Origin of the sequence: Citrobacter sp. wls716, assembly GCF_005280975.1 — a bacterium.
Classification (GTDB): Bacteria; Pseudomonadota; Gammaproteobacteria; order Enterobacterales; family Enterobacteriaceae; genus Citrobacter; species Citrobacter youngae.
Window position 1 is genome coordinate 171,378 of the sequence record NZ_SZWX01000024.1, and the last position, 54,863, is coordinate 226,240.

Below are 54,863 nucleotides of genomic sequence, written 5' to 3' on the forward strand. Positions count from 1 at the left end.
ATCAATAGCCCATATCCCGGTAACGGATAACGATAACGAAACGCTGTATCACTATTTTCGTCAGTCCTGTCAGCATTGTGACGATGCCCCCTGCATTGAGGTGTGTCCGACCGGTGCTTCCTGGCGAGATGAAAACGGGATTGTGCGAGTCGATACCTCTCGTTGTATCGGCTGCAGTTACTGCATTGGCGCATGTCCGTATCAGGTACGCTATCTCAACCCACAAACCAAAGTGGCGGATAAATGCGACTTCTGCGCCGAATCACGTCTGGCGAAAGGTTTCCCGCCAATTTGCGTCAATTCTTGTCCAGAACACGCGTTGATTTTTGGCCGTGAGGACAGCCCGGAAATTCAGACCTGGTTGCGGGAAAACAAGTACTACGAATATCAACTTGCAGGCGCCGGGAAGCCCCATCTGTATCGTCGGTTCGGTCAACATTTGATTAAAAAGGATAATGTATGAACGCGTCGCAGAATGCCGAACAGTTTCACGCACAGCTTGCGCAGTACGTCCCAATGTTTTCGCCGGATTACTGGCCTGTCTGGTTGGTTTTCGCCGGGTTAATGCTGGTGGGGATGTGGCTGGTGCTGGCACTCCACGCAATGTTGCGCTTTCGTTCAGCGAATAAAGCGTCTGCAGGACACGGAGAGAAGGTCTATTTATACTCGAAAGCTGTCCGTTTGTGGCACTGGTCGAATGCGCTGTTATTTCTGTTGCTGCTGGCCAGCGGCCTGCTAAATCATTTCACTGCGGTCAGTGCCCCAGTGATGAAAAGCCTGCTGACTGTGCATGAGGTATGTGGCTTTTTGCTGCTTGCCTGCTGGATTGGTTTTGTCCTGATTAACCTGATTGGGGGGAACGGGCATCACTATATTATTCAGCGTCAGGGCTGGATCGGCCGGGCGCAGAGGCAGACGCGATTTTACCTGTTTGGCATTATGCAGGGCGAAGCGCATCCATTCCCGGCATCAACGCGTTCGAAATTCAATCCGTTACAGCAGGCGGCGTATGTCGGCGTGATGTACGGTTTGCTGCCGCTACTGCTGATCTCCGGGTTGCTATCCCTGTACCCACAGGCTGTGGGCGATCTGTTCCCTGGCGTACGTTACTGGTTGCTGCAGGCGCACTTTGCGCTGGCTGTCGTGAGCGTGTTTTTCATTTTTGGACATCTTTATCTCTGCACCACAGGACGCACACCGGGCGAAACCTTTAAGTGCATGGTGGATGGCTATCACCGGCATTAAGAGATGATGATTACGCGTGGTGACTTACGGGCCTGGCGCGTCGGGCCCGTGATGTATCGCTGGTTTCTGCGTGCGTTTCCTGAAGGAGGCAGCTATGCGGAGGTGCACCGTGCACTCCAGCAGGAAGGGTATAGTGACTGGGCAGATAGCCTCGTGGAATACGGCTGGTCAAGATGGCAGGATGAAGAGAATTTTGTCCAGCAGGATATCTGTGCGATGGGCCGTGTTGTCTGTCCGCAGACGGCAGACGACAACGGTAAACAATTGGCGAGCGCGGCTGATGGCGACAGTCTCGGTAGCGCGGGCGATAACATTAAAATCGTCAGCGCTGGGTACGCCGCGCAGATTGCCAGTGCAGGTTACAGCGCACGTATTGGCTGCGTGGGTTATAACGCTCATGTTGCCAGCTCCGGTGAGCGTGGCCGTATTGCCATCGCGGGAAACTCCACACGAGTCAGTAGTGTGGGAGGCGGTACACGAATGGCCAGCACGGGTATGCGGGTGCGCATCAGTTCGCTGGGTGACAGAAGTCGTATCGCCAGCAGCGGTGATTTAACCCAGATAGCCAGTTTTGGCGCAGAGTCTAAAATCGCCAACTGCGCGGACAACGTGCAGATCATGGCCAACGGAGAAAACACTGTTATTGCCAGTACTGGCGTGGTCGATTCAATAATTCTCGGCCCCGGGGGATGCGCGGCTCTTGCCTATCACGACGGTAAGAGAATGCGCTTTGCGGTGGCTATTGAGGGTGAAAATAACATTCGCGCAGGGGTGAAGTATCGGCTCAACGAAGACCATCAATTTGTGGCATGTTGAGCCGTGTTGCTATTTCAACGCGAACCGACGCTGAGTGATCTTCTCCAGGCTAAAGCACAGCAGGTAATAGACCAGTCCGGTAAAGACAAAAATGGCCGCCGGGTAAATTTGTACCCGGTTGTTAACCTGACCCGCAACCGTCGTGAGTTCAGGCACGTTGACGATAAATGCCAGCGATGTGTCCTTGAGTAGCCCGATAAAAATCCCCGTTAGCGAGGGCAGTACGTTGCGCAGAACCTGTGGCAACAGAATTAACCCGAGCGCCTGGAGCGGACGAAACCCCTGAACGATGGCCGCATCATACTGACCGCCTGGCAGCGCAGTGATACCCGCGTACACAGAATGCATCACCGAGGCGGCGGTAAACCAGGCCAATGCCAGCGTGACGGTTATGGCTCCCGGTAAATCACTGCCTGTGAGCATGGGCAATAGATACCACATCCAGAAAATCACGAAGATTAACGGAATACCACGAATAAACTCTGCCCAGATAAACAGCCCCTTACGTATCGCCCCAGGAAAACGCCAGGCACAGCAGGCGAGTGCGATCCCAGCGGGAAGCGCCAGTGCCGCTGCGCCAATCGCCATCAACAGCGTGAGCAGAACGCCCCCCGGTTGCCCCTCTGTGACCCGCCCCCACAGGAGGTAGTCCAGATTGTCGGTAATAACCGAAATATTAGCGATCATGCAGTAGGCTCCTGAAACGGAATATGCGTGTTTTACGCGCCAACGGTTTACCTGCTGCAGACACAGGACCAAGACGGGTTAACAACATCCCCAGTACAATGCCGGTCAGCAGGTAGAGTGCCGTGCCGACGGCAAAGGCTTCCAACGCATGGGCGTTATAGCTTTCAATTTGCCGTACCTGGTATGTCAGTTCTGCAAAGCCAATGCCGCTTGCCAATGAAGACAGCTTCATCAGATTAAGATATTGCCCCACGATCGGCTGCCAGGCATTTGCCAGCCCCTGAGGGAGCAGGATGTGACGAAACGTCGCCCATGACGAAAACCCCTGTGCTATGGCTGCCTCGCGCTGCCCGCCAGAAACAGCCTGTAAACCGGAGGCGACCTCTTCGACCAGAAAGGCCGAGGTAAAGACACCCAGTCCCCATGCGGAGCAGAGAAACTCCGGCGTTAACCACCAGACATCCCCCGGCAGAATGGACCAGGAGTGTTCCGCATTAATGAAGGTAATCACGTCGCGAGGAAGGAGATTCCATGCAGCGAAGTACCAGAACATCAGTTGGACGAGTAAAGGAGTATTGCGAAAAACAGAGACCCACACGCTGACCATGGTGGTCGCAAAGCGCTGTCCTGTCAGGCGCAGGCTGAGCAGAAAGATGGCAAACACCGTGGCGAGTACCACGCCGGCTAGCGTGACCCAAAGTGTGGTCAGAAAACCGGAGATTATCCATTGCAGAGGTTGCCCGCTCAGCACCCCCTGCCAGTCCATTGCATGCATTATAACGATGACTCCTGGTGTAACGGGTCGAGCACTTTTTTCAGAAAACGTTGGGTCCTGGGGTGCTGAGGGCGAGTGAAAAACGCCTCAGGAGGTGCGACTTCGAGAATATCGCCGCCATCAATAAACACCACACGATCGGCAATCTCCCTGGCGAAATGCATTTCATGGGTCACGACAATCATGGTAATACCGCTATGAGCCAGACGCTTCATGACCTGCAACACTTCGCCAATCATTTCTGGATCCAGCGCGGAGGTGGGTTCATCAAACAGGATGATTTGCGGCGAGGAGGCCAGCGCGCGGGCGATAGCAACACGTTGTTGCTGCCCGCCGGAAAGTTGGGCGGCATACGCATCGGCTTTCTCAGCTAATCCTACCTGTTCCAGCAGTTCAAGTGCCCGTTGCTCAGCATCCGTTTTTTTCCAACCGTGAACATATTCCAGCGCCAACGTGATGTTCTGCTGTGCCGTCAGGTGGGTGTAGAGATTGAATTGCTGGAACACGAAACCAATCCGGCTGCGAAGCTGACGCAATGTGGGGCCGCGCAGCTGACCGATTGGTTTGTCATCAATAAAGATATCGCCGCCGCTCAGTGACTCCAGTTGGTTTATCAGGCGAATAAGCGTCGACTTTCCTGAGCCAGAAGGCCCGAGAATGGTGACGACTTCGCCCGGTTCAACCGACAGGCTGACGCCGTTAAGCACGGTATGATTGTCATAGTGTTTTATGACATTACGCAGTTCAACACGCGCCTGGCGCAGATGCGTAAAATCCGCAGCCGAAGCTGCGGGACGATGAAAAAGGCCTGAGAGCATATTACTTCGCTTCTATTTTGAAGGCGCGGGGCTGTGGATTTTTGGTTTGCGGACCAAACCAGACATCATAAATTTTGGCTGCCTGCCCGGTTGACTCGAGCTTTAATAGCTCGTCGTTCACGGCCTTCAACAGCGCAGGTTCACCTTTTTTCACACCCACACCAATTTCTTCTTTGCTCAACAGGTCGGGCAAAATTTTGAAATCTGCTTTATCCGGCGCACCGCCTAACAACCCTGCCAGAATGGTGCTGTCCTGGGTGATCGCCTGGACATTACCATTACGCAGTGCGGTTAATGCCAGCGGAATATCGTCATAGGCCAGCACACGTGATTGTGGAAAACGCTGATGCAACGCCTGCTCACCTGTCGTCCCTTTCACCGCACCGATACGGGCCTTACTGTAGTCATCAAGCTTATCCGGCGATTTTGCCGGAACGAGGAATTGCTGTCCGGTAACGAAGTAAGGGGCGGAAAAATCGATAACCTGTGCACGCTCAGGTGTAATCGTGATATCCGCTACGATTAAATCGGCCTTACCGGACTGCAATAACGGTATACGGTTAGCCGGATTGGTGGCGATCAGTTCCAGTTTAACGCCAAGTGATTTAGCCAGCGCTTCAGCGAAATCAACGTCGTAGCCGACAATTTTATGTGTTTTTGCATCAATAGAGCCGAACGGTGGATTGGCGTCAAAGGTGGCGATTTTTACCACGCCTGCGGCTTTGATATCGGCCAGTTGATCGGCCTGAGCGTATGACGCGGCAATGCCTGACGCCAGCAGGACACTGAGTGCCAGCCATGTTTTTTTTGTGCTGTGAATCGTCGTTGCCATCATTTTCTTTGAATCCCTGTTGTTTTGGTTTGTGCTTTTTACGCTCCCATAACTTGCGGCGGTGACCAAATAAGAAAAAATTCTTATCTATATACAAAATGGTATTAGTGAAAAGGGTGTTAATTGCGGGTGAAAATAATGAAAAACTGAAATGCAAAATAGCGCACAACGTTGGCAAAAATTCGCATTTCATTTTTTACGCATTCTGCGCTGGAATAAGTTGAGCCCAACAGACAGCGGAGGCGGAGAAGATGAACGGGGTTAAATATCTTTGGTTGCGTATAAAGAATCGACATCCACAGACTCCACAACATAGTGCGGAACGAAATCTTCAGCGTGTTGTGGAGTCTGTTCTTCCTGCCGCCAGCCTGTATGGGGTGGATATCGCCAACATTGATCCGGAGTGGTTCCGTGATAAAACAACACGCTGAACTTCGCCTGACGCGCGAAATGTACTGGAATGAAGTGTGCAAAATGAGCAGAAATACTACTGAATCTCAATTCTGATCTGTAACATACGTCAAAACAGGTCTGGATTGGGAACAAGCATGCTGCGTGATAATTTTAACGATCTCTATTATCTCATTGTCGTTGCCCGTGAACGCAGTTTTACCCGCGCCGCAGCGAAGTTAGGGGTCTCGCAGTCAGCATTAAGCCATGCCATTCGCGGGCTTGAGGAGCGACTGGATGTCAGATTGCTGACCCGTACCACGCGAAGCGTCGCGCCAACCGAAGCCGGAGAACGGCTTATCAACAGTATCAGTCCGCGTTTCGATGACATTGAGTCGGAGCTACTGGCATTAACCGATATTCGCCAGCGCGTGGCGGGGAATATCCGTCTGACGCTCGGGGAACATGCGTTGCAATCGACCGTCTGGCCTGCACTACAGCCGTTTTTGCAGGCGTATCCTGATGTAAATGTGGAAATGACCATCGACAACAGCCTGACGGATATCGTGACGGGACGCTATGATGCCGGTATCAGGCTTGGCGAGCAGGTGGCCAAAGATATGGTTGCTGTCAGGATCGGTCCCGACTGGCGCATGGTTGTGGTGGGATCCCCCGCCTATTTTGCCCGCCATGGCAAACCGCAAACCCCGCATGATTTACAGAATCATAACTGTATCAATATGCGCATGCCGACCCTGGGCGGGCTGTATGCCTGGGAGTTTGCCGAAAATGGGCAGGATCTCCGCGTGCGGGTAGAAGGGCAGCTTATTTTTAACAATCTTCCACCGCGTATCAGTGCGGCGATTTCGGGCATGGGCCTGGCATTTGTACCGGAAGACACCGTCGAGCAGGCGGTAGCAGAGGGAGCGCTGGAAAAAGTGCTGGAAGACTGGTGTGAACCTTTTCCCGGTTATTACCTGTACTATCCCAGCCGTAGACAACATACCGCAGCCTTTGCACAGCTGATTGAGGCGTTGCGTTATACGGCGTGAAGCGCAGGCTGACTATAAAAAAACCGGCATTGAGCCGGTTCAGAAATTAGATTTTGCAGGCATCGCCGCAGTCGTTATCAGCAATCATTTCCTGCGCTTTTTTGTCCGCATCTTCCAGACGTTCAGCATTACGCTCTTGCGCTTCTTCCAGCCCATCAAAGACCAGATTATCGAGATCAATTTCCATCATTCACCTGCCAGGTTCAGCGTTTAACATCATTCCATTATATTGCAAAAATGTTGCTGAACAGCAGCGATTATTGCTACTAAGCACGTTCTTATACCAGGTCAGCGTATTTTTCCGGCAGCGTATCCCACAGATGGCGGTTCGCTTCCAGCAGCAGACGGTGCTGCTCAACGGCGTGCGCGTTTTCCCGTGCCCCGCGCGACATCAGCGTCCAGGCCTCCAACGCTGAAAACCTCTCGTCATTCACTCGTTATGTTAATTAAATGTTATTAAATCGAGTCGAACCCTTGTTTATTCAGGAACGTGATGTGCGATTTGTTTTAACAAATATGCGACAAAATCACTATACATATAACTTAATATCTTTTATACATTAATTGTTCAACCCTGCGACTATTCCACAAAAGAGAAAGCAATATGGAACAGACACCTGATAAGAAAAACGATAATTTTCAAAAAGATGGCAAAGAACAGTTCAACCGCTCGATCGGGCTTATTTCAAATTTTGCGTTGGGTTTTACCTACCTGTCACCGCTCACCGCTGTTTATTCGCTGTTCGCGTTGGCAGTGACGCTGGCGGGACCACCCGCGGTGTGGTGGATTTTAATCGTCGCGTGTGGGCAGTTGTTAGTCGCCCTGGTGTTTGGTGAGGTTGCGTCTCAATATCCGATCACCGGGGGGCTGTATCCCTGGGCGAGAAGGTTGTGGGGTAAGAAATATGCGTGGATCGCCGCCTGGATCTACCTGTGGGCGCTGGTGGTGACGATTACCTCGATCGCGGAATATACATCAACATTTGTTGAATCACTCTTTCATTATGGGCAGACACCCGCCACCATGCTGGTGACCTCCGTCTTGCTGCTGCTTTTGATGATGGCCGTCAATATGTCCGGGACCAGGAATCTGGCCAGGGTCGCCAAAATTGGTTTCTGGTGTGAAATCGTCAGCGTGATTGCGCTGGGTATTTATCTGCTGATTTTCCACCGTTCACAGCCTTTCTCCGTCATCTTTGATTCGATGGGGGTACTGGCGCATGACGGAAGTTATTCCACCGCCTTTATGTCTGCCGCGCTGATGGGCCTGTTTATGTTCTTTGGCTTCGAGGCGTGCGGTAACGTTGCAGAGGAAGTGCTAAATCCAAGCAAAAAAATTCCGGTAGCCATGATTTTAAGTATCGTGTTTGGCGCGATCTCCGCCATTATCTCCGTCATGGGCTATCTGCTGGCGTCACCGAACCTGGTGAGTATCGTGAATGGCAAAACCGCCGATCCGATCCCGGCAATCCTCAATGAAGCGCTGGGGGAAACCGGTGCGACGGTCTTTATCGTTGTCGCTATTATCGCGATGCTGTCGTGCATTCTGTCTCTGCAAGCGGCGTTAAGTCGTCTTATCTTTTCTTTCTCCCGCGACAGAATGCTGCCGGGCAGCGAGTGGATGGCCAAAATTTCCAAAAATGGTGTCCCGGATAATGCCATGGTCGTCAGCTGCGTGTTGCCGGTTATCATTTGTGTCTGGGTCTATTTCCAGCCAGATAACTTATCGCGTATCACCGCATTTGCTGTGATCGGTATTTATATTTCATTCCAGATGGTGGTACTGGCCGCGCTGCGTCAACGTCTGAAAGGCTGGAAACCCGCCGGAGAGTGGACGATTGGTGGTTGGGGCGTGATTGTAAACGTGCTGGCATTAGCTTACGGCCTGTGTGGGATCTGGTTACTGGCGCAGCCAGCTGACAGCAGTGATTTCATCGACCGTTGGACAGTACTGTTTGGTCTGGCGATTGTGGTAGGTTCAGGATTGATCTACATGTTCCTTACCCGACCTTTTGGCCGCTCGGCTGCACCGGAAAACGATGCTATTGCCTATGCCACGAAGCTCAATATAGGGCAGGATAACTAAAACTAAGGGCCTTCGGGCCCTTAATTTCGAACGCTTTGCGCGCCGGATACAACGCTGGCATCCTTATCCGGTAACGCTCAGCCTTGAATGGACTATTTCTGGTAGTGATAAAGGATAAAGTAGTCGCTTTGATACACCACCGTGCTGTGGGCTGGTGACAATAATTCACCGACGCGAAAGCGCGGCCAACTGGAAAAGATGATCCGGTTTTCCAGATTGGTCAGAATGACATAATCAGGGTGAGGGCAGGAGAGCAGTTCGGCTTCTATCTGACTGACCAGCAGATCGACGGCGGCGACGCCGAGGAACTGATCATGATAGTAAACCGGAACCGCTGAGGTTAGGGTATAGGAGATGTTACAGATATAGTCGACATACGGGCCATGGATGTACGCTTCACCTGCCGGAGGCGAATGCTTAAACCACTCAAAGGTTCTGAAATCCAGCCGCTGTTGCGTCGCCTGATCCAAATCCAGATGTGCCTGACTCAATCCATTATCTTTCTTATACCACCATTCCAGTAGCCAATATTCTTTGGTGGTTTCTGTACTCTCAATATGGCTGGCGAAACCTGCGCCCGAACAGTAGTGATTGTTGTTCAGTGTGCTCTTGATGTGTTGCTGAACCGTTGATCTGACAGCGGGGTCGAGGACAACTTCGGCGGAGCCTTTTTGCACACCGGCAATGGCCTCGTGAATGCTCCTCGCCAGCGCAACGGTAGACTCTACGGTAGAGACGGTAATATCATCAATTTTACGGATTAATGCGCTTAAGGATGTCGAAGAGCTCATGGTCTGTCCTGCCTTCACTGATTGTCAGTTCGAGTTATATTTCAGCTTTTTTTCAATAAGGTAATAGGTAAACGTATCGATGATCTGCGTGGCGTACTGGACTGACCCGGTCTCGTTATGGGCGGCTAGCGCGTCGGCCAGCGCCGAATAAAGCGCGATAATTTCCGCATGAATATTGTCGGCGCGATAGAGTATTGCCACCAGTGATGCCCACTCGGCCTGGACCTGAAGCTCCTGGTTGGCCAGCCGTGCTGAATGAGAGCTGGCCGCAATTGCCAGCAAACAACGCATATCGGCCTGAGTCATCAGTTCTGGTGAGTCGGCTTTCCTCAGCACGTCTACAAACTCGCGAAATTTGGCAATATCCGCCGCGGTCATGCGTCTGGAGGCTAACCTGGCGCTGTGGCTGATAATGGCGCAATGCATTTCGCCTAAATCCGAAAGGTAATCGGTACTGATCGATTTAAACGGATGCAGGGCGCTATTTTTGCCATCAATATTCTCGCAAACGAAGCTCCCGCCATTACGGCCACGAACCGTATGGATAAGATTATTAGCCCGAAGCGTGTTGAGCGCTTCTCTGATAGTAATATGTGAGACACCCATCATCTTTGCCAAATCGGTTTCATTGGGCAGCTGTTCTTTTGGCTCCAGTAACCCGGTAATAATGGCATTTGACAGGCGCTGCACTATCTGGTCTGAACGACTGACCTGCCCGATAGGCGCAAATATGACCGCATGAGTAATCATAATCTTTTCTGCACTCAATTCCCTGAAACAACGACCATTTTTAACACATGCCCGCGGGGCACGAAAGGTCAGAATGGCCGCGTTATTTTACATGCCCACGCGCAACATCGCTGCACAGGCGGATGTGTGTCCCGATAGCGTCAAAGCGCACTGCACGCTGACGATGAAAAACCTTACCCTGAAAATGTAAAATTTAAGTTAAAAGTGCGAGGTTTATCATAGTGTCAATGTTGCGCATTTGAAAAATTTTTACAATATATATATTACATAAGCTTCTTTATGTATTAATTGGCGGGAGACAGGCATGAGAACCCTGAAGCATTTTATAAATGGGCAATATGTAGCGGGTAACACAGAAGACACGTTTGAGCTGGTGAGTCCGGTTGACGGTGAAACGTACGCGTTATCGCCTAATGCCGGTGCGACTGAGGTGGATCTTGCCTACTCGGCGGCCGCGGCGGCATTTAACATGTGGAAAAAATCGACACCAGCCCAGCGGCAAAAAGCACTGCTGCAACTGGCGGATGAGATAGAAAAAAATGTTGAACGACTGGTCAACGCGCAAAGCCAGGAAACCGGTCAATTGCGTCATTTTATCGAAAAAGAAGAGATTGCAGCCTCGTGCGATGCGATCCGTTTTTTTGCCGGCGCAGCGCGTTGTCTGGAAGGGAAGGCCGCCGGAGAATATTCCGCCGGGTTCACCTCAACGATTCGTCGTGAGCCGTTGGGCATTGTGGGACAAGTCACACCGTGGAACTACCCGTTTATGATGGCGGTGTGGAAGATTGCACCGGCGCTGGCCGCAGGCAATACGGTAGTTTTAAAACCGAGCGATACCACCCCGGTAAGTACGCTGCTCCTGGCTGAACTGGCGGCACCCTTATTTCCGCGCGGGGCGTTTAACGTCGTGTTGGGCAAGGCCAGTACTGGCTCACTGGTGGTTTCTAACCCGACGGCTTCATTGGTGTCGATTACCGGTTCGGTACGCGCTGGTCTGCAGGTTGCGGCATCAGCAGCAGCTAACCTGACAAAGGCCCATCTTGAACTGGGTGGCAAAGCACCCGCCGTCGTGTTTGCTGATGCAGATATGGACAAGGCGATTACTGCCATCACTACCGCAGGATTTTTCAATGGCGGACAGGATTGTACTGCCGCCACGCGCATCCTGGTGGAAGATTCTGTCTATGCGACGTTCCTGGAAAAACTGATCCAAAAAACGAAAAGTATCAAGTTTGGTCCTCCGCAGGATCAGGAGGCGTTATATGGCGCGCTGAATAGCAAAAACCAGCTTGAGCAGGTGAAGGGGTTTATTGAGCGTTTACCTGCACATGCGAAAATTGAAACCGGTGGTCATGCGGGGCCTGGGCCGGGTTTCTACTTTGAGCCAACGATAATTTCCGGCCTGCATCAACATGATGAAGCCATCCAACACGAAGTGTTTGGCCCGGTAATGACCATTCAGTCGTTTTCTGGTGATGAAGACGCGTTGCGCAAGGCGAATGATGTGGAATATGGCCTGGCCGCGAGCGTCTGGACCTGCAATCACAGTCGCGCTCAGCGTTTCAGTATTGATCTCGATTTCGGCACAGTATGGATTAACAGTCATATTCCTCTGTGCGCCGAAATGCCGCACGGTGGATTCAAAAAATCCGGCTACGGAAAAGATCTCTCCTCTTATTCGCTCGATGAGTATACCCGGGTGAAACATATCATGTGTGATATTTCCGAATAACAGGTAATACGATGAAAACATTAAAAATAGCCGCACTTTCATTGGTGATGTTCTCAGGATTCAGTCTGGCAGAAAGCTCACCGCTGAACACGGTTAAAGCATATATGGCAGCATGGAATGCGCATAATGCGCCGCTGGCTGCCCAGTACCTGGCGGACGATGCCGTTTATTACGATGCCGCCGCAGGAGAGCCGGTAACCGGCCGGAAAAAAGCTGAAAAAGACGTGATTGGTGCATTTATTAAGGCGGTCCCGGATCTGACCTGGAAAATGGTCGGTAAACCTGTCGCGGATGAAGATACTGTGGCATTTCGTTGGGAATTCTCGGGTAAAAATAGCGGCGAATGGGCGGGAAGTCCGCCGACAAATAATCCGATCAAATTTGAAGGTGTCAGCTATATTCATGTTAAGGCAGGAAAAATCACCTGGCAGGGTGATTATTATGACGCTAAAAAACTGGATGAAGAGCTGAAGCCAGTGAAGTAGTCGGCGGTATCCTCCTTGTGTCTGCGAGGGGGAACCTCTCATTTGTAGTGTTTTTTAGGACAATGTGTCAGTGGCAAAAGGACAAAGTTAATGGCAATTACCCGACGTGATTTTCTCAACGGCGTGGCGGTGACTATCGCTGCGGGACTGACCCCTCTGGATCTGGTCAGAGCGGCAGGAAAGGGGCACGAATTTATTGATGGAAGTTATTATCCGCCTGCGTTAACGGGGCTACGCGGTAACCATCCGGGTTCGTTTGAAATGGCCCATGCGTTAGGCCGTGAACATAAGCACTTTGATTTAAGCGCTCTGCCCATCGAGGAAGAGTACGATCTGGTGATTGTGGGCGGCGGTATCAGCGGACTGGCCGCGGGTTGTTTCTGGCATGAACTGGTCGGGAAAAACAGCAAGGTGCTGATCCTCGATAACCATGATGATTTTGGTGGTCACGCCAAACGCAACGAATTCACCTCCGCAGGCAAAAAACTTATCGGATATGGCGGGAGTGAAGCCTTTCAGTCACCCGCGCATAATTTCAGCCCCGAAGTGAATAAGCTGATGGAAACCGTCGGCGTGAGCGTCACGCGGTTGAAAAAGAGTTTTGACGTTAATTTCTACCCCGACTGGCAGCTAAGTCGTGGCGTCTTCTTCGATAAAAAGAATTTTGGTGAGACGAAAATAGTCAGCGGCGATCCGGGGCGTGCGGTATCCGATGATATTCCGCCGGATCGGCTCAATGGCCGTAATATCGAAGACTTTATCAATGACTTCCCCTTGAGTGAGGAAGATCGTAAAGCCCTGATCGATTTGCATGTGCGTCCGGTTGATTATCTTCATGGGATGACGGTTGATGAGAAAACGGAATGGCTGGATACCCACAGCTATAGTGAGTTTCTTTCCACCAGGGTTGGTTTAAGCAAAATGGCGCTGCTCTATTTCCAGCAGCGTTCCAACGATTTCTTTGCCATCGGTATTGAAGGCATTTCCGGTAGTGATGCTCGTGCGTGCGCATTGCCGGGAATGGAAGCGTTAGGGCTGCCGCCGCTGGACGGTGAATCGCTTGCCGACCTCGAAGAGCCATATGTCTATCATTTCCCGGATGGCAATGCGGGTCTGGCACGGTTGCTGGTCAGACACATGCTGCCGGACGCGCTGCCTGGCAATACCATGGAAGATTCTGTCCTCGCCAGACTGGATTATGAAAAGCTCGACTTGCCGGAAAACACCACGCGTTTACGCCTGAACAGCACGGTGATTAATGCGGCGAACGTGGAGGGTGGCGTTGCCGTCACCTGGCTACGCGATGGCAAAATGCATCGCGTGCGCGGTAAGAATGCCATCATGGCGGGCTATAACATGATGATCCCATATCTGGTACCGGAAACACCAGAGCAGCAGCAGGCCGATCTCAAACTGAACGTGAAGGCGCCGCTGGTGTACACCAATGTGGTGGTCAAAAACTGGCAAGCGTTTAAGCAACTGGGGGTTCATGAGTTTTATTCACCGGCCGCGCCTTACAGCCGAATCAAGCTCGACTATCCGGTCAGTATCGGCGGATATCAACACCCGGCCTCGCCGGACGAGCCAATGGTGATTCATATGGTCTATGTGCCCACGTATCCTGGCAGTAATCTGTCCGCGAGGGAGCAGTTCCGTTTGGGGCGTGCTTATCTGCTGGGGACCACGTTTGCCGCACATGAAGAGATGATCCGTTCTCAGTTGCAGGAAATGTTTGGCTCAACCGGTTTTGACAACCAACGGGATATTGCGGCCATTACCGTTAACCGCTGGGCGCATGGTTATGCGTATTACGCTAATTCACTGTTCGATGATATGGAAAAAATGCCGGAGATTATTGAGCGGGCGCGTAAACCTATCGGACGTATTGCCATCGCTAACTCTGATGCTGACTGGAGCGCTTATGCTCATGCTGCGATCGATCAGGCATGGCGCGCGGTTAATGAACTCAAGGATATGGGGTGATTTATGCGTAATGTAACCGTTTTAATCGCCTGCCTGTTTACCGCTTCTGTCTCTGCCGCTGAATCTAACGGTGAGTACATCGCGAGGATCTCAGACTGCGTGGCATGCCATACCGCGGAAGGCGGCGCAGCGATGGCGGGAGGTAAGAGGTTCCCCACGCCGGTTGGTGATATCTATTCGACGAATATTACCCCGGATAAGACGCACGGTATCGGCAACTATTCTTACGACGATTTTGAGAAGGCCGTGCGCCAGGGGATTGCCAAAGACGGTCATCCGCTGTACCCGGCGATGCCTTATCCTTCTTACTCGAAACTGTCCGACGCAGATGTTCAGGCGCTGTATAGCTACTTCATGCATGATGTTAAGCCGTCAGCAGAACCCAATAAAGAGAATGCTATTCCCTGGCTGATTTCGGCCCGCTGGCCGCTGCATATCTGGAATTGGTTGTTTACCGATGCGCCGACTGCCGCTGTTGAAGGCAACAAAGCGGATGATACGGCAGCGCGGGTAAAACGGGGGGCTTATCTGGTTGAAGGTCCGGGTCACTGCGGGTCATGCCACACTCCGAGAGGGATGGCGATGAACGAAAAAGCCTATACCAATGCCGATGCTGAGTACCTGAGCGGGGCGATGATCGACGGCTGGTATGCGCCATCGCTGCGGGGAACCGGGATGTCTGAGCAGGCGTTAACGTCATTGCTGCTGACGGGGAAAAGCAAACATGCTGCAGTATCGGGATCGATGTCTGAAGTCGTCAGCCAGAGCACACAGTACCTGACGGACGAAGATGCCACGGCGATTGCGCAGTATCTGTTGAGCCTGAAAAGCACGAAGACGGAACCGACGCGTACGAAAGCCGCTACGGCCTCCTGGTCGAATTCCCCTGAAGCGGGTAAAGTGACCTACAACCGCTACTGCTCGACCTGTCATGGTCTGGAAGGGAAAGGGACCGATGATAATGCACCTTCGCTTATTCACAACCCGTTAGTGATGGTAGACGACCCAACGCCGTTGTTCAGGGTGATTGCCCACGGCGCAGAAACACCGACGACGCGGGGGAATGTCTCCTTTAAGATGCCAGCCTATGGCGGGTTGTTCAGCGACAGCGAAATGCGCGATGTGATCAATTACGTGCGTAAAAGCTGGGGTGAAGGTAATGGTGAGGTAAGCCAGGAAGATCTGTCCGGGATTAAAAAAGCCTCACATTAATCTGTGCAATGATGCCGGATGGCGCTGCGCTTCTCCGGCCTACAAAAAGCGTACTTCGTAGGCCGGATAAGGTGCTTACTCGGTGTTTATCCTGATAATATCCGCCAGTCGGGTAAACGCCGCAGCCATCTCATGTTCTTCAATACTGGCAAAGCCCAGCAGCAGACCGCTGCGTTTTTCTTCTTTCACGTAGTACCGCGAAAGTGGGCGAACCAGAAGACCTTGTGCGTTGGCCTGTTGGGCAATTGCGCTATCATCAGTACCCGCAGGTAGCTGTAAAATCAGATGTAGTCCGGCGTTGCTGCTGTAAGGTCCCAGATAATCCTCACCAAGCTGGCTGATGATGAGCTCTACCAACGTATGGCGTCGGCGGCTATATAACTGGCGCATTTTACGGATGTGCGCCGCATAGTAACCCTCACGAATAAACTCAGCCAGCGCCGCCTGAATCAGGAGATGCCCACCACGATAGAGATCGTTATGTACCTTCATCAGTGGGGCGGCAAGCGGTTTGGGTATCACAACGTACCCGAGCCGCAGTGCCGGATAGAGGGTCTTGCTGAAGGTGCCGATATAGATAACCGGAGCATCTTCTTCCAGTCCCTGCAATGACGGGATGGGTTGGCCGGAAAAACGAAACTCGCTGTCGTAGTCATCTTCCACAATCCAGCTGTGCGTTTCACGTGCCTGATAGAGTAGCTGCCGTCGTCGACCAAGGCTCATTACCGGGCCAAGCGGATATTGATGTGACGGTGTCACAAAAATAAGTTTCGGTGCCGGTTCGACGCAAGCAGGCGCAAGCATGCCTTGTTCATCAACCGGGATGGCCGAAAAGTTGACGGCATTGATGCGCAGAATGTTTTTTATTCCCCAGTAACCGGGTTCTTCAATCCACGTATTATCGCCAGGATTACACAACGAGCGGGTTACCAGATCCAACGCCTGGTGAATGCCCTCGGTAATCAATATTTGATCTGGCGTACAGCGCACGCCGCGTGCGGTGCGCAGATAGTCCGCCAGCGCTTCTTTCAGTTCAATCAAACCACCAGTGGCATCGTAGGTGAGAAACTCCGGGCGTAGCCGCCTTGCCAGCCGATCCTGAATCTTTTTCAGTGTGCGATGCGGGAAAGAATGCACGTCCGGTACACCAGGAATAAAAGCTCCCCACTGGCGAGGGCTGGCGCTGGCATGCCCAAGCAGTTCAAGGCTACGGACGGACAAACTGGTGTGGTCTTCACGTGTCGCAGGTGAAACCGGAGGTTTATTAGGGGCCAGACCGAGATTGTCCAGCACGCTGTCGGTCACAAATGTACCGCTGCTGGTGCGCGCGGAGATATAGCCTTCGGCCTGCAACTGCTCGTAAACCCGCAGGACAGTATTCCGTGATAACGCCAGCTCACTCGCCAGGTCGCGTGAAGGTGGCATGCGGGTAGCGGGTTTCAGGCTCCCCTCAAGGATGCAGCTACAGATGGCGGCATACAGGCGACGATGCAGCTTCTCGTCAGTCTGCTGGCTAAATGCATGCTTGATCACATCTCCGGCAAGTGAACGCATTTGGATCCTTAAAATAAAACGATTTGGCTCTCGATTAAAGTACCAGATGGCGTCTAAATTTAAAGGGTAATTCAACCAATTGTGTTTATGGACAAGGTGTAGAGAATGAACAATAAAAACCTGCAACAACGTCGTCTGGATGCCACCCCACGTGGCGTAGGTGTGATGTGTGATTTTTATGCCCAGTCGGCTGAAAACAGCACGATTACCGATATTGAAGGCAATCAGTATATTGATTTCGCCGCCGGGATTGCCGTGCTGAACACCGGGCACCGCCATCCGCGTCTGGTGCAGGCCGTTGAGGCGCAACTGCAAGCCTTTACCCATACGGCTTATCAGATTGTTCCCTACGAAAGTTATGTATCGCTGGCGGAGAAAATTAACGCGGTGGCGCCAATTGACGGTAAGCGTAAAACGACATTCTTTACCACCGGGGCTGAGGCCGTGGAAAATGCGGTTAAAATTGCCCGCGCTCACACCGGTCGCCCTGGCGTTATCGCCTTTGGCGGTGGTTTCCATGGGCGGACATACATGACGATGGCGTTAACCGGCAAAGTGGCGCCATACAAAAAAGGCTTCGGTCCGTTCCCGGGGTCCGTTTACCATGCGCCATATCCTTCTGCGCTGCAGGGGGTTTCAACTGCAGACTCGATTAAAGCGATAGAACGTTTGTTTAAAGCGGATATCGATCCGAGCCAGGTCGCTGCGATTATCTTCGAACCCGTCCAGGGGGAAGGCGGCTTTGTTGTCGCTCCGGCGGAGTTTGTCGCGGCAATTCGCCGTATCTGCGATGAGCATGGCATCGTGATGATTGCCGATGAGGTGCAAAGTGGTTTTGCCCGTACCGGGGAGCTGTTTGCGATGGATCACTATGCTGATAAAGCAGACCTGATGACCATGGCAAAAAGCCTTGCGGGTGGGATGCCGTTGTCGGGTGTCGTAGGCAAAGCCGATATTATGGATGCGCCCGCGCCGGGTGGACTGGGGGGGACTTACGCCGGGAACCCGCTATCGATTGCGGCAGCTCATGCGGTACTGGATATTATCCGTGATGAAAAGCTGTGCCAGCGTGCGGCAGCGCTTGGCGAGCAACTGCGTGCTGTGCTGACCGATACGCGTGCAGTATGCCCTGAACTTGCCGAAGTGCGGGGATTAGGCTCGATGATTGCCGCTGAATTCTGCGATGCGGCCACGGGTGAACCCAGCGCCACCGCCGCGCAGCGCGTGCAGAAAAAAGCGCTTGAGCAGGGGCTGCTGCTGTTAACCTGCGGCCAGTATGGCAACGTGATCCGCTTCCTTTACCCATTGACTATCCCGCAGGATCAGTTTGCAAAAGCGTTAGAGATAATCAAAACGTCGATGAAGTAATCTCGTTCAGTACAGATCGTGTGTAAAGCCGACAGTAGCCATTACCGTCGGCTTTTTTGTTGTAACCATTTCGCCAATCCTCTCTCGTTATATATTTACATATATATCGATTAAGCCTATTCTATTTATCATACAAATATAATAAACGTGCCCCGCAAGAGAAGGCGCTTGTGTTATCGACCGCCAGTCTTTCTATCTAACGAATTGAATCAACAAATGTTAAATTGCAAAATCACCCCAATTGCCTCCGGGTTGCTGACTTTTTCTTGTCTTGCCGCCTCCCTGTCGGCCCATGCTGATGACACCATTACCGTTACTGCTTCCGCGCCTGCTCAATCTTCGTTTCCCGAGCAGGAGCCCGCGGCCGCTGAAAAAAAGGCGACGATCGGTAGCCTGGGGCAGCGAGAGTTAATTGATGTTCCGTGGTCGGTACAAACACTGTCGAAAAAAGTGATTGATCAGCAACAAATCAAAGATGTTAAGGATGTTTATCGCTACATACCGTCCGTTCAGGGAGAGGGGGTTCGACCACAAACCCGTGGCATGCAAGGGAGCGTGGTGCAAAACCATATGATTGATGGGCTGAATGCCGTTTCCACCACCGAATATCCGACAGAGCAGTTCCAGAATATAGACGTGCTGAGTGGTATCGCGGGTTCACTGTACGGGCCAGCCAACCCGGCGGGGATGTTTAATCTGGTCTCGAAACGCCCTCTGGATACGCCACTGCATCGGGTTACCGTAGGGCAAGGTACAGGGTCAGGAACGCTGGCATCAATGGATTTCAGCGGGCCTGTCGACGCGGGAGACAGAGTGAAGTACCGCCTCAACCTGATGAATGATGAAGGGCACAGTTACACCACCGATAGTCATGTTCGTCGGCAGTACGCGGGATTGGGCCTGGATTTTCAGCTGACCGATAAAACCGTGCTGGAGAGTAATTTCAGCTATTACCATTATTATGAAAAAGGCATGCCAGGCAGCTTTGCGCTGGCAAAAGGCGTGCAGTTTCCTTCGGCATTCGATCCGACGAACAGTAAATATGGTCAGTCATATGCAGGTCATGATGATGAAACGACCACTGCGGACATGCACATCAAGCATGATTTTGACGGTAACTGGATGCTGGATCTGGGGGCCTTACACCAGGTTGCTGACCGTGAATCGACGGCAGTAACCAACACCCTGACGGATAATCGGGGTCACTACACCACCACGACCTCGAATTCAGCGGCCAGTCGCTTTACGATCAACAGCTATTTAGCGAACCTGACCGGCAGCATTGATTCCGGCTGGTTGACGCAGGATATCGCGACCGGAATGCGCGGATTTGTATGGAAAAACTATAACCCGAGAAATGGGGGAACCTTTACGCTGGGGCATTCTTCACTTGATCAACATCCCGACTATCCGCGCCCGCCTTATCCTGACTTTACTAATCGCTATCATTCGGCGACCACTACGCAGCATGCATTTCTGTTAAGCGATACGCTGCATTTCACTCCGCAATGGAGTTTGTTGCTGTCTGGCAGCGAAAACTTGTTTACCGTCAGCAACTATAACAAATCCGGTCATGAAACCAGTCGCCAAAAGGATAACGGCATGAGCGGCTCCGCCAGCCTGATGTATAAACCGGTTGAGAACGTCACGCTGTACACCACCTGGGCTGACAGTTTGCAGCAGGGCGATACCGCACCTGCCGGGGCCAGCAATGCAGGACATGTGCTGGATCCGTACCGCAGCCATCAGGTGGAGGTGGGGGCAAAATATGCGCCCGTCAAAGATCTGCTGCTCACCGCGGCGCTATTTGAAGCAAAACGTCCCTTTGCTTATACCAACGACAACGGCGAATTTGCTCAGGACGGTACGCAGAAAAACCGTGGGCTGGAACTGATGGCTGATGGGCATATCACGGAAAATTTACGGGTGTTAGGGGGAGCCGCCTGGTTGGACCCCATGCTGCACAACACTGCCGCCAGTAATGCAGATGGTAAGCAGGTTGTCGGCTTGCCACGCTTTACCTCGAATGTGCTGGCAGTCTATAGCATTGAACAGGTTCAGGGACTGGATGTGGATGCCAACGTGCATTACGTCGGACGTCGGGCTACCGATAACGCGAATGATACCTGGGTAGGCAGTTATACCACGGTGGATATTGGTAGCCGTTATGCCACCAGACTGTGGAACACGCCCACGACCTTCCGGTTTGATATCACTAACCTGACCGACCGCCGCTACTGGACCAACATTGTCCCCGGCGCGTTGACGGGTTATACGGGGGCCGGGGCGGCCAGTGCGCAACTTGGCGCCCCACGTCAGGCGCAGATTTCCGTTCAGGTTGATTTTTAAGGATTGCTGATGAAAACGTGCCACACATGGTTGCTCTGTGTGTGGCTGGCGTTTCCCGCCCTGGCCACGCGTCAGGTTGTGGATGATGCCGGTCACACTGTAACCGTCCCCACACAAGTTCAACGTATTGCGGATAGCTGGTTTGCCCATCACTCGGTGCTGATGACGCTGGGGGCGGGACGTCAGATTGTCGCCACCGTCAATCATCCACAGAGCCAGCCGTGGATGTTCAAAATAAACCCATCGCTGAATCAGGCCTTACAAATTCACGGGACGTCATTCAATAGCGAGGCCCTGCTGGCTCTGCATACCGATGTTCTGTTTGTCGCAAAGGGCAAGGGGGATGCGCAGAGTTACAACCAGGCGGGTATCCCGACGCTGGAAATGGCATTTACTGATTATCCTTCGATGGAAAAGTCAGTCACGACCACGGCGGACGTGTTAGGCACGGATCAGGCTCGCGCCAGGGCAGTGGCATATAATCAATTTTTAACCCGCACTATTGCGGATGTTCGCGCGAAAACGGCGACATTAGCGGAAAATCGGCGCCCGCGGGTTCTGCACATTCAGTCGCTGAACCCACTGAAAGTCGACGGTAGAAACACGTTGATTGATACCTGGATTGCGCTCTCTGGTGGGCGGAACGTCGCCGGGGAAGTGGACGGTAACATGAAAGAAGTCTCACCCGAGCGGGTGCTGTATTGGCAGCCGGAGGTGATTATTCTCGGGGCGGGATGTGGCGATATTGCCAGTTCACCTTATGCAGCGTTGTTCAAAGAGCTTAACGCGGTGAAACAGGGCAAAGTCTGGCGCAATCCGGCGGGCGTCTTCCCCTGGGATCGCTATGGAACCGAAAGCGCGTTGCAGTTGCAGTGGGCCGCGTCAAAGCTGCATCCAGCACTGTTTGGCGGCCTGGATATGGTTAACGTAACCCGCGATTTTTACCGCCAGTTTTTTGATTATTCGCTTAGCGAGGCGCAGGCGAAGCGGATTTTAGCCGGGCTACCCCCACAGGGGTAAAGCGGGAAGCGCTGACGGGCAAATGCAGGCCAGTTCAGGGTTACACACTGTATTTGCCGTGACGAACCGCGTGGCGGTATACCGTGTCTGGCGATAATGGGTTGCCAGCTATCACGTTATATAATTTAATGCATATCGAATTTTTCCCAGTCCAGATGGTATCTATGTTAACTCTTCGCTCTTTTGTGCTGGTTTGCGCCAGCATGTTTTTTGCCTTTTCCGCACAGGCGGATCGCACTATCACCGATCAGCTTGGGCGTCAGGTTACAATCCCTGACCATGTCGATAAGGTGGTTGTGCTGCAACACCAGACGCTGAATATTCTGGTGCAACTGGATGCTGCGCAGGATATCGTCGGCGTGATGTCGAGCTGGAAAAAACAGCTTGGGCCTGAGTTTGCCCGGTTTATGCCGACAATAACTACGCTGCCTACGCCTGGCGATCTCACCAGCGTGAATATCGAAAGTTTGCTGGCGATTCATCCGCAGGTAGTGTTTGTCGCCAACTATGCGCCCGCTGAGATGATCCAGCAGATTCAGAATGCCGGTATCCCGGTGGTGGCTATCTCGTTACGTCAGGATATTGCCGGGCAACAGAATAAAATGAACCCGACGATGGCTGATGAAGAGCAGGTCTACAACGAAGGCTTAAAGCAGGGGATCCGCCTGATTGCGGATGTGGTAGGGCGTAAAACGCAGGCGGAAACGCTGATCAATTACGTCTTTACGGCGCGAGCAAAATTCAATGCGCCAGTTGCGGCCATACCGGAAGCGCAAAAGGTTCGCATTTATATGGCTAACCCTGACCTTATGACCTACGGTTCCGGGAAATACACTGGCCTGATGATGCAACATGCGGGTGGGTTAAATGTGGCGGCGGCCAGCGTGAAAGGCGCGCGTCAGGTGGCGCTTGAGCAGGTGCTGGCGTGGAACCCGCAGGTGATTTTTGTTCAGGACCGATATCCGCAGGTGGTCAAAGAGATCCAAAACGATCCTAACTGGCAGGGAATTGACGCGGTGAAAAATCATCGTGTCTGGCTGATGCCTGAATATGCCAAAGCCTGGGGTTATCCGATGCCGGAAGCATTGGCAATAGGTGAGTTGTGGATGGCCAAAAAACTTTACCCGGATGCCTATAAAAATGTCGATGTGGATGCGCAGGCGCAGGATTACTATCAACGTTTTTATCGTGTGAACTGGCAGTCAGATGCTGCTAAGTAAACGGGATTTCCCCTTGCAATCATTACTGATAGCAGGGGTGTTGGTGCTGGGGGTCAGTTCGCTGTGTCTTGGACAATATCCGCTGTCACTTCGTGAAGTGTTTTATCAACTCACCCATTTTGGCGATGCGCAGGGTATTGCCAGTCAGGTGATATGGACAGTCAGACTACCGCGTATTCTGATGGCGTTGCTGGCGGGGGGCGCGCTGGGATTGTGCGGCGCTACCTTGCAAGGGGTGTTTCACAACCCATTGGTCGACCCGCACATCATAGGCGTAACCTCGGGGGCGGCCTTCGGCGGGACGCTGGCGATTCTGCTGGGTCTTGAGCCGTGGCTGATGATGGGGTCAACCTTCTTCTTCGGTCTGGCAGCGCTCATTCTGGTATATGCCATTGCGGCCTTACAAGGGCTGGAAAATACGCTGGTGCTGATCTTATCTGGCATTATTTTAAGTGGTTTTTTTGCCGCGCTGGTGAGCCTGATTCAATACCAGGCCGATACGGAAGAAACCTTGCCGAACATCGTATTCTGGCTGCTGGGCAGTTTTGCCACGGCTAACTGGCATAAAGTCCTGCTGCTGGCGATCCCGGTATCCATTGCGGCGACGATGTTGTACCAGTTGCGCTGGCGGATAAATCTGTTATCGCTCAATGATAAAGATGCTAAAGCGCTGGGCGTGGCGGTGGTTCCGCTGCGGCGTAGCGTGCTGGTGTGCTGCGCGTTTTTAGTTGCCGCTCAGGTGGCGGTCAGTGGCAGCATTGCCTGGGTTGGGCTGGTTATTCCCCATCTTGCGCGGTTGCTGGTGGGGGTTGATCATCGTCGCTTGCTCCCGTGTGCTTTTTGGATGGGAGGTGGTTTTATGATTGCGGTCGATGATATCGCCCGCACTCTGATGCATGCGGAAATACCGCTTGGGATCATCACCGCGTTGCTCGGCGCACCGCTGTTTGCCTTCTTGCTCATTCGTACCAGTCGTCGGGGGAAACAATGACATCTATTGCGCTCAGCGTGAATCAGCTTAGCTATGGCTATCGCTCTCCACTGTTTGACCCCCTCACTTTTCAGTGTCAGAAAGGCCAGATCTGGGCGGTGCTTGGGCGAAACGGTCTGGGTAAGAGCACGCTGCTGGATACGCTAACGGGCACGCGACCCGCGCTGGGCGGGAGTATTGACGTTCATGGGGGGATAGGCATTGTGGCCCAGCATTGCCATCTGCCGTTTCCCTATACGGTGAGCGACGTGGTGTTGATGGGGCGGGCGCAGCACGTAAAATTGTTTGCTCAGCCGAGCCGCCAGGATCAACAACGGGCGGAGCAGGCGCTGGAACAGCTAAACATTGCGCATCTCGCCGCCACATCGTTTAGCTCACTTTCTGGCGGTCAGCAGCAACTGGTGATGATTGCCCGTGCTCTGGTTACAGAATGCCAGACGCTGTTGCTTGATGAGCCATGTTCAGCGCTGGATCTTGCCAATCAGCAGGTCGTGCTGCAGCTCATCAGCGATTTGGCACACCGGCAGGGGTGTAGCGTGCTTTTCTCGACGCATGATCCGTTGCACGCCTTACAGATTGCAACTCATACGCTGCTGTTGCTTCCTGAGGGAAAATGGCTGGCAGGGCCGACGGACGGCGTGGTGACAGAAGATAATCTGTTCCAGGCCTATGGCTTGCCATTGCGAAAATTCAGTGTGGAAAACTATCAGACACCGTTTATTGCGCCGCTGTTTGCTATCCACCGCTAACAGGCAAGAAACCGGCGGCGGTCAGCAACGCCTGACCGTCGTGGGCAAGCATAAATTTAACCAGTCTCATCACCTCTTCAGAAGCATCGAGCACCGCCAGTTGGTATTCACACAAGATGTTCTGTTCCGCAGGAATAGCAACGTAGCGAACATCGGACGGTGAACCGAGTGCTTTTGCATAATGTGCGTAACCAATAAACAGATCGGCCAACCCCTGGCGAAGAAGCCAACTGCTTGCCAATTCTCCTGGCGGGATGCTGAGCGTATCGCGGCCACCAACCAGTGGCAGGGCGCGTGCACGAAGCTGTTGTCCAAGGCCCGGTTCCAGTGCATCCATGTTATCGAAAAATGTCCAGGTATAATCACCGGAAGGGTCGCAGCCCGGTGTGGATGTGCCAATACGCAGCGCCGGGTCGCGTAGTAAATCCAGCCATTCACCGCGCCGGTTGGTAACCAGGCCCAGTTGATTCCAGCACAGTGTATGTGTGGAAACGGCCCGGTGTGTGTCCAGTAGTCGTTGCGGATGTGCCCGATTTGCACTGGCGAACAGAGCACACGGTTCCCCGGCTTCAATACGCTCGCGCAGCAAACCTGCCGGGCCATAGCCAACGTTGACCTCAATGCCGCTAAGGCGGGTGAACTGATTGAGTAGTGGGGTAAATGCCAGTCGTAAACTTCCCGCAGCAAGGAGGGTGATTGAAGAGGGCATGATATCTGATCTCTGGGCTATGGCGGTTATGCGAAGAAGGTGAATGATACGCCCTGCACAAGGGACTTTGAAGGCATCTGATGATGCCATTTCGCTTACATCATTTGATGTTGTAGTCACTTTCAAAGGGTTATTTGATCCAGCGTGCGGTGGGATGCTGACGCTGTCTTTTTTTGTTCTATGCTTTGACCGTAATAAAAGATCCTGAACGGAAGAGAGCATACGTGCAGGGGGAAGACAAATGACAATCTTGTGTAAGACCTGCGGAACGTCCTATGACGATACGCATGGGGCTATAACGCATTGCAAAATCTGCGAAGATGAGCGCCAGTATGTTCCCGTTACCGGACAATCATGGATCGATCCAGCCGCGCTTCACGCGACGCATACGAATAAATGGCTGCAGCATGAGCGTTCGCTACTGAGTATTCAGACCGTGCCACGGTTTGCCATTAACCAACGGGCATTTTTGCTACGCACCCCGCAGGGGAATGTGCTCTGGGATTGTATTGCGAATCTGGACCCGGCCACGCAGACGCTCATCACCGCGCTGGGTGGGTTGAGTGCCATTGCCATTTCGCATCCTCACTACTACTCCACGATGCAGGATTGGGCGGCAGCATTCGATGCACCAATCTATCTGCATGCCGACGATCGCCAGTGGATTATGCGTGACAGCCCCTCTATTCGGCTATGGGAAGGCGATGTGCATAAATTACTCCCTACCGTGACGTTGTTACGCCTGGGCGGACATTTTGCGGGGGGGAGTATTATGCATATTGATGATGGGGAGGGGATAATCCTTGTGGGCGATATTTTGCAGGTCACTCCCGGTGCGGATGCTGTGTCGTTTATGTGGAGCTACCCCAATATGCTGCCATTGCCGGCAAGCGCGGTTATCCACATTATGCACGCGTTGCAGGATGTCAGATTCGACCGACTCTATGGCGCGTTTGAAGGTCAGGATATTAAATCCAACGCCAGACAGATTGTGGTGCGATCGGTGCAGAAGTATCTTGCTTGTCTGCGCAAAGAATAGAATGGGTTTCAGGAGAACGTTTGAGAATTTAGCACCAAATCAAAGGGATATGATTTGGTGCGTCCGAGTGGACTCGAACCACCGACCCCCACCATGTCAAGGTGGTGCTCTAACCAACTGAGCTACGGACGCAAATGGTGCGTTCAATTGGACTCGAACCAACGACCCCCACCATGTCAAGGTGGTGCTCTAACCAACTGAGCTATGAACGCAACGTTGTAGGTGACAACGGGGACGAATATTAGCGGCACAGACCGAATGAGGCAAGAGGGAATTAGCATTTTTCTGCATGTTTTCACGCGATTGCAGAGTAATTAAGCAAGTTGACTATATTTTGTTGATTTTGCAGCGTGTTTTTTATTCAGACAGCGAACTGGAGCATACCAGGGTCGGTTTGAATGACAGGGGCGCTCAGACTTTACGCGCTGTAAGGATAGTAGTTTCTATTTTCTCTGGGGTAGTGAAAGGGGTAAAACGCTTGAGCGGCTTGTTGTCACGCCTATCGGGAAGCCCACACTGTAGTTGATGTGACAGGCTTCGCTGCGTACGCGACAGTGGATTGGACAGAAAACTGATTCAAGAGGCGATGAACTTTTGCGAAGAACAGAAATTCTCTGCGGTTCAGTTATGGACATTCCATAATTTATATTAACCAACCTGACGAGTGTTCCATTCGTCACGCGTGATTTCCCAAAGTTCAGAATCCAGCAAACCGCTGACATACTCTTTCTTTTCCGTCTTGATAAGCCGCATGCCGCTACTGTCTGAAATACGTTTGGAACGGATATTGAGAGATGCTTTCGGCGCACGCAATACCGTCTTATTTAACGTATTAAACCAGTAATCCGTAGCGATATTACTGGCCTCACGCATAAAACCCTGACCCTGATATTCCGGATCTAACCAAAATCCACGGTTATTATCCTCAACGTCATAAAGGCAAATTAAACCTATGAGAGCGTCAGGGGCCTCACGGAGTCTGATAGTCCAGATCCACGCAATCCCTTTTTCCATATCAGGCAGGGCAACGTTATTGACGTAATTCTCCGCACCGTTATCAGGATAGGGCCAGGGTACTGAGGAAACCATATAGCGAACTATCTCCCAGCGTGGATAAAGCAACTGAATCTGCGAGGCATCTTCGGCTTCTAATGGTTTTAACAGCAAGCGTTCCGTATGGAGTTTTGGTATTTTCATATGCGCTTTTCCTACAAGAGTAAGATAAGAGAATCAATGTGGGGAGGATTTTGAAAAAATATTAATAACCAGAACCCCAGCACAAATAAGAAGCATGCCTGCGATCGCCGGAAAATCAAGTTTTTGCCCACTTACCAACCAGCTCAAAAGGCTGATTAATACGATTCCAGCACCTGACCAAATTGCGTACGCAATACCCGTTGGAATGGTCGACAGAGTCTGGGAGAGAAGATAAAAGGCTGTGCAGTAGCACACAATAGTTGCTACCGATGGCCATAGGCGTGTGAATCCGTCAGAGAACTTCATCAGGGTTGTACCTATGACTTCAGCTACAATAGCTCCTGCAAGGAAAATGTATGAATTCAAGATCTGATCCCATGTGACAATCTAAAGCAAATATCGTATCACAAAGGGTTGGGTGAGTTTGAACGCAGCCCAAACTACTTTTTCGTGTAGTGATTAATAATCACCACGATATTGATTATTTTACGGCGCTGACCGCATGAAGAATTACACTTGCCACGGCATCTGGCTGAGAAATATGTGGGGCATGACTGGTGTTCAGGGTAGTCACCGTCGCGTGGATTTTCTCCGCCATTACTTTCTGCAAGTTAATGTCGAGCATATGATCCTGTTCGCTGACAATATACCAGGAAGGTTTATTTTCCCATGCCGCGTCTTTCACTTTTTCGCCAAATACTGCGCCGTTAGTTGGGCCCTGAGTGGCGTAGATAAGTCTCGCTTGTTCCGCAGTAACATCCTGCGCCAGGTGCTGAGAAACGCCTTCAGAAGTGAGTTTCAGATAACCCGCATCATCAGCATCAATATGACTGAAACCTGAAGGTGTAGGATAATCTTTTGTTAAATCACCGACAGACTCTCCGGTCGATGGTGCAAAAGCGGCAACATAAACCAGTGCTTTGACGTTCTCATTTTTTGCACCGGCCTCTGTAATGACTGCACCACCATAGGAATGGCCGACCAGCACAACAGGACCTTTTACTCGTGCCAGTGCGCGACGTGTTGTGGCGGTATCTTCAGCAAAGGAGGTGAGTGGGTTTTGTACGGCAACGACATTAATCCCTTTAGCCTCAAGCAAAGGAATGACCTTATTCCAGGTTGAACCATCTGAAAATGCACCATGCACAAGCACAACCGTGGGTTTAGCCGCTTTACTGACGGGTAAGCAGTTACGCATGCTTGAGCAAAATCTTGGCATTCAACTGATCAACCGTACGACCCGGAGCCAGAGCCTGACGGACAGCGGCCGTCTCTTTTATGAAAGAGCGAAAAATATTCTGGCTGAAATGGAAGAAGCGGAAGCCGTGATTGCTGAAACCCGTGCGATCCCCCGTGGTAATCTCAGGATCAGCGCTCCCATTACCTTTGGCAGTCAGCTGCTAGCCTCAAAACTGCCGGAATATCTCAAACAAAATCCCGAAGTCTCGCTCGAACTCTGTTTGTCGAATCGCACTGTCGATCTGGTTGAAGAGCGCTTTGATGCCGTTTTTCGTACGGGAGAACTGGCGGACAGCCAGCTACTGGCAAGAGCGCTTGCTCCCTATCAGATGGTTATTTGTGCTGCACCAGCTTATCTTGAAGAGGCTGGAACGCCCTCTGTGCCGCAGGATTTGACGCGGCACCAGTGCCTGATCTTTACCCATACATCAATGCGGACGGAATGGAAATTTGAAGGCCCTGGCGGACAAGTCTCGGTACCTGTAACCGGCAGGTTTAAAACGGACAACAGCGAAGCCCTGCTTGCTGCCGCCCTCTCAGGGCTGGGAATCATTATGCAACCGCTTCCGCTGATGAGCGCGGACATCGCCGCCGGGCGGCTGGTGCGGGTTCTGCCCGATTATGAACTGCCCGGTCGGCCCGTCCATGTGCTTTATGCCCAGGACAGAAGAATGACTCCACGATTACGAAGTTTTATCGATTTCTGCATCACCCATTTTGGCACTTAGATACCCGTGAAGACGGCTTACTTCGGATCGCCGAGAACCTTTTTCAACTCCTCGATATCCTCTTCAACCGCTGTTTTAAGACCGCGGCGTTCCAGCCAGTTTCTGCCCCATATGCTTAGATCCAGAACCAGTTTGTTCAGCTCCCGTCCTTCGTCACTCAACGAGTATTCAACCTTTGGTGGAACAACGGGATAAACCTGGCGAATAATCAGGCCATCCTCTTCAAGTTCACGCAGTTGCTTCGTCAGTAAACGCTGATTGATGCTGGTTAAAAACCGCTGGAGTTCGCTAAACCGAAGCGTACCGTCCTTAAATAAATGATAGAGGATCACCCCTTTCCATTTCCCACCCATGATATGCAGTGCTGCTTCCATTGAACAACCTGGTGCCGAATCGTAGTTACGTAATTTCTTCATAAAAACATCATGGTTACCTTTTGGTAAGTATGTGCATTTTTTTAGCGTATAAACGAATTATCATCGTATGGTACTTTTAGCGGGCTAAATATCAATCACTTTCTGGAGTAGAAATGTCAGCTTTGCTTTTTGAACCCATCACAATCAACGGCGTTGAATTCCGCAACCGTATTGCCATGTCCCCGATGTGCATGCACTCGGCATCTGACGACGGCAAGATTAATGACTTTCATGTTATCCACTACGGCGCGCGTGCCCTGGGCGGAGCAGGTCTTATCATGCTGGAAACGGCCTCTGTATTACCGAATGGTCCAATCGGTCCTGGAGACATCGGTATCTGGGATGATAGCCATATTGAAGGTTTGTCCCGCGTGACAGATTCCATTCACCGTTTTGGCGCGAAAGCCGGCGCACAGATTGGACATGCTGGTCGCCAACTGGGAATTGACCTGCCCTCTATCGCGCCGTCAGCTATTCCGTTCACACCTGATTCCCGCGTACCACAGGCGATGAGTATTGAGCAAATTAACGAAGTCGTAGAGGCGTTCCGTCAAGGTGCTCGCCGTGCGCGTGAAGCCGGTTTTGACGTTATTGAAATCCACGGTGCCCACGGCTATCTGTTGAATCAGTTCCTGTCGCCGCTAGCGAACAAACGCACCGATGAATACGGCGGTAGCCACGAGAATCGTTACCGCATTGTGCGTGAAGTCATTGACGTCGTGCGCAGCGAGTGGAAAGGCCCATTGTTCCTGCGTATCTCTTCAACCGATTATGTTGAAGGCGGAAACCGTCCGGAAGACTTCTTGATCTACGGCAACTGGATGAAAGAACAAGGTATTGATCTGATTGACTGTTCAAGCGGCGGAATTGCGATGGTACAGGTAAACACTTACCCAAATTATCAGGTCCCTGCAGCCGAGCTACTACGAAGGGAGTTGGATATTAAAACCGGGGCTGTAGGTCTGATCGAAACAGGTCGTCAGGCAGAAGAAATTTTGCAGAATGGCCGAGCAGATATCATTCTTGTTGGCCGGGATATGCTGAAGGATCCGTTCTGGGCGCGTACTGCAGCAGACGATTTGAACGTTGTACTCCCCGTTCCTGCACAGTACACCCGCTATGGTTCTGGCTGGCAGCGTTCTCAGCCGCGACTGCCGGCAGCTGACCTGGCAAGCACTGTAGAGCAATAATAACAGCTACTTCATCGGCCCTGCACGGTTGTAATGCTGTATCTGTACCAATAGACCCTTTGTTGTAACCCTCATAGTTAAAAAAACGAAAGTGCTTTCCTATTGCCCCTGCATGCTGACGCAGGTTTTTTTTTATTGAGAACATCTGATTTTGTATTGCGGATGGTAAAAACCTTAAAAATCAAAGATAAAATTAATTTCATAAATATACTCATCAAATCATATCAACGTCCGCTCCTGGCTGTGAGTCAAAACACCGAAGCACAGTGCTGTGACTCCTCAACGTTACCCCTGTGCTGATTTCTTACTCTGTGTTCGATCGGATGAAATAACAATGGCTATGCCAGCCAGAACGATCAGTGTGCAAACCAGAATTCTCAAATCAGGCAATTCGCCAAGAAATAGCACTCCACCTACCGCAGCAATACAGGGCACACTCAACTGCAGCGTGCTGGCGGTTGCTGAAGACATAGTGGCAACAAGTTGGTACCAAAGTACGTAAGCCACACCAGAAGCCAGTCCGCCGGAGAGCAGGGCAAGGATGACGCCGTTGGCGTCAGTATGCACGGGCTCCTGTCGTACCAAACTCAGGATGAAAATAACCGGAAGGCTCAGAATGAAATTTCCTGCAGTCGTCCCGGCAGGAGAGAGGATATTTTTCCCACGCACAGAGTAAGCTCCCCATGCCATGCCTGAAACAACCATCGTCAGGGCGGGTATCAAAGGGGGAGCGGTTGCGCCGGGGAGCAGCAGCATAATGATCCCCCCGATGGCAATAACGATCCCGGTGGCTTTGTATCCGCTAAGTGTTTCACCTTTTATTAATCCCCAGCCAATCATGCAGATCTGCACTGCGCCAAACAGCAGTAATGCACCTGTTGCGGTATTGAGCTGCACATACGCGATTGAGAAAAATAATACATAGGCACACAGCAACAGGGCATCGATGATTTTCCAGCGTATTTCTTTCAGTTTACCCCGGGCTATATGCCAGAAAAACAGCATTACTGCACCACCGAGTAATCTCAGCACGCTGAACGTTTCAGGATCTGAATACTCATTCTTTAAGGCGATACGACAGAGGATAGAATTGGCTGCAAATGCAGTTAGCACCAGGAGAACCAGCAACAGCTTTTTCATATCCATCCTTAATGTTGACGATCTGTTGCAGAGTATAGAGTGCGTACATCAGGACAGACATGCTAACGATGCTTTTGTTTATAATCCAACACGATAACGTTGCACAGGGGCTGGCGCTATCCCTAAATGATGCTCAGGAAAGTGAGAATGGAAAGAACTGATACACGGCCACCATAGCGGAGGTACTTAATATCACACTGATGATGAAGTAAGTTTTGAAGGGCTGCTTTTGTGTTTTATGGTGAAAGAGTTGTTGGCCGACAATGGCTCCAGCCCATCCGCCCACAGCGCCAAATACCAGCAACGTGGATTCCGGCACTCTGCGCCAGGCCTTACGCGCTGCCATTTTGTCCACGCCGTAAATCGCCAGCGTCAATATGTTGGCGAGCAGGCCCCATATCAGCAACGGATGTGGGGCAAAAAGGCTACTGACCGCAGCGCAGACCAGTAGCAAATAACAATAGCGATTGAGATTCATCTCATTAACCACAGCCGGAACGGAGAGGCGATTATCTTAACCCAGAACCGACACCGATAAATGGATATGTAGATTCCTGGAAGCCAGGGTTATCCAGATTTTGATACAGAAAATGTCGGGGTCGCATGTCCAGTCTATAAAATAGAACATTATGAAAAGTAATGATATTGTTCTACCAGCCACGCTCATAACGAGGTTTTATGAAAATCAGAAGGTTCAAGAATGGAGATGAGATTTCGTTACTCAGCATTTTCTTATCTTCTGTACATACCCTCGCATCCCACTATTACACACATGAACAAATAGATGCCTGGGCCCCGTCAGATATCGACCCGGATAACTGGACTAATCGCATGAGGGCACTACGTCCCTTTGTTGTTGAAGTGGATGGTGAAATAGCTGGATATGCGGATGTTCAGCCAAATGGGTACATTGACCATTTCTATGTCTCGGGAGTCTACCCGAGACAGGGCGTAGGGACGCTACTGATGGACCGCATTCATGAAGAAGCCAGACAACGTGGAATGGGTGAACTTACTTCAAATGTCAGTAAGGCTGCGGAAGCGTTCTTTCTACGACACGGCTTTCATGTCGTGGAACGAGGTTTCCCTGTGTGTCGTGGCGTGACACTACAAAATGCACTGATGCGGAAATATTTGGCGAAACAGATGAAAAGAAAAAGAGTCGTGTCTGGATAGTTAAATCAGAGTGTCATCATCATTTCATGCCAGGCCATACCACCGTGGTCTGACTCTGACGGTTTCATATACTGGTAACCAAAATGAGCATACAGATCGACGTGGCGATCTTTACACAACAGGTGGATTGTTTTTTTGTTCATTGCTTTCATATGCGCCACGAATTCACGCATCAGCAACGACGAGTATCCTTTGCCCTGATAATCCGGGTGAACCACGACAGACATAATCACGGCATTAGGTGCATCCGGATCGTGTCCAACCAGTTCTTTAAATTCTTCATCAGACATCACGACTTCCCATGCGCAGCCTGCATTGATGAAACCAATAACGTCGCCGTTCAGCTCCATACACAGAAAACCTTCCGGATAGCGGTTAATACGGGTGGCTATTTTCTCGCGCGTTGCGGCTTCATCCCCTTCGTAGGATGTGATTTCAATATCATAGCAACGATCGACATCGGCGGCAGTGGCCTGACGGAATACAGGGGTAGACATAGTTTTGCCTCTTCAGAATCATTTTGATGGAAATATACTATCTTTTTTCAATCATGCTTTCGCTGCATTTTATGCAAAAATAAAATGTACAATATTCATTAATCACTATTTTCAAATTTCACCCGGAAAAAAGAACCATGGTGTCGACGTTGCGCAAGACCGATCTGAATTTATTGCTTATCTTCGATTCTCTTTATCGGCATGGGAGCGTAACGGAGGCCGCTAATGAAATGGCGCTAAGTCCGTCAGCGCTGAGTCATGCGCTCAATCGCTTACGTGCCTCACTGGATGATCCCTTATTTGTGCGCACTGGCGGACGCATGGTGCCAACGTCAAAAGCAGAGAGCATTGCCGCTAACGTTTCCGCCGCTCTGAACAGTCTCTCGACTTGCCTACATGAGCCTGAACACTTTGAGCCGGAAAAAAGCCGGGAGACGTTTACTTTTGCCGCCACGGACTACACGGCCGCTGTGATCCTGCCAGGCCTGATCGCGAGAGTTAACAGCCTCGCGCCGGGTATTACCATTAAGCTTATCTACTCACGCGATTTTAACGCCGATGAAGATCTGCTTTCGGGCAAAGTTGATTTTGCTCTTGGTTTTGAAGAAGAGCAGAAAAATCCCCGGCGCGGTATTGAGTCCATTACCTGCTTTACGGATGATTACGTGGTTGCGGTGCGACGTGGTCACCCTGAAATTTATGATTCCCTTACCCATGAGCGATATCTTAACGCCGGACACGTGGTGGTACGCCCATGGCTGGAATCCCGGGGTGCTATCGACCGCTATCTGGAAAGTCAGCAGGTACGCCGCCGAATTGTTGTTGAATTACCAAGTCTGATGATTGCCCCGCTCATTGTTTCAAATACTGATCTGGTCATCACGCTGCCCAAGCGGGGCATCTCATCTGTTTTTGATATGAAAAATCTTGTGGTGTTTACTCCTCCATTCCCAACCCCCCAGTATATTCTGAAGGCTTATTACAGCCCACAGCTCAGTAACTCCCCTGGACATTTATGGATGAAAGAGCAAATTTTACAGGTTTGCGAGCCGCAAAACCCGATTACGTCAATGAATGCAGCCGATCAAACCCCTGACCCAGATCGGTGATCAGGTCATCCGGATCTTCCAGGCCAATCTGGAGCCGAAGGGGTTCTCCCTTCTTGTGCCAGGTTGTCGCAGTTCGATATTCCCGGCAGCCGAAAGGAATAATCAGGCTTTCAAAACCGCCCCAGGAATACCCCATTCCGAACAGCTGCATGTCATTTAGCATGCGTGTACGGGATCAAGCACCACAGAGAACAGCCCTGACGATCCCGTAGGGTCTCGCTTCCATATTTCATGTCCCGGACAATCCGGCATTGCGGGGTGGAGTACAGTTTTGACTTCAGGTTGTTCTGCAAGCCAGTGAGCAATTGCCAGTGCTTCCGCTTCTTTCAGCGAATATGCAACGTTCTTAAACCATGTAAGGCAAAGAAACAGTCTTCTGCACCCGGTAACATGGCAAGTATGCCCAAAATCATGCCCGTTGATGTTGGGCTTTAGATACTTTTTACATCAACGTAACCCGCTTCCAGATAGCAGACAAAACAGGGTCAGAAAGTTAATTTATCCTGCTTTTTTGCCCGCAACTCGTTAACAATACCTACAAACGCAAGACCGACGGGAACAAGGGTCCCCCACAGGACGGAGTTCCAGCCGTAGAGGCTGAGTAGAGCACCTGAAGAAAATGACCCTACAATCATAACCCCAAATACCACAAAATCGTTCAGGGACTGGACCTGGGTTTTCTCTTCTGGACGATGATATTCAATGATCTTCGCCGATGCGCCGGTGAAGCCAAAATTCCAGCCGAGACCCAGCAAAATCAGCGACAACCAGTAGTGAAAAATATCGGTTCCACCGAGTCCGGCGAGGACAGAGCATGCAGTGATAAGCAAACCCGCAGCAGCGATACGCATGGCTCCAAAGCGGTTAATTAATTTGCCAGTGAAGAAACCCGGACCGTACATGGCAATAACGTGCCACTGGATACCGAGATTGGACGCCTGTTGAGAGATGCCGTGCATGTGCATCGAGAGTGGTGCAGCCGTCATCAGGAAGTTCATCACCATATAGGTTACCGCACCGCTGAATACGGTTCTGGCAAACCCTGGCTGACGGGCAATTTCGCGTAAAGGCCGCCCACCCGTTTTTATCGCGCAGGTAGGTTCTGCGGTTTTTACGCCTTTAAGTATGAATGCCGAAATAACGGCCACGAGCGCCTGCGCGAGGAACGTGACGGCGAAGGTATGAGGCGGCCAGAGGTGCATCGTGCCTGAAACCAGCATCGGGCCAATCACGCCGGCAACCACGCCGCCTCCCATCACCAGCGACAGGGCCCGGGCGCGACGTTCTGGCGTGACGCCGTCGGTTGCCGCAAAACGAAAGCTGAGCGCAACGGCTGCATAGGCTCCGCCCATGAAGGCGGCAATGCAGAACAATATAAATGAGCCAATCACGACGGCCAGGGCGGCGGTCAGTCCAGTCAAGACACCCGCCCCGGTTCCGACCATAAATGCGCTTTTACGGCCATTTTTACGCGCTAATGAGCCTAACGGCAGGATACTGCCTGCCATCCCCAGAACAAACATGGTGATGGGAAGTGTAGCCAGCGAGCTGCCGGGAGCGAGGGCGTTACCCACAATTGCGCCAGTGGCATAAAAGACGACAGAGTTGGCACCCGCGAGGGCCTGCGCGGCCGACAGGCGAATGATATTATTTCTCTGGTCTGCAACGGGCAGGAAATGTTCTGCGGACATGTGATTAATTATCCTGATTCATGGTGAGCACTATCCTGTATCGCGCCAGACCTTGCTTAAGTCTGTTGAGCGCCTCATTTGCCCGTTCAAATGGCAACATCTCTGTGATGGGCAACGTCTGAAAGAGGTGGCTGAACTGCAGTGCGCGCTCGGTTTGCGCTGGTGTGCCGACGAAGGAGCCTGTCAAGGTGCGTTCAGCGCCGATCATCATACCCGGCGAGACCTGCAGCGGCTTTTGTCCTGTACCCAGCAAGATTGTTTTACCCTGGGGGGAGAGGGCGGACAAGAGGGCTGAAACCGTTTCTGAAGCCGGTGCAGTTGCCACGATAAAATCCACACCGCCGTCATTTTTCAGGCGTTCTGATGCATTTTCCTCAAGTGTATTTATGTAGTGATGCGCACCCAGCTTAAAGGCCGCGCGTTCTTTTTCGCTACCCCGTGCAATCACAGTCACCTCAAAACCCATTTTACGGGCGTACTGAACAGCCATGTGGCCAAGCCCACCCACTCCGAGAACAGCCACTCTGTCGCCCGCTCTTGCGCCTGAATTACGCAGTGCGTTGAAGGTAGCGGTACCGGCGCAAAGGATCGGGGCTGCATGCACGGAAGAGAGCGCGGAGGGAATTGCTATCAGCGCGGTATGTCGCATGACAACGTACTCTGCGTAGCCGCCATCGCAGCTGAGGCCCGGCGTCAGTTGATTTTCACAGAGATGAAAAAGCCCTCTGCGGCAAGGTTTGCAGTGCTGACAATACCCACCCAGTCGGCCGACGCCTACGCGCTGACCGCATTGCCAGATATCGGGTACCCTGTTCCCCTTGCGGGCAATAAACCCGACGATTTCATGTCCCGGTATACGGCCGGGTTGGCCCTCCTGCGGCGCTCTTTCCGCGTCCCGGAGATCGGCACCGCATACTCCGCATGCTTCAATTTTGATAAGCACCTCATCCGGACCGGGAGCGGGTATCGGCCGCTTTGTCATTTCCAGCACACCAGGGGCAACGATCTGCATCGCGCGGTATTTTTTATTCATAAATGGCACCGATATAATAGGGATTATCAGATGGCAAGGGCGAGATCTTTAGCCCTGGCTTCCTGAACAAAGACGGCCGTCATACAGGCATTAAACGCAGCGAGCATTAATTCCCGCGGATCAGGAGCCAGTCCCTCGCCACCCAGCGAAACCGATTCATCGGAATCGATAACATGGTTTTGAAGTGCCAACGGAGCGGAACCTCCGGAATACGGCTGGCAGAGCGTCCGGCGCGGTCTTCAGGCGTTACGGCCAGCCATCACACCGCCATCAATATCCCAGATAGCGCCGGTGACCCAGCCAGTTTTTTCAGAAAGCAGGAAAGCCACAGTTTCCGCGATGTCGACTGGCGTACCCACGCGTCCGATCGGATGGAAGCTGTCAAAGCTGTTCATCACATCTTTTACGTCGTCTTTCGGAATGAAGCCTTCGTAAATAGGAGTGTGAACAACGGCCGGAGAAACCGCATTCACGCGGATCCCTTTTTCACCCAGCTCAATGGCCAGGTTTTTAGTCAGCGCGTGCAGACCGGCTTTGGCCATCGAATAGGCTGAAGACGGCGTGGCACCAATCGCCTGCTGCGCCCACATGGAGCCGATATTCACGATGGAGCCTTTAATCCCGGCATCAACCATATTGCGCACCACGTCACGGGTAATAAAGAACGTTGCGCGGTTAATGCTCATATACATGTCATAGTCTGACGCTTCATGTTCGGTGAAGGGTTTTGGGAAAAACACGCCAGCCGCATTGACCAGCAGGCTGATATCTTTGTGTTCGGCATTAATGGTGTCTACCACATGCTGCATCCCTTCTTCTTTCATCAGGTCGGCAACGATGATAGAAACCTGACCATCCGCAGCCAGTGCCTGGCGGGCCTGCCCGGCTTTGTCCTGACGATTGCCAACAAGCACAACGCTGCCGCCGTTTTTCAGAACCAGCTTCGCCGTTTCGAAGCCCATACCGCTTGTACCACCGACCACTAACAGTTTTTTACCGGCAAAAGATGCGTTCATCGCTAACCTCTTTGAATTCATATGGTTGTTATTGATGAAAAGCCGTACTCCTCATCGTGTGAAATCAGAATGCCACCCGGACGCCTGATTGACGACTGAGAAGAAATTGCGACTCAGGAAAGAAAATCTTTCTCGCTGGCGTATACTGAGAAAAATAATGAATCAGGATTTCCACAATGCGATCGCTAAACCGACTTAAATGGCTGCACGCTTTTGAAGCCACCGCCAGGCACGGCAGCTTTACCGGCGCGGCACAGGAGCTTGGCGTTACGCCCGCTGCAGTAGGCCAACTGGTACGCTCGCTGGAAGACTGGGTCGGACACCCGCTTCTTCACCGCACCCGCTCCGGAAAAGAGCGGCTGACGCTGGTTGACGAAGCGCAGGAGGCGCTACAGGACATCACGCAGGGACTGGACAAACTCGAAACCGGGTTAAACAAGCTTCGCGGTCGCCGCTCGCGTTCGGTGGTGGTGGTGACAGCATCGCAGGTGCTGATGATGAACTGGCTGATGGATCGCCTGAACCGGTTTTCGGAAACGCACGAAAATATCAATCTGCGGCTTAACGTCACGGAAAAACTGATGGATGTGTCGCACGGCGAGGCGGACATCGGTATTCGCTGCGGACAGGGCGACTGGCCAGGCGTGCATAAAACCTGGCTGATGGATGAAGAAGCGGTGCTGGTCTGCAGTCCGCGCCTGGTGCCGCCCGGGAAAATGGCCTGCCGTGAATGGCTCGCCACGCAAAAACTCATTCACGATGACACGCCGCATCCTGGGGCGGATTTTCCGTCATGGGATGCTGTCCTGATGGCGGTCGGTGCACCCGAAGCGCTGGATAGCGGGCTGCATATTAACTCCACCTCAGCGGTCATCCTGTCGGCCCTGAGCGGCAGGGGCGTGGCCATCGTTCGTTACGCTTTGGTGAAGCAGCTTATCGAAACCGGTCAGTTGGTTCAGCTGCACCCCGATCGCCGTTGGCCGCTCAAATGGTCCTATTATCTTGTCACCCCGCAACAAAAAGTTATGCGTGATGAAGTCAACGTTTTCCATGACTGGCTTCTTCAGGATGTCGTCTCAGACCGTTCATAAACTGCCCCCTCAGGCATTACGCTGCCCCGGCAATCACGTCGGGCGCGTAGTGCTTATACCACGACAATTCACGACATAGAATTTCTTTTCTGCTTCGCAAGATTATCTGATTTGTTGAAGCTGTCTGGCTTTCTGATAATCGCTCTCAACGAAAGGTAATACAGACCGGTTTTTTAAACGGGCGTATTACTTCAACCCTGAACGAAGGAGAGAACGATGGCTTATCTGCAAATCACCCTGAATATCAGTAATGAAAACCGTGCGGCAGCCGCTGAGGTATACCAGAAATACAAAACTCCGTTTCTGACCACCATTGAGGGTGCCACCTCTAAAGAGCTGCTTGTCCGCGACGAAGACGTCCAGGTGCTGCACGGTTTTACGACCGTTGCGCAGGCGCAGGCATACCTTAACAGCCTGCTGTTTACGCAGGATGTCGTTGCCGGATTAAAACCGTATTTAAACAGTGCGCCTGACGTGCGTATTTTCGACGTCATTTAATAACTTTTCTGAGACAAACAACAACCGGAGTTTTGAATGTTCTTAAACTGGAATGAATATCGCAGTGGCCTGCTCGCCACCATCGACAAATTTGCCAAACTGCAGCCTGAGTTTATGAAAGGCTTTCAGCAGATGGATAAAGGTGCGTCAGAAAGCAAGCACCTCGATCCCAAAACCCATGAACTGATTGCGCTGGCCGTGGCCGTAACCACCCGCTGCGACGGTTGCCTGGCCGTTCATGTGGATGCTGCTGTTAAGTACGGTGCCACGCGCGAAGAGATCGCCGAAGCGCTGGCGGTTGCCATAAACCTGAACACCGGCGCAGCGCTGACGTATACCGCGCGCGCACTGGATGTGTACGATAATCTGCCGAACAAATAGGCCTGCACACGGCTCCGCGTGGGGCCGTCTAATCACTGATTATGATGTTACTGAATTATGATTTTTCGCAGCGCGTGATCATTACCCCGGATGATTATCAATGGATATTTTCACCCTAGCCCTGGGTTGAGCGCATGATGCTTGACCGGATTGGTCGCAAGCAGGTACGCGCAACCCTTCTCGTCAAGCTGCGCCAGATGTCTGCCGATGCACGCCAGCCGCTCAGGTTATATACGCAGAAGGCGGCTAACTGGCATGGTCAGCCGCAAAGACAAGTCTTCGCTTTATTCTCTGGCACCTCAGAAACAGTGCTGCTTCAGAAGCTTGCCCCAGGCGCGCGGATTTTCTGTGCGCCGCATGTTGGCGGAGCAGAGATCCACGACGTATCCGAGCCAGATTCGGGTAAAACGGCGATTTTTGGTTTTACTGGCGTACTTGCAAAATCGAGATGAACTGTCAGCGATGCTGTTCTCAAAAGCCTTTGTCGGGAGCCGCTCGTACGCTTATTTGGGCAGGATGCGGTAGAGCCCGAAGCTGAGTATATAAAAGACTGGGTGGCCGATCCGTTTCTGCAACGGAATTTGATCTCCAGCAGGAAGTCAGTCACGTAATACCTGAGCAACTTTCCGCCAGGGGAGAGTTGTCCGGTGAGATAACAGGTATTGCCAGTGAATGGTCGCCGCAGTTCCCGGGCTATCTGACAGGCGCAATTGACTCTGCATTAACGGGCGTTCAGCGCTGGCTACAACAGAAATAACCCGCGAAAATGGGGGGCTACCATCCGAGCAGGAGATGGGTTGTTGAAAACAGAGTATCCGGTTCGATAATGCGTCAGCTTTTAAAAAGAGCTGGCTTCTGAAGCGTCCGCTCCTGGCACAATGCGGACAAGCTGACTTAGCTGAAGGTCCGCTGAGAGCGAAGAGCGGACATTGCTAACAGCATTCTGTGTGAATCAACAGGGAGCAGGTCATGTTTATCAATAACGATATATTTTCTCCACATGCACCTCAAGTACACTGCGCCACTACACTATATAATCGCTAATGATGATAAGTATACTTATATAATTTTTTCCCTTTAGCTCCTGGATTAACTTGTTGAAGTTTCAATAAAATAATGATAAACAAAAAGGAGCGGCAATAATAATGGATTTTAATTATGGAATGGAGATTTTTAGGTTCTATATCAGAGGCCAGGAAATCTGGCTGTAGCGGAGTTTATCTTATTGTCCATAAGGGACTTTTCAATCGCGTGGTTTACGTTGGGGTAAGTTGTAATGTAGGTAGAAGGATAAACGAACATTACGACGGTTACCTGAGAGGAAACCGAACAATTTACGACGCGGGTCAGGATGACGACGTGTATCGCTTCATGTCTGCTTATAAAATTCATAACCACACTAAACATTATCAAGCCTTAGCGAAAGATTATAAGATATGGGCATCTACAACGTTATATTCTGATTTACCGAAAAACATGCTAGCAAAAAGCCAAGCATTTGATACTGACTGGCAGAGTATTGCATTAGAAAAATATATTCCTCAACTGGTAGTATGGGCCCTTCCAATGGCAAATTACTGTTATTCAAATGCCAGCAGAATTGAAAGTGCAATCCAATCAAAACTCATTAAATCTTTTGATTTGAGAGGTTTTTTTAATTTAAAGCAACTAAGTATATTGGGTAAGGTTGAATATCCACATATGGAGAAGGTCAAGGTCTTTATTATTGATGCACCTGATTTAGACCCGGCATCCCAACTTATCTTTAGCAATCTGCATAATAAAAAAATCGATGACAATTTCTGTAAAGAGTTCCGTTCACAGTTTAAAAACGAGATTTTTCAGAGGGAAAGTGAAACTCAGAGAAAACGAACTATCAGGGAGCATAAGGTCTCTCTTTATGAAAATTTTGGCAAGCCCTGGACTTTAAAGGAAATGGAAAAACTTAGAGTCATGCTTGTTGATTTTGATTTGTCCCCGACAGAAATATCTGAGTATTTAGGAAGAGAGCCTCGCTCTATCTCTAAAAAAATAAGCGAAAATGATAAAGTTACTAATTATAAGTGGAGAGAGAGCGTCGGCTGGTTGTGACGTTACGTTTTGATTGAAATAACCCCATTTCGTAATGTCCGCTTCTGGCACAAAGCGAACATTCTAAAACAAGTTGATGGACGATGAGCATTGCTCATCGCAAGCATTCAGAGCCAGGCAGAAGGACACTGCGGCACAGTTCCCGTTTCGTTTAGCCGAGGTTTACTGCATACGACCTGTACAATCTACCTCACCACACACATTGGTCTGCCAGATATCGGCTCGGGATGGATCTCCGTTTCCACGCTGAATACGCTTCTCAGCAATCCAGGATTCATCACTGCTTCCGGTGTGCCTTGTGCCATCACATGTCCGTTGGCCATGACCACCAGATGATCGCAGTATCGGCTTGCCTGATTAAGGTCGTGCAGCACTGCGACTACCGTTTTCCCCTGGGCTCGGAGTGCGCCCATCAACCGCATCAGTTCCACCTGATGATTGATATCGAGATAGGTCGTTGGCTCATCGAGCAGGACAACGGGCGTATCCTGCGCCAGGACCATCGCCAGAAATGCGCGCTGGCGCTGGCCGCCAGAAAGATCGGTTAACCGTCTGTCGGCAAGATGATGGATTTGGGTCTGGCTCATGGCGAGATTGACCCGCGCATTGTCTTGCGCACAAAGACGCCCCCAAAGTGGTAACCACGGGTTGCGGCCGTAGGAAACCAGCTCTCGGACGGTGATCCCCTCTGGCGTTAAATGATGCTGCGGCAGCAGCGCCAGCCGGCGGGCAAGCTGGCGCGATGAGAACGTATTGATGGGATTGTCGTCAAGAAATACGGTGCCGGACTGCGGCATTAACAGTCGTGAAAAACAGTTTAACAGCGTCGATTTCCCACAACCGTTAGGGCCAAGTAGCGCAGTAATCTTGCCCGTAGGCAGTGCGAGTGATACGCCGTCAAGCACCTTGTTTGTCCCGTAACAGACCGTCAGATTTTCAGTTCGTAATGTCATTTATCGCATTCTCACAAGCAGCCAGACAAACCACGGCGCACCGATAATGGCGGTCAGCACGCCAGCGGGAAGCTCCAGCGGGGGATGAATAATTCGCGCCAGCAGGTCGGCCGCCACCAGCAGCAATGCACCCGTCATGGCCGAAACGGGCAGCAGCCAGCGGTGACGTCCACCGGTAATGCTGCGCACCATATGTGGTACCACGAGTCCAATAAAGCTAATCGGGCCGCAGACGGCCACGCCGGTTGACGTCATGGCGACCGCCAGTAGCAAAGCCTGGAACCGTATACGCGGCACCGACACCCCGAGCGTGGTGGCTCGCGCATCGCCCAATGCCAGGAGGTCGAGATCGCGGCAAAAACCCAGGCTCAGCGGCAGAAATAACATCAGCAGCGGGGCGGCAATCTTCACAAAACTCCAGTCACGTCCCCATAAGCTGCCGGTCAGCCACAGCAGGGCGCTGTTCACATCCTGCGGGCGCGAAAGCATCAGGTAATCCGTCAGGCTGGCCCAGCAGGCAGAAAGTGCGACACCCGTGAGCGCGAGCTTCATCGGCTGGCTGGTGTTCGCCAGCATTCTCAGCAGGATCAGGCCTGCCATGCCACCGACAAAGGCCAGCAGCGGCAGGGCAATCACCGGTAGTGACGGCAAGAGCAGTAGCGCGCCCACAGAGGCCAGGCTTGCGGCATGATTTACGCCGAGAATATCCGGCGATGCCAGAGGGTTACGCACGATCCCTTGAACCAGAACGCCTGCCACCGCGAGGGCTGCGCCGACCAGCAGCGCCAGCAGCAATCGCGGCAGGCGGTACGCCGTTAACACGTAATGATACTCGCGCCCGGTTTGCCAGTCGGTCAGCAGGGCGTGCCAGGGAACGGCGATCACCCCCATTTGCAGAGACAGAACCGAAAATCCCGTCAATGCGAGGGCGATGAAAATGACTAACGCAATTTTCATCCACGCCTCCTGACCAGCCAGACAAAGCAGGGCGCACCAATCAGCGCCACTACTGCCCCGGCAGGCAATTCGCCAGGAAAAGCCAGCGCTCGGGCCAGAACATCAGCCAGCAGCAGCAGCGTAGCGCCCAAAAGCATGCTCATCGGCAAAACCTTGCGCTGATCGAATCCCACCCAGAAGCGAGCCAGATGCGGCATCAGCAGGCCGATAAACGCAACCGGGCCAGCCACGCTGACGCAGGCACCGACCAGAAGCAGCACCAGAATATTGATGATCAAACGTAGCTTTGGCAGATTCACCCCCAGCGTGCGGGCAGTGCTGTCACTGACGTTAAGCAGGTTCAGTTGATTAGCCAGCAGCAACACCACCGGCAGGGCAACCGCCACCATCGGGAAAAGCTGCCAGAACTCCTGCCAGCGTGCGTGGGATACGCCTCCCGCGAGCCAGTATAAAATGCCGTAAGCGTGATCTTCCGTCAGCAGCAGGGTGATGCGGATCAGGGCCATGCAAAACGCCGAGAACGCGATGCCCGCGAGGATCAATTTGTTTCGGTCCTGGCTGTGGCGAAATCCGCCGCCAGCGGTCATCACCAGCAGCCAGCTTACGCCGCCACCGCAGGCGGCGATAAAGGCGATGGAGTAACCTGCAACGGGCACGGGGCTGAGAGCGCTGGTCAGCGCCATCGCCAGCGCCGCGCCGCTGTTAATACCAAGCAGCGAAGGGGATGCCATTGAATTATGCGTCAGGGTCTGCAGCAGCGTTCCCGCGAGAGCCAGACTCGCGCCGATCAGAATGGCGACCAGGCTTCGCGGCAAACGAAGGTTTTGCACCAGCGCTTGTGCAAGCGTGGGCGTATGGCCCGGCAGCAGAGCGTGAATGGCGTCAACGCCAGAAACAGGAATGGCCGAGTAGCAAAACAGACTCAGCCAGAAGAGAGTGATAAGCGCGGCAAGGGGAAGACCCCACTGCAGCGCTGGATGTCTGAGAACCGTCATTTCACATCGGATAAAGGCTGGTGATGGAAGATTTTTACCGTGTCACTGGCAATGCGTTCGGCCGCGAAAATGCCGCGCATCCGCGCCCAGGCGTTACTGTCGACCGACGCCGTCTGCTGTTTTTGCACCGCAGTTAACATCTGCCACAGCGGGTCCTGCTGCCAGCGTTTGACGATGCTCTCTTCGCGGTAGTGGGCGACCAGCAGCCATGAAGGATTGAGCGCCAGCAACTGCTCCAGGCCGATAGACGGCATAGACGCACCGGATATTGCCGCCGGCACCGTCAGCCCCAGAGAGGTCAGGACGCCCCCGGTCCAGGTCTCTTGCGTGTGCAGGTTGAACTGCTGCTCCCGGGACGTACCAAACAACACCAGCGTGCCTTTTGGCAACTGGCTTGCCCACGCTGACATCTGTTGTTGGTGTTGCGCCAGACGTGACTGCATCTGTGTCTTTTTGCCCACAACTTCGCCGATGATGGCCGCAGATTGCAGATTTTCAGCGTAGGTTTCATTGCGGGACTTAAGCAGCAGCACCGGTGCGATTTGCTGCAAGGCGCTGTAGATACCCGCATGACGGCTGCTGTCGGCTATGATCAGATCCGGTTTCAGCGCGCTGATGGCTTCTAAGCTCGGCTGCGCGCGCGTACCGACAGACTGCCAGGGTTTAAGATGGGTGCGAACTTCTGGAAGAATGCGCGTGGCATCGTTATCGTCGGCAATGCCGACCGGACTAACATCGACGGCTGCCAGTGCGTCCGCGAACGACAGTTCCAGCACCACGATCCGCTGTGGTGTTTTATCAAGCGTAAAGGTGCCATGTTCGTCATGAACCGTGGCGGCAAAAGCGTTGCCGGTGAGCAGCAGCAGAGCGGCGAATAGGGTGCGTAATGATGTAAACATGTGAGTGGCCTGTGTCGAGTGGCGCGTCGTTGACCCGGCCGACAAAAACAGCATGCAGGCCGGGTCAACGGGATTTAGAACTTCAACGACCCCTGCATATACAGCGTGCGCGGCTGGCCTGCGTAGATGCCTTTATTGTTGTCGTCGTAGGAGCGGGTGAAATATTCTTGGTCGAAGATATTTTTCACACCGAACGCCAGGTTCAGGTCTGCCATTTGCGGACCAAAATCATAAGCTACGCGTGCGCCCCAGAGCATAAAGCCAGGGATACGACCGGTACTGCCATCGGCGCTCTCTTTCACGGTGTTGGCGTTATCCGCAAACTGGCTGGACTGGAAATCACTGTTCAGGTTGAAGGTCCAGTTGCCCGGCTTATAGTCCACGCCCAATGTGCCTTTGTGTTTCGGCGAGAACGGCACCTGGTTGCCGTAGGTGTCGCCTTTCTCACGAATCTCGGCGTCCACGTACGCATAGCTTGCGTAGACTGAAACGTTGTCGAGCGTTGGCGTCAGCGTGCCGAGGTCATAGCGGGCCTGGGTTTCCAGCCCGGTATGGCGCGTTTTACCGCGTGCTGTAACGGTATCGTTGGTCTGGTTGGAGTCGTACTGATTATTAAAGTTAATCAGGAACAACCCCATTTCCGCGGTCAGCGCGCCATCGTCGTATCGGGTGCCGAGCTCCCAGGTTCGCGCTTTTTCCGGTTCCACATTGCCGCTTTGCACAGCCTTGCCAATTTGGCTGTACTGTACGGTGCCGAACGAGCCTTCGGTGTTTGCATAAAGGTTCCAGCTGTCAGTCAGGTGATAAAGCACGTTTAGCGCCGGAAGTGGGGCGTTATAGCTCACTTCCTCATGTGTGCCTTTGATGGCGTTGTTCTGGTATGACTCGATATGTTCAAAGCGCATACCCGGAGTGATAGTCCAGTTGCCAATATCGATTTTGTCATCCAGATACCAGGCGTGCGCTTCGGTGCCGGAACGGGTGTCGCGATCGTAAGGGCTGGCGCTGGACGGCAGTTGTCCGCTGCTGGTGGCGGTGTAGTAACGCATTTCATGCGTCGACTCGCTCACATAGCGGTATCCCACCCCCACTTCGTGCGCGGAAGGGCCCAGCATAAAGCTCTGGCTGTAGCGTGGCTCAATGCCGCGTACCCAGTAATTGCGCGGTGAAAGCGTGGTGCGTTTGCCCTGTTCCAGGTAGCCGCTGCGCAGGGTTTCGGTGTAGAAGCCCTGAATATTGAATTTATGCTGACTGTCCGGCTGGAACTGATAGCCGAGGCTTGCCAGCTTGCGACGCCCCCAGAAGCGATCGTTCGGACGCGTAGATTGCCAGCGGTCGGCGTTGTAATCCGCGCGCGACAGGCCACCGGGCATATCGGCTTCACCGTCGTAGTATTGCAGAAGGCTATTGAAGGTATGCACGTCGTTCGGTGCATATTTGCTTTTCAGCATCAGGTCATCGATGCGCGTCGCGCTGTGCTCGCGCCAGTCGCTGCCGCGCGTGCCGGAGTAAAGCAGGGCGGTACCAAAACCGTTATCCGCCGTGCCGCCCACCATCAGATTGTGCGTCTCTTTGGGATTATTTTGTGAGGACGTTGGGCTGAGCTGGCCTTCCATGCCGGCTTCGATCCCGAAGTCTTGCGGAATGGCGCGGGTAACAAAGTTCACCACGCCGCCCACGCTCTGCGGTCCGTAACGTACGGCGCCGCCGCCGCGCACCACATCGATGGCGTCCATATTTCCGAGCGAAACGGGTGCCAGGGAAAGCTGCGGCTGGCCGTAAGGGGCAAACGGCACCGGAATACCGTCCATCAGCACCGTTGAACGGCTGGCAAGGCGCGGGTTCAGGCCGCGAATACCAAAGTTCATCGCCAGATCGTGGCTACCGGTACCGTTGTTTTCCGGGGCGGTAACGCCAGGAATACGATTCAGCACCTCGCGCATGGTCGTCGCGCCGGTTTTGGCGAAATCCTCACGGCGGATAACGTCACGCGCGCCGGCATGTTCGAATACGTCGTTTTCGCGCGCATCGCCCAGCCAGTCGCCCACAACCGTGAGCGCATCTTCCTGTGGTGCTGGAACGTGTTCGAGCGTCCAGCTGTTATTCCCTAACGGCTTCACCTGCAGGCCACTGCCCAGGAGCAACTGCTGCAAACCACTCTCAACATCGTAATCGCCGTGCAAACCGTTGCTGTGCTTGCCGCGCGTCAGGCTGGCATCAACAGACAGGGTAATTCCGCTGTGTGCGGCATATTGGTTTAGCGCTTTATCGAGTGAGCCTGGTGCAATATCAACCTGCGCTGCGAAAGCGGATAACGAGAGCCCAGCCAGCGGCAGCAGGCTCAGGCGAATGGCGTTAACCAAAGGTGTTGTTTTGCTAAAAACGCGTAAAGGCGTCATACCTTCTCCATCATCATTTTTGTTGTGTTCAGCTATGAGTCGAATGAGAAGGGGAAAAAGGACAATGAAAATGAGAATTATTTTTCTTACAGTGCCGAAATATTTACCCAGTATCGCGTAACAGTCTGAATTTTAACTGGAAGTGTCTGGGTAATAACATCCAGAATCGCATCGGTATTTTTCAGCGGGAACGTGCCACTCAGGCGTAGCCCGGCCACTGCTGGATCGCAACGCAGCACGCCGTTGCGATAACGGCTCAGTGTGGCAATGACCTCTCCCAGCGGTTTATCGCTGAAACTCAGAACACCCTGTGTCCAGGTTGCGCTTTCATCATCCGCTGAGGCGATTGCACCAAATTCAGACGCGCTAAACTGCAGGCTCTCGCCAGCGTTGACGATGCGTTTTTCCTGCGGGCGGTTTGCCAGTAAGACTTCAACCGCATGCTGTTGAACGGTAACACGCGTGACGTTGTCCTGCTGGTAGACGGTAAATTCTGTGCCTAATGCGGTGAGCTGACCCTGGCGTGTCATCACACGGAAAGGCCTCTGCTGCGCATCTTTTGCGGTGGTAATCGCAATTTCGCCATACCAGAGGCGGACAGCGCGCTGATGCGTATCAAAACGAACATCAGCGGCGCTTTGTGTGTTGAGCGTCAGCAGTGAGCCATCCTCCAGCCGCTGATGGCTGACCACGCCTTTAGCGGTGCGGTAGTCGGCACGTAGACCTTCTCCGGCCTCAGATTGCCAGAGCTGCCAGCCGCTACCCACGCCAAGCAGTAGCAACAACCCTTTCATGACGTGACGACGAGTTAGGCGCGTATCGTGCAGCGCCCGGCTGGCGACATCGCCCGGAACGCTGCTGAGCTGGCTGCGCAGGTTTTCAACCTGTTGCCATGCCCACTGATTGTCCTGGTCCTGTTCATACCATTGTTGCCAGCGAGCTTCCTGCTGTGGGCTGACACGCTCGCCGCTCAATACCGCATACCAGTGTGATGCTGAGCGCAAAGCCTGACGGCGAGAATCGGTGATAGAAGCGTTCACAGGCCGTGCTCCAGACGAAACAGCAGACAATGTTCGATAGCCTTTGCCACATACTTTTTCACCGAGCTGACGGAGACGCCGAGCTTAAGCGCGATCTCGCTGTATTTGAGCCCCTCCAGTTGCGAAAGCAAAAACGCTTCGCGTGTGTTTCCGTTCAGGCCGTCAAGCATGCTGTCGATGAGTTGCAGGGTTTCGAGCTGGCTCTCACGTTCCTCGGGCGAAGGCGCGAGATTTTCCGGCATCAGCGCCAGCATCTCCAGATAGGCTTTCTCCAGCGCGTTTCGGCGAAACAGGTCGACCATCACCCGTTTGGCAATAGTACACAGGAAGGAACGAGGGTCGCGGACAGTCTTGAGCGAGTCACTGCCCATTACCCGTAAAAATGTGTCCTGGGCAATATCATCAGCATCAAAGGCAGACTGGAGCTTGCGCGTCAGCCAGCTTTTCAGCCAGCCGTGATGTGTGCCATAAAGCGACTCGAACGTGAAGCAAGCGGTAGTAGTGGCGCGGTCAGACATGCGGATTGCATCAAAAGTTAATTATCACGCGGCTACATTAACATGAGAATGGTTATCATTACAATTGGAAATGAAATGAGATAAAAATGACATTTTAAAGGGGTTATGATTTTGGCATTAATAGCATTCCTTATTGCCCGCGCTTGCGCTCCCCATCTTTCCTGAGAGTCATAGATCCCATTGGCGATGGTTTAATTGCCTGCACATTCGCAGGCAATAGCACAATAAAATTACGCCAACGGGATGTCTTCAAGGCGGAAATAAACGGTGAGTCCATGCTTATGTGCGACATCGATGTCCATATCAGCACCTTTAGAAGCGCCTTTAATACGGTAAATCGCATCACATTTGGTGATAAGTCGATGGGCAACAGGGTAGATCATAGATTCGCCGATTTCATCGTCAATAGCCGCAGAACCGGCAGCTTTTGCCAGTGGTAGTGCCAGCCATTCGCCAATTACAGGAATGTGTCCTCTTTGATATACCGCTAACGCTGCATCTTCCAGGCGAGCAAGATTTGCATCGATAAGATTTTGTTTTCCATCCGTACCGCTACGGTAGGGGCCAGCAATGAGAATAAGTTGTTTCACAAAGAGAACCTCATAGAATGTTTTTCAGCGCGATGTGATAAAGCAACATAATGGTTTTGCCATCGACGATAAGACCACTTTCAATTGCGGCAAGTGCGCTTGCAAGCGGCCACTCAAGCACTTCGATATCTTCTCCTTCAGCCGCAATTCCACCACCGGCACCTGTCTTGTCGGCAGCATCATATTCCGCGATGTAAAAATAGAGCTTCTCCGTGACCGAGCCTGGGCTCATGTACGCCTCGAAAACCTTCTGTACGCTGGATACACGAAAACCGGTTTCTTCTTCAACTTCGGCTTTGATCCGTTTTTCAGGAGCCATGTTGTCAAGAAGACCTGCTGCTGTTTCAATGAGATAGCCATCGTGACCATTTATAAATACCGGAAAACGAAACTGACGAGTTAAGATCACTGTTTTCCTGTCACGGTTATAGAGCAGAATCGTGGCTCCGTTGCCGCGATCGTAAACTTCACGACTTTGGCGCTGCCAGTCACCGTTTCTTCGTTGAATATCAAAAGTGTATTTTTTTAAACAATACCAGTCATCGGATAATGTTAGGTTATCGACGATGCGTATTTCTGCACGTTTAGGTTGCATGAAGACTCCTTGATCCGTAGAGTTGACATCATAATCAGCATTATCGTGCAAATACAAGTATAAACATGCATAAACAGGAACGGTCACATGCTCGCTCATCAACGTAAACATCTTATTCTTGAACAACTGCAGGTTGAAGGGCAGGTCCAATCGAAAAATCTGAGTGATCGATTTGGCGTTTCAGAAGACACCATTCGACGGGATTTACGTGAGCTTGCCGCAGAAGGGCGATTGCAGCGCGTTCATGGTGGTGCTTTGCCATCGTCTTCAGCTGTTGCGACATTTTCCGAGCGTAAATCATTAAAAACAGATGTGAAAATGAAGATCGCGCGCAAAGGCACTGAACTCATTTCTTCGGGACAAGTTGTTATTGTGGATGGCGGTACGACCACATCAGAGCTGATTGCCTGTCTGCCGGACGATCTGCATATTACCGTGGTGACACACAGTCCCAGCATTGCACTGGGGTTGGTCGATAAACCCGAGGTTGACGTTATTTTGATCGGTGGCCGACTGTACAAGCACTCCATTGTCAGTGTAGGGGCGGCCGCTATTGAAGGCATCGGCAATATTCATGCGGATATTTTCTTCATGGGGGTAACGGGTATTCATCCTGAAGCGGGATTAACCACGGGTGATTATGAAGAAGCGTGCATCAAACGTGCATTTTCCGGCAGAGCGGCGGAAACGGTCGTACTGGTGTCGCCGGAGAAGGTCAACGCTGCGTCATCGTTTGTTATCGGTGAGGTAGGGCTAATCAATACTATCGTGGTTGATAGTGAAACCGATGATAATTGGTTAAGGAGTATTGAAGGAAAGGGCATCACCATTATCAAAGCGTGATTCTCTGTTAATCGAGCATGAGAAATCGCATAAAAAACAGATACAGCCACGCCAGTACACTCTGGCCGTTCAGCAATTGTCGCAGATAGCCCAGCACTGTAAAAATCACGCTTTCCATCGTTTATTCGTGAGATGGCACATATTTGTAAAGTCGGAGGGAAAGGGCAATGAATAGAGGATCTTTGGTAAGGATCTTACTGACTATGGCATTAGTTGGGGATGGGGTAGGACTAGCGACCGCTTTGAGCGAGGAACGGACACTCAATACGGAAGAAACGCTAAACAACTTAAGCCTCAATGTCATCATGTCTAAAGTTGCTTTATTAAGCAGCGCGATATCAGATCAGAAGTGAACTGAATACAACAACGCAAAAATCACGCAGTGGCTGGTCGTTCTTTTCTACACGCATGCGCAGCAAGGCACCTTCCCAGCTGTTCAGAATGAATTGGGCAAGCACGGAAGACGGCATAGGGTTTTTTACCGCGCCTGACTTCTGCGCTTCAGCCACACAATTCTCGAACATCATGCTCCACTCTCTGAAATTAGCCGCGATGGTGTCACGAATCGGACCACTGTGATCGGCTATTTCCAGACTCATATTGCCCATCAGGCAACCCTTGACGAAATCAGTTTGTTTAAATGCCTGTATTCTCTGCTCGAAATAATTGCGCATGCGATCAAGTGGAGGAGTCTGTGGATCGGCCAGTACCTCTCTAAGGACCGGTACGCCCGAGGTGAAGTAAAATTCCACCACTTCTCTACCAAAATCCTCTTTACTTGCAAAATGGTTATAAAACGACCCCTTAGGTACTCCCGCGGCATTAACAATTTCCTGCACGCCGGTGGCGGCGAAACCGGCTTCATGAAGTAACTTCACACCAGCCAGAATGATATTTTCGCGGGTTTTGATATTCGGCTTTGGTCCACGTTTTGCGGGAGAGGTATGCATGTTCATCACGTTTTTCGCTCAATAGGAAGTGCCCCGTCATTTCTAACTTCTTCTGGGCTGGATGTTTATCAACAAGAGTAATGCTGGATATTGGCTTATACACTCAGATAAAAATTAAAACCGACTGGTCATTTTCAGTTTGTGTGTAAGCCTTCTGCTTGTCAAGCGTTTGCTGGATGCCATTTGGACGTCATCGCAGGTGAGAAAAAACGATGCAAATCCATTATTTACTAATTCAAGACGACCGGTCATATTAAAAAATAAGCAAGCGCTTCAGAGTCACCATGTTGTTTTCTCCGAGGCTTCAACCCTAATCCTGGACGCTGACTATTAACGAGGATCTCTGCATGTCGGTTTCATCATTGTTTACACCTCTGAACATCGGACGATATCGTCTTGAACACCGCGTAATCATGGCGCCTCTGACCCGTATGCGGGCGGGCAAAGGGAACGTACCAAATGGACTGGCGCCAGAGTATTACAGCCAGCGCGCGACAAAGGGTGGTCTTATCATTACAGAAGCCACTCAGGTTACCCCTTACGGTCAGGGTTATCCGGGAACACCCGGTATACATTCCCGGGAGCAAATCGATGGCTGGAAGAAAGTGACAGATGCCGTCCACGCGAAGGGAGGCCTAATCTTCATGCAACTGTGGCATGTAGGCCGTTCGTCCCATTCCAGTTTCCAGCCTGGAGGAGTACTTCCAGTCGCGCCGTCAGCGATTGCGATCAGCACAGAAAAATGTCTGACTCCTGATTGGCAGCAGGTTGCTTATGAAGTTCCTCATGCTCTGGAACTTGATGAGATCCCCGGCATTATCGATGCTTATCGTGAAGGTGCGCGCAACGCACTGGTTGCAGGTTTCGACGGTGTTGAAATACATGGTGCAAATGGATACCTGCTCGAACAATTCCTTCATGACCACTCAAACAAGCGCACTGACAGTTACGGTGGGTCAGTTGAAAATCGCGCAAGAC

Annotated in this window: 58 protein-coding genes, 2 tRNA genes and 2 pseudogenes (2 of these 62 cut by a window edge); 28 read left to right on the plus strand and 34 right to left on the minus strand. The window is 52.0% G+C overall.

Annotated elements, in window-relative coordinates:
* The 3 genes in view from FDX24_RS07160 to ydhT are tightly spaced (at most 3 nt apart) and all read left to right on the plus strand, a layout consistent with a single transcriptional unit that may run on beyond the window.
* Positions 1–463, plus strand: the 3' portion of a protein-coding gene (locus tag FDX24_RS07160; RefSeq protein WP_048211825.1) for a 4Fe-4S dicluster domain-containing protein. Its footprint begins 206 nt before the window's first position; only the last 463 of its 669 coding nucleotides appear in the window; its start codon lies off the left edge, out of view; its stop codon occupies positions 461–463.
* Positions 460–1,245: a thiosulfate reductase cytochrome B subunit gene (gene phsC / locus FDX24_RS07165; RefSeq protein ID WP_061067813.1), complete on the plus strand. Its 786-nt coding sequence runs from the start codon at positions 460–462 to the stop codon at positions 1,243–1,245. Before FDX24_RS07160 ends, phsC begins: the two co-directional genes overlap by 4 nt.
* 3 nt (positions 1,246–1,248) lie before the next feature.
* Positions 1,249–2,061, plus strand: coding sequence for a protein YdhT (gene ydhT, locus FDX24_RS07170; RefSeq protein WP_061067814.1), 813 nt, complete (start codon positions 1,249–1,251; stop codon positions 2,059–2,061).
* A 9-nt stretch (positions 2,062–2,070) separates the two neighbouring features.
* On the opposite strand, the gene FDX24_RS07175 is transcribed toward ydhT, so the two are convergent.
* The 4 genes from FDX24_RS07175 to FDX24_RS07190 are packed head-to-tail and all read right to left on the minus strand — an operon-like array spanning position 2,071 to position 5,176.
* A complete protein-coding gene (locus FDX24_RS07175; protein ID WP_101741682.1) occupies positions 2,071–2,748 on the minus strand; it encodes an ABC transporter permease subunit in 678 nt (225 codons plus the stop codon).
* Positions 2,738–3,523, minus strand: a complete 786-nt coding sequence (locus FDX24_RS07180; RefSeq protein WP_040233756.1) for an amino acid ABC transporter permease — start codon at positions 3,521–3,523, stop codon at positions 2,738–2,740. The genes FDX24_RS07175 and FDX24_RS07180 overlap by 11 nt, the downstream gene beginning before the upstream one ends.
* A complete protein-coding gene (locus tag FDX24_RS07185; RefSeq protein WP_061067815.1) occupies positions 3,523–4,341 on the minus strand; it encodes an amino acid ABC transporter ATP-binding protein in 819 nt (272 codons plus the stop codon). Before FDX24_RS07185 ends, FDX24_RS07180 begins: the two co-directional genes overlap by 1 nt.
* Before the next feature lies 1 nt (position 4,342).
* Complete coding sequence (locus FDX24_RS07190) at positions 4,343–5,176, minus strand: ABC transporter substrate-binding protein (RefSeq protein ID WP_137364057.1); 834 nt, start codon at positions 5,174–5,176, stop codon at positions 4,343–4,345.
* A gap of 248 nt (positions 5,177–5,424) precedes the next feature.
* On the opposite strand from FDX24_RS07190, the gene FDX24_RS07195 reads away from it, so the two are divergent.
* Complete coding sequence (locus FDX24_RS07195) at positions 5,425–5,604, plus strand: hypothetical protein (protein ID WP_071887336.1); 180 nt, start codon at positions 5,425–5,427, stop codon at positions 5,602–5,604.
* Positions 5,605–5,721: 117 nt separating this feature from the next.
* On the plus strand, positions 5,722–6,615 hold the full coding sequence (locus FDX24_RS07200) for a LysR family transcriptional regulator (RefSeq protein WP_137364058.1): 894 nt from the start codon (positions 5,722–5,724) through the stop codon (positions 6,613–6,615).
* 46 nt (positions 6,616–6,661) lie between these two features.
* Here the strand turns inward: FDX24_RS07200 and FDX24_RS07205 are convergent, their stop codons facing one another.
* On the minus strand, positions 6,662–6,802 hold the full coding sequence (locus FDX24_RS07205) for a hypothetical protein (protein ID WP_086523654.1): 141 nt from the start codon (positions 6,800–6,802) through the stop codon (positions 6,662–6,664).
* Positions 6,803–7,219: 417 nt separating this feature from the next.
* Here FDX24_RS07205 and FDX24_RS07215 point away from each other — a divergent pair, with 417 nt between their 5' ends.
* Positions 7,220–8,701: an APC family permease gene (locus FDX24_RS07215; RefSeq protein WP_137364059.1), complete on the plus strand. Its 1,482-nt coding sequence runs from the start codon at positions 7,220–7,222 to the stop codon at positions 8,699–8,701.
* A gap of 92 nt (positions 8,702–8,793) precedes the next feature.
* On the opposite strand, the gene FDX24_RS07220 is transcribed toward FDX24_RS07215, so the two are convergent.
* Together FDX24_RS07220 and FDX24_RS07225 are read right to left on the minus strand one after the other, a co-directional pair.
* A complete protein-coding gene (locus FDX24_RS07220; protein WP_116360133.1) occupies positions 8,794–9,492 on the minus strand; it encodes a cache domain-containing protein in 699 nt (232 codons plus the stop codon).
* A gap of 24 nt (positions 9,493–9,516) precedes the next feature.
* Positions 9,517–10,242: a FadR/GntR family transcriptional regulator gene (locus FDX24_RS07225; RefSeq protein WP_040233767.1), complete on the minus strand. Its 726-nt coding sequence runs from the start codon at positions 10,240–10,242 to the stop codon at positions 9,517–9,519.
* 304 nt (positions 10,243–10,546) lie between these two features.
* Here FDX24_RS07225 and FDX24_RS07230 point away from each other — a divergent pair, with 304 nt between their 5' ends.
* The 4 genes from FDX24_RS07230 to FDX24_RS07245 all read left to right on the plus strand — a co-directional run bounded on the left by FDX24_RS07230 (position 10,547) and on the right by FDX24_RS07245 (position 15,654).
* Positions 10,547–11,974, plus strand: coding sequence for a gamma-aminobutyraldehyde dehydrogenase (locus FDX24_RS07230; RefSeq protein ID WP_101741679.1), 1,428 nt, complete (start codon positions 10,547–10,549; stop codon positions 11,972–11,974).
* 11 nt (positions 11,975–11,985) lie between these two features.
* Positions 11,986–12,459 carry an ester cyclase gene (locus FDX24_RS07235; RefSeq protein ID WP_053065222.1) on the plus strand — a complete coding sequence of 158 codons (474 nt, stop codon included), beginning with the start codon at positions 11,986–11,988 and terminating at the stop codon, positions 12,457–12,459.
* 90 nt (positions 12,460–12,549) lie between these two features.
* Positions 12,550–14,442, plus strand: a complete 1,893-nt coding sequence (locus tag FDX24_RS07240; protein ID WP_137364060.1) for an FAD/NAD(P)-binding protein — start codon at positions 12,550–12,552, stop codon at positions 14,440–14,442.
* A gap of 3 nt (positions 14,443–14,445) precedes the next feature.
* Positions 14,446–15,654 carry a cytochrome c gene (locus tag FDX24_RS07245; RefSeq protein WP_115643464.1) on the plus strand — a complete coding sequence of 403 codons (1,209 nt, stop codon included), beginning with the start codon at positions 14,446–14,448 and terminating at the stop codon, positions 15,652–15,654.
* A gap of 75 nt (positions 15,655–15,729) precedes the next feature.
* Here FDX24_RS07245 and FDX24_RS07250 read toward each other — a convergent pair whose 3' ends face one another.
* Positions 15,730–17,208, minus strand: a complete 1,479-nt coding sequence (locus FDX24_RS07250) for a PLP-dependent aminotransferase family protein (protein ID WP_048211812.1) — start codon at positions 17,206–17,208, stop codon at positions 15,730–15,732.
* Positions 17,209–17,313: 105 nt separating this feature from the next.
* Between FDX24_RS07250 and puuE the strand changes: the two genes are divergently transcribed.
* From puuE to FDX24_RS07280, 6 genes are all read left to right on the plus strand, one after another.
* On the plus strand, positions 17,314–18,576 hold the full coding sequence (gene puuE / locus FDX24_RS07255) for a 4-aminobutyrate transaminase (protein WP_137364061.1): 1,263 nt from the start codon (positions 17,314–17,316) through the stop codon (positions 18,574–18,576).
* A gap of 216 nt (positions 18,577–18,792) precedes the next feature.
* Positions 18,793–20,925 carry a TonB-dependent siderophore receptor gene (locus FDX24_RS07260; RefSeq protein ID WP_105242169.1) on the plus strand — a complete coding sequence of 711 codons (2,133 nt, stop codon included), beginning with the start codon at positions 18,793–18,795 and terminating at the stop codon, positions 20,923–20,925.
* A gap of 9 nt (positions 20,926–20,934) precedes the next feature.
* A complete protein-coding gene (locus tag FDX24_RS07265) occupies positions 20,935–21,945 on the plus strand; it encodes an ABC transporter substrate-binding protein (RefSeq protein WP_061067820.1) in 1,011 nt (336 codons plus the stop codon).
* Between the two features lie 164 nt (positions 21,946–22,109).
* Positions 22,110–23,165 carry an ABC transporter substrate-binding protein gene (locus tag FDX24_RS07270; RefSeq protein WP_048211808.1) on the plus strand — a complete coding sequence of 352 codons (1,056 nt, stop codon included), beginning with the start codon at positions 22,110–22,112 and terminating at the stop codon, positions 23,163–23,165.
* A complete protein-coding gene (locus FDX24_RS07275) occupies positions 23,152–24,156 on the plus strand; it encodes an iron ABC transporter permease (RefSeq protein ID WP_048211807.1) in 1,005 nt (334 codons plus the stop codon). The genes FDX24_RS07270 and FDX24_RS07275 overlap by 14 nt, the downstream gene beginning before the upstream one ends.
* Positions 24,153–24,905 (plus strand): ABC transporter ATP-binding protein, encoded by a 753-nt coding sequence (locus tag FDX24_RS07280; RefSeq protein ID WP_048211806.1) that lies wholly within the window; start codon positions 24,153–24,155, stop codon positions 24,903–24,905. Before FDX24_RS07275 ends, FDX24_RS07280 begins: the two co-directional genes overlap by 4 nt.
* On the opposite strand, the gene FDX24_RS07285 is transcribed toward FDX24_RS07280, so the two are convergent.
* Positions 24,892–25,614, minus strand: a complete 723-nt coding sequence (locus FDX24_RS07285) for a substrate-binding domain-containing protein (protein ID WP_137364062.1) — start codon at positions 25,612–25,614, stop codon at positions 24,892–24,894. The genes FDX24_RS07280 and FDX24_RS07285 overlap by 14 nt on opposite strands.
* A 241-nt stretch (positions 25,615–25,855) precedes the next feature.
* On the opposite strand from FDX24_RS07285, the gene FDX24_RS07290 reads away from it, so the two are divergent.
* Positions 25,856–26,653, plus strand: coding sequence for an MBL fold metallo-hydrolase (locus FDX24_RS07290; protein ID WP_137346356.1), 798 nt, complete (start codon positions 25,856–25,858; stop codon positions 26,651–26,653).
* A gap of 55 nt (positions 26,654–26,708) precedes the next feature.
* On the opposite strand, the gene FDX24_RS07295 is transcribed toward FDX24_RS07290, so the two are convergent.
* From FDX24_RS07295 to FDX24_RS07325, 6 genes and pseudogenes are all read right to left on the minus strand, one after another.
* Positions 26,709–26,785 (minus strand) — tRNA-Val (locus FDX24_RS07295).
* Positions 26,786–26,788: 3 nt separating this feature from the next.
* Positions 26,789–26,865, minus strand: a tRNA-Val gene (locus FDX24_RS07300).
* A 199-nt stretch (positions 26,866–27,064) separates the two neighbouring features.
* Positions 27,065–27,151: pseudogene (locus tag FDX24_RS23675) on the minus strand (glutathione peroxidase); the annotation flags it as partial.
* A gap of 150 nt (positions 27,152–27,301) precedes the next feature.
* Positions 27,302–27,850: a GNAT family N-acetyltransferase gene (locus FDX24_RS07315; protein WP_048211803.1), complete on the minus strand. Its 549-nt coding sequence runs from the start codon at positions 27,848–27,850 to the stop codon at positions 27,302–27,304.
* 33 nt (positions 27,851–27,883) lie between these two features.
* Entirely contained in the window at positions 27,884–28,216 is a 333-nt protein-coding gene (locus tag FDX24_RS07320) for an EmrE family multidrug efflux SMR transporter (protein WP_071887338.1), read from the minus strand.
* A 115-nt stretch (positions 28,217–28,331) separates the two neighbouring features.
* Positions 28,332–29,048 (minus strand): alpha/beta fold hydrolase, encoded by a 717-nt coding sequence (locus tag FDX24_RS07325; protein ID WP_212732647.1) that lies wholly within the window; start codon positions 29,046–29,048, stop codon positions 28,332–28,334.
* On the opposite strand from FDX24_RS07325, the gene FDX24_RS07330 reads away from it, so the two are divergent.
* Positions 29,047–29,817, plus strand: coding sequence for a LysR substrate-binding domain-containing protein (locus FDX24_RS07330; RefSeq protein ID WP_199953438.1), 771 nt, complete (start codon positions 29,047–29,049; stop codon positions 29,815–29,817). The genes FDX24_RS07325 and FDX24_RS07330 overlap by 2 nt on opposite strands.
* Before the next feature lie 17 nt (positions 29,818–29,834).
* Here FDX24_RS07330 and FDX24_RS07335 read toward each other — a convergent pair whose 3' ends face one another.
* Positions 29,835–30,233, minus strand: coding sequence for a helix-turn-helix domain-containing protein (locus tag FDX24_RS07335; RefSeq protein ID WP_048211800.1), 399 nt, complete (start codon positions 30,231–30,233; stop codon positions 29,835–29,837).
* A gap of 113 nt (positions 30,234–30,346) precedes the next feature.
* Between FDX24_RS07335 and namA the strand changes: the two genes are divergently transcribed.
* Positions 30,347–31,423 carry an NADPH dehydrogenase NamA gene (namA, locus tag FDX24_RS07340; RefSeq protein WP_137364064.1) on the plus strand — a complete coding sequence of 359 codons (1,077 nt, stop codon included), beginning with the start codon at positions 30,347–30,349 and terminating at the stop codon, positions 31,421–31,423.
* 285 nt (positions 31,424–31,708) lie between these two features.
* Here the strand turns inward: namA and FDX24_RS07345 are convergent, their stop codons facing one another.
* Positions 31,709–32,563, minus strand: coding sequence for a DMT family transporter (locus FDX24_RS07345; RefSeq protein ID WP_137364065.1), 855 nt, complete (start codon positions 32,561–32,563; stop codon positions 31,709–31,711).
* 133 nt (positions 32,564–32,696) lie between these two features.
* Entirely contained in the window at positions 32,697–33,041 is a 345-nt protein-coding gene (locus FDX24_RS07350) for a DUF1294 domain-containing protein (RefSeq protein WP_048211797.1), read from the minus strand.
* A 200-nt stretch (positions 33,042–33,241) separates the two neighbouring features.
* On the opposite strand from FDX24_RS07350, the gene FDX24_RS07355 reads away from it, so the two are divergent.
* Positions 33,242–33,739 (plus strand): GNAT family N-acetyltransferase, encoded by a 498-nt coding sequence (locus tag FDX24_RS07355; RefSeq protein WP_137364066.1) that lies wholly within the window; start codon positions 33,242–33,244, stop codon positions 33,737–33,739.
* A 5-nt stretch (positions 33,740–33,744) separates the two neighbouring features.
* On the opposite strand, the gene FDX24_RS07360 is transcribed toward FDX24_RS07355, so the two are convergent.
* The gene (locus tag FDX24_RS07360) at positions 33,745–34,236 is read right to left on the minus strand and encodes a GNAT family N-acetyltransferase (RefSeq protein ID WP_115602095.1); all 492 of its coding nucleotides are present in this window, start codon (positions 34,234–34,236) and stop codon (positions 33,745–33,747) included.
* Positions 34,237–34,373: 137 nt separating this feature from the next.
* Between FDX24_RS07360 and FDX24_RS07365 the strand changes: the two genes are divergently transcribed.
* Positions 34,374–35,345, plus strand: a complete 972-nt coding sequence (locus tag FDX24_RS07365) for a LysR family transcriptional regulator (protein WP_137346359.1) — start codon at positions 34,374–34,376, stop codon at positions 35,343–35,345.
* Here the strand turns inward: FDX24_RS07365 and FDX24_RS07370 are convergent.
* The 5 genes and pseudogenes from FDX24_RS07370 to FDX24_RS07390 all read right to left on the minus strand — a co-directional run.
* A pseudogene (locus tag FDX24_RS07370) lies at positions 35,299–35,743 on the minus strand (PLP-dependent transferase); the annotation flags it as partial. The gene FDX24_RS07365 and the pseudogene FDX24_RS07370 overlap by 47 nt on opposite strands.
* A gap of 87 nt (positions 35,744–35,830) precedes the next feature.
* Positions 35,831–37,036 carry an MFS transporter gene (locus FDX24_RS07375; RefSeq protein WP_137364067.1) on the minus strand — a complete coding sequence of 402 codons (1,206 nt, stop codon included), beginning with the start codon at positions 37,034–37,036 and terminating at the stop codon, positions 35,831–35,833.
* A gap of 4 nt (positions 37,037–37,040) precedes the next feature.
* A complete protein-coding gene (locus tag FDX24_RS07380) occupies positions 37,041–38,069 on the minus strand; it encodes a zinc-binding dehydrogenase (RefSeq protein WP_061067833.1) in 1,029 nt (342 codons plus the stop codon).
* 26 nt (positions 38,070–38,095) lie between these two features.
* A complete protein-coding gene (locus FDX24_RS07385) occupies positions 38,096–38,260 on the minus strand; it encodes an OsmC family protein (protein ID WP_225807905.1) in 165 nt (54 codons plus the stop codon).
* 48 nt (positions 38,261–38,308) lie between these two features.
* The gene (locus tag FDX24_RS07390) at positions 38,309–39,085 is read right to left on the minus strand and encodes an SDR family NAD(P)-dependent oxidoreductase (RefSeq protein WP_061067834.1); all 777 of its coding nucleotides are present in this window, start codon (positions 39,083–39,085) and stop codon (positions 38,309–38,311) included.
* Between the two features lie 176 nt (positions 39,086–39,261).
* On the opposite strand from FDX24_RS07390, the gene FDX24_RS07395 reads away from it, so the two are divergent.
* The 5 genes from FDX24_RS07395 (at position 39,262) to FDX24_RS07415 (ending at position 43,146) form a co-directional block, all read left to right on the plus strand.
* Complete coding sequence (locus tag FDX24_RS07395) at positions 39,262–40,176, plus strand: LysR substrate-binding domain-containing protein (RefSeq protein ID WP_137364068.1); 915 nt, start codon at positions 39,262–39,264, stop codon at positions 40,174–40,176.
* Positions 40,177–40,392: 216 nt separating this feature from the next.
* The gene (locus tag FDX24_RS07400) at positions 40,393–40,674 is read left to right on the plus strand and encodes a hypothetical protein (protein ID WP_048211789.1); all 282 of its coding nucleotides are present in this window, start codon (positions 40,393–40,395) and stop codon (positions 40,672–40,674) included.
* 36 nt (positions 40,675–40,710) lie between these two features.
* Positions 40,711–41,055, plus strand: a complete 345-nt coding sequence (locus FDX24_RS07405) for a carboxymuconolactone decarboxylase family protein (protein ID WP_048211788.1) — start codon at positions 40,711–40,713, stop codon at positions 41,053–41,055.
* Between the two features lie 134 nt (positions 41,056–41,189).
* Positions 41,190–41,507 (plus strand): hypothetical protein, encoded by a 318-nt coding sequence (locus FDX24_RS23540; protein ID WP_233608838.1) that lies wholly within the window; start codon positions 41,190–41,192, stop codon positions 41,505–41,507.
* 706 nt (positions 41,508–42,213) lie between these two features.
* On the plus strand, positions 42,214–43,146 hold the full coding sequence (locus tag FDX24_RS07415) for a GIY-YIG nuclease family protein (protein WP_170973056.1): 933 nt from the start codon (positions 42,214–42,216) through the stop codon (positions 43,144–43,146).
* Between the two features lie 185 nt (positions 43,147–43,331).
* On the opposite strand, the gene fecE is transcribed toward FDX24_RS07415, so the two are convergent.
* From fecE to FDX24_RS07460, 9 genes are all read right to left on the minus strand, one after another.
* Positions 43,332–44,099, minus strand: a complete 768-nt coding sequence (gene fecE, locus FDX24_RS07420) for a Fe(3+) dicitrate ABC transporter ATP-binding protein FecE (protein ID WP_137364069.1) — start codon at positions 44,097–44,099, stop codon at positions 43,332–43,334.
* Entirely contained in the window at positions 44,100–45,056 is a 957-nt protein-coding gene (gene fecD, locus FDX24_RS07425) for a Fe(3+) dicitrate ABC transporter permease subunit FecD (RefSeq protein WP_137364070.1), read from the minus strand.
* Entirely contained in the window at positions 45,053–46,051 is a 999-nt protein-coding gene (fecC, locus tag FDX24_RS07430; protein WP_137364071.1) for an iron-dicitrate ABC transporter permease FecC, read from the minus strand. The genes fecD and fecC overlap by 4 nt, the downstream gene beginning before the upstream one ends.
* A complete protein-coding gene (locus tag FDX24_RS07435) occupies positions 46,048–46,950 on the minus strand; it encodes a Fe(3+) dicitrate ABC transporter substrate-binding protein FecB (protein ID WP_137364072.1) in 903 nt (300 codons plus the stop codon). The genes fecC and FDX24_RS07435 overlap by 4 nt, the downstream gene beginning before the upstream one ends.
* A 74-nt stretch (positions 46,951–47,024) precedes the next feature.
* Positions 47,025–49,349 (minus strand): TonB-dependent Fe(3+) dicitrate receptor FecA, encoded by a 2,325-nt coding sequence (fecA, locus tag FDX24_RS07440; RefSeq protein ID WP_137364073.1) that lies wholly within the window; start codon positions 49,347–49,349, stop codon positions 47,025–47,027.
* Positions 49,350–49,435: 86 nt separating this feature from the next.
* Positions 49,436–50,389 carry a ferric citrate uptake sigma factor regulator FecR gene (fecR, locus tag FDX24_RS07445; RefSeq protein WP_137364074.1) on the minus strand — a complete coding sequence of 318 codons (954 nt, stop codon included), beginning with the start codon at positions 50,387–50,389 and terminating at the stop codon, positions 49,436–49,438.
* Positions 50,386–50,907, minus strand: coding sequence for a ferric citrate uptake sigma factor FecI (gene fecI / locus FDX24_RS07450; protein ID WP_048211780.1), 522 nt, complete (start codon positions 50,905–50,907; stop codon positions 50,386–50,388). Before fecI ends, fecR begins: the two co-directional genes overlap by 4 nt.
* A 230-nt stretch (positions 50,908–51,137) precedes the next feature.
* On the minus strand, positions 51,138–51,497 hold the full coding sequence (locus FDX24_RS07455; RefSeq protein ID WP_040233798.1) for a DUF4406 domain-containing protein: 360 nt from the start codon (positions 51,495–51,497) through the stop codon (positions 51,138–51,140).
* A 10-nt stretch (positions 51,498–51,507) separates the two neighbouring features.
* Positions 51,508–52,092, minus strand: a complete 585-nt coding sequence (locus FDX24_RS07460; protein WP_040233800.1) for an NUDIX domain-containing protein — start codon at positions 52,090–52,092, stop codon at positions 51,508–51,510.
* Between the two features lie 87 nt (positions 52,093–52,179).
* On the opposite strand from FDX24_RS07460, the gene FDX24_RS07465 reads away from it, so the two are divergent.
* A complete protein-coding gene (locus FDX24_RS07465; RefSeq protein WP_061067844.1) occupies positions 52,180–52,935 on the plus strand; it encodes a DeoR/GlpR family DNA-binding transcription regulator in 756 nt (251 codons plus the stop codon).
* Between the two features lie 338 nt (positions 52,936–53,273).
* Here FDX24_RS07465 and FDX24_RS07470 read toward each other — a convergent pair whose 3' ends face one another.
* The gene (locus FDX24_RS07470) at positions 53,274–53,891 is read right to left on the minus strand and encodes a TetR/AcrR family transcriptional regulator (RefSeq protein ID WP_137364075.1); all 618 of its coding nucleotides are present in this window, start codon (positions 53,889–53,891) and stop codon (positions 53,274–53,276) included.
* 341 nt (positions 53,892–54,232) lie between these two features.
* Here FDX24_RS07470 and FDX24_RS07475 point away from each other — a divergent pair, with 341 nt between their 5' ends.
* Positions 54,233–54,863 carry the 5' portion of an alkene reductase gene (locus FDX24_RS07475; RefSeq protein WP_137364076.1) on the plus strand. Its footprint extends 470 nt past the window's final position, so 631 of the gene's 1,101 nt are visible here — the first part of the coding sequence; it begins with the start codon at positions 54,233–54,235; the stop codon falls past the right edge of the window.

Excerpts from the sequence above, each read along its gene's own strand:
- phsC (WP_061067813.1), top strand. The coding sequence starts at position 460 with ATGAACGCGTCGCAGAATGCCGAACAGTTTCACGCACAGCTTGCGCAG.
- ydhT (WP_061067814.1), top strand. The coding sequence starts at position 1,249 with ATGATGATTACGCGTGGTGACTTACGGGCCTGGCGCGTCGGGCCCGTG.
- FDX24_RS07175 (WP_101741682.1), bottom strand. The coding sequence starts at position 2,748 with ATGATCGCTAATATTTCGGTTATTACCGACAATCTGGACTACCTCCTG.
- FDX24_RS07180 (WP_040233756.1), bottom strand. The coding sequence starts at position 3,523 with ATGCATGCAATGGACTGGCAGGGGGTGCTGAGCGGGCAACCTCTGCAA.
- FDX24_RS07185 (WP_061067815.1), bottom strand. The coding sequence starts at position 4,341 with ATGCTCTCAGGCCTTTTTCATCGTCCCGCAGCTTCGGCTGCGGATTTT.
- FDX24_RS07190 (WP_137364057.1), bottom strand. The coding sequence starts at position 5,176 with ATGATGGCAACGACGATTCACAGCACAAAAAAAACATGGCTGGCACTC.
- FDX24_RS07195 (WP_071887336.1), top strand. The coding sequence starts at position 5,425 with ATGAACGGGGTTAAATATCTTTGGTTGCGTATAAAGAATCGACATCCA.
- FDX24_RS07200 (WP_137364058.1), top strand. The coding sequence starts at position 5,722 with ATGCTGCGTGATAATTTTAACGATCTCTATTATCTCATTGTCGTTGCC.
- FDX24_RS07205 (WP_086523654.1), bottom strand. The coding sequence starts at position 6,802 with ATGGAAATTGATCTCGATAATCTGGTCTTTGATGGGCTGGAAGAAGCG.
- FDX24_RS07215 (WP_137364059.1), top strand. The coding sequence starts at position 7,220 with ATGGAACAGACACCTGATAAGAAAAACGATAATTTTCAAAAAGATGGC.
- FDX24_RS07220 (WP_116360133.1), bottom strand. The coding sequence starts at position 9,492 with ATGAGCTCTTCGACATCCTTAAGCGCATTAATCCGTAAAATTGATGAT.
- FDX24_RS07225 (WP_040233767.1), bottom strand. The coding sequence starts at position 10,242 with ATGATTACTCATGCGGTCATATTTGCGCCTATCGGGCAGGTCAGTCGT.
- FDX24_RS07230 (WP_101741679.1), top strand. The coding sequence starts at position 10,547 with ATGAGAACCCTGAAGCATTTTATAAATGGGCAATATGTAGCGGGTAAC.
- FDX24_RS07235 (WP_053065222.1), top strand. The coding sequence starts at position 11,986 with ATGAAAACATTAAAAATAGCCGCACTTTCATTGGTGATGTTCTCAGGA.
- FDX24_RS07240 (WP_137364060.1), top strand. The coding sequence starts at position 12,550 with ATGGCAATTACCCGACGTGATTTTCTCAACGGCGTGGCGGTGACTATC.
- FDX24_RS07245 (WP_115643464.1), top strand. The coding sequence starts at position 14,446 with ATGCGTAATGTAACCGTTTTAATCGCCTGCCTGTTTACCGCTTCTGTC.
- FDX24_RS07250 (WP_048211812.1), bottom strand. The coding sequence starts at position 17,208 with ATGCGTTCACTTGCCGGAGATGTGATCAAGCATGCATTTAGCCAGCAG.
- puuE (WP_137364061.1), top strand. The coding sequence starts at position 17,314 with ATGAACAATAAAAACCTGCAACAACGTCGTCTGGATGCCACCCCACGT.
- FDX24_RS07260 (WP_105242169.1), top strand. The coding sequence starts at position 18,793 with ATGTTAAATTGCAAAATCACCCCAATTGCCTCCGGGTTGCTGACTTTT.
- FDX24_RS07265 (WP_061067820.1), top strand. The coding sequence starts at position 20,935 with ATGAAAACGTGCCACACATGGTTGCTCTGTGTGTGGCTGGCGTTTCCC.
- FDX24_RS07270 (WP_048211808.1), top strand. The coding sequence starts at position 22,110 with ATGTTAACTCTTCGCTCTTTTGTGCTGGTTTGCGCCAGCATGTTTTTT.
- FDX24_RS07275 (WP_048211807.1), top strand. The coding sequence starts at position 23,152 with ATGCTGCTAAGTAAACGGGATTTCCCCTTGCAATCATTACTGATAGCA.
- FDX24_RS07280 (WP_048211806.1), top strand. The coding sequence starts at position 24,153 with ATGACATCTATTGCGCTCAGCGTGAATCAGCTTAGCTATGGCTATCGC.
- FDX24_RS07285 (WP_137364062.1), bottom strand. The coding sequence starts at position 25,614 with ATGCCCTCTTCAATCACCCTCCTTGCTGCGGGAAGTTTACGACTGGCA.
- FDX24_RS07290 (WP_137346356.1), top strand. The coding sequence starts at position 25,856 with ATGACAATCTTGTGTAAGACCTGCGGAACGTCCTATGACGATACGCAT.
- FDX24_RS07315 (WP_048211803.1), bottom strand. The coding sequence starts at position 27,850 with ATGAAAATACCAAAACTCCATACGGAACGCTTGCTGTTAAAACCATTA.
- FDX24_RS07330 (WP_199953438.1), top strand. The coding sequence starts at position 29,047 with ATGCTTGAGCAAAATCTTGGCATTCAACTGATCAACCGTACGACCCGG.
- FDX24_RS07325 (WP_212732647.1), bottom strand. The coding sequence starts at position 29,048 with ATGCGTAACTGCTTACCCGTCAGTAAAGCGGCTAAACCCACGGTTGTG.
- FDX24_RS07335 (WP_048211800.1), bottom strand. The coding sequence starts at position 30,233 with ATGAAGAAATTACGTAACTACGATTCGGCACCAGGTTGTTCAATGGAA.
- namA (WP_137364064.1), top strand. The coding sequence starts at position 30,347 with ATGTCAGCTTTGCTTTTTGAACCCATCACAATCAACGGCGTTGAATTC.
- FDX24_RS07345 (WP_137364065.1), bottom strand. The coding sequence starts at position 32,563 with ATGAAAAAGCTGTTGCTGGTTCTCCTGGTGCTAACTGCATTTGCAGCC.
- FDX24_RS07350 (WP_048211797.1), bottom strand. The coding sequence starts at position 33,041 with ATGAATCTCAATCGCTATTGTTATTTGCTACTGGTCTGCGCTGCGGTC.
- FDX24_RS07355 (WP_137364066.1), top strand. The coding sequence starts at position 33,242 with ATGAAAATCAGAAGGTTCAAGAATGGAGATGAGATTTCGTTACTCAGC.
- FDX24_RS07360 (WP_115602095.1), bottom strand. The coding sequence starts at position 34,236 with ATGTCTACCCCTGTATTCCGTCAGGCCACTGCCGCCGATGTCGATCGT.
- FDX24_RS07365 (WP_137346359.1), top strand. The coding sequence starts at position 34,374 with ATGGTGTCGACGTTGCGCAAGACCGATCTGAATTTATTGCTTATCTTC.
- FDX24_RS07375 (WP_137364067.1), bottom strand. The coding sequence starts at position 37,036 with ATGTCCGCAGAACATTTCCTGCCCGTTGCAGACCAGAGAAATAATATC.
- FDX24_RS07380 (WP_061067833.1), bottom strand. The coding sequence starts at position 38,069 with ATGAATAAAAAATACCGCGCGATGCAGATCGTTGCCCCTGGTGTGCTG.
- FDX24_RS07390 (WP_061067834.1), bottom strand. The coding sequence starts at position 39,085 with ATGAACGCATCTTTTGCCGGTAAAAAACTGTTAGTGGTCGGTGGTACA.
- FDX24_RS07395 (WP_137364068.1), top strand. The coding sequence starts at position 39,262 with ATGCGATCGCTAAACCGACTTAAATGGCTGCACGCTTTTGAAGCCACC.
- FDX24_RS07400 (WP_048211789.1), top strand. The coding sequence starts at position 40,393 with ATGGCTTATCTGCAAATCACCCTGAATATCAGTAATGAAAACCGTGCG.
- FDX24_RS07405 (WP_048211788.1), top strand. The coding sequence starts at position 40,711 with ATGTTCTTAAACTGGAATGAATATCGCAGTGGCCTGCTCGCCACCATC.
- FDX24_RS23540 (WP_233608838.1), top strand. The coding sequence starts at position 41,190 with ATGATGCTTGACCGGATTGGTCGCAAGCAGGTACGCGCAACCCTTCTC.
- FDX24_RS07415 (WP_170973056.1), top strand. The coding sequence starts at position 42,214 with ATGGAATGGAGATTTTTAGGTTCTATATCAGAGGCCAGGAAATCTGGC.
- fecE (WP_137364069.1), bottom strand. The coding sequence starts at position 44,099 with ATGACATTACGAACTGAAAATCTGACGGTCTGTTACGGGACAAACAAG.
- fecD (WP_137364070.1), bottom strand. The coding sequence starts at position 45,056 with ATGAAAATTGCGTTAGTCATTTTCATCGCCCTCGCATTGACGGGATTT.
- fecC (WP_137364071.1), bottom strand. The coding sequence starts at position 46,051 with ATGACGGTTCTCAGACATCCAGCGCTGCAGTGGGGTCTTCCCCTTGCC.
- FDX24_RS07435 (WP_137364072.1), bottom strand. The coding sequence starts at position 46,950 with ATGTTTACATCATTACGCACCCTATTCGCCGCTCTGCTGCTGCTCACC.
- fecA (WP_137364073.1), bottom strand. The coding sequence starts at position 49,349 with ATGACGCCTTTACGCGTTTTTAGCAAAACAACACCTTTGGTTAACGCC.
- fecI (WP_048211780.1), bottom strand. The coding sequence starts at position 50,907 with ATGTCTGACCGCGCCACTACTACCGCTTGCTTCACGTTCGAGTCGCTT.
- FDX24_RS07460 (WP_040233800.1), bottom strand. The coding sequence starts at position 52,092 with ATGCAACCTAAACGTGCAGAAATACGCATCGTCGATAACCTAACATTA.
- FDX24_RS07465 (WP_061067844.1), top strand. The coding sequence starts at position 52,180 with ATGCTCGCTCATCAACGTAAACATCTTATTCTTGAACAACTGCAGGTT.
- FDX24_RS07470 (WP_137364075.1), bottom strand. The coding sequence starts at position 53,891 with ATGAACATGCATACCTCTCCCGCAAAACGTGGACCAAAGCCGAATATC.